General features: G+C 64.2%; 59 protein-coding genes, 1 pseudogene and 2 riboswitches (2 of these 62 cut by a window edge). Of the genes and pseudogenes, 36 read left to right on the top strand and 24 right to left on the bottom strand.

Annotated elements, in window-relative coordinates; genetic code table 11:
• Positions 1–461 carry the 5' portion of a TetR/AcrR family transcriptional regulator gene (locus ACSU04_RS05345; RefSeq protein WP_439288666.1) on the bottom strand. 145 nt of this gene lie to the left of the window's left edge, so only the first 461 of its 606 coding nucleotides appear in the window; it begins with the start codon at positions 459–461; the stop codon falls past the left edge of the window.
• Positions 462–679: 218 nt separating this feature from the next.
• Between ACSU04_RS05345 and ACSU04_RS05340 the strand changes: the two genes are divergently transcribed.
• Genes ACSU04_RS05340 through ACSU04_RS05330 form a run of 3 tightly spaced genes read left to right on the top strand, consistent with a single transcriptional unit; the run spans position 680 to position 1,914 of the window.
• Positions 680–961: a type II toxin-antitoxin system RelE/ParE family toxin gene (locus ACSU04_RS05340; protein ID WP_439288665.1), complete on the top strand. Its 282-nt coding sequence runs from the start codon at positions 680–682 to the stop codon at positions 959–961.
• 9 nt (positions 962–970) lie between these two features.
• Positions 971–1,270, top strand: coding sequence for a HigA family addiction module antitoxin (locus ACSU04_RS05335; RefSeq protein ID WP_439288664.1), 300 nt, complete (start codon positions 971–973; stop codon positions 1,268–1,270).
• Positions 1,267–1,914, top strand: coding sequence for a GDSL-type esterase/lipase family protein (locus tag ACSU04_RS05330; RefSeq protein WP_439288663.1), 648 nt, complete (start codon positions 1,267–1,269; stop codon positions 1,912–1,914). Before ACSU04_RS05335 ends, ACSU04_RS05330 begins: the two co-directional genes overlap by 4 nt.
• Before the next feature lie 36 nt (positions 1,915–1,950).
• Here the strand turns inward: ACSU04_RS05330 and ACSU04_RS05325 are convergent, their stop codons facing one another.
• Together ACSU04_RS05325 and ACSU04_RS05320 are read right to left on the bottom strand one after the other, a co-directional pair.
• Complete coding sequence (locus ACSU04_RS05325) at positions 1,951–2,286, bottom strand: transcriptional regulator (protein ID WP_439288662.1); 336 nt, start codon at positions 2,284–2,286, stop codon at positions 1,951–1,953.
• Between the two features lie 2 nt (positions 2,287–2,288).
• On the bottom strand, positions 2,289–2,741 hold the full coding sequence (locus ACSU04_RS05320) for a hypothetical protein (RefSeq protein ID WP_439288661.1): 453 nt from the start codon (positions 2,739–2,741) through the stop codon (positions 2,289–2,291).
• A gap of 110 nt (positions 2,742–2,851) precedes the next feature.
• On the opposite strand from ACSU04_RS05320, the gene ACSU04_RS05315 reads away from it, so the two are divergent.
• The 3 genes from ACSU04_RS05315 (at position 2,852) to ACSU04_RS05305 (ending at position 4,375) form a co-directional block, all read left to right on the top strand.
• The gene (locus ACSU04_RS05315) at positions 2,852–3,220 is read left to right on the top strand and encodes a DUF4440 domain-containing protein (RefSeq protein ID WP_439288660.1); all 369 of its coding nucleotides are present in this window, start codon (positions 2,852–2,854) and stop codon (positions 3,218–3,220) included.
• A gap of 100 nt (positions 3,221–3,320) precedes the next feature.
• Positions 3,321–3,860 (top strand): hypothetical protein, encoded by a 540-nt coding sequence (locus ACSU04_RS05310; protein ID WP_439288659.1) that lies wholly within the window; start codon positions 3,321–3,323, stop codon positions 3,858–3,860.
• Between the two features lie 83 nt (positions 3,861–3,943).
• Positions 3,944–4,375, top strand: coding sequence for a putative immunity protein (locus ACSU04_RS05305; RefSeq protein ID WP_439288658.1), 432 nt, complete (start codon positions 3,944–3,946; stop codon positions 4,373–4,375).
• On the opposite strand, the gene ACSU04_RS05300 is transcribed toward ACSU04_RS05305, so the two are convergent.
• The 3 genes from ACSU04_RS05300 to ACSU04_RS05290 all read right to left on the bottom strand — a co-directional run bounded on the left by ACSU04_RS05300 (position 4,336) and on the right by ACSU04_RS05290 (position 7,166).
• Positions 4,336–5,532: a N(5)-(carboxyethyl)ornithine synthase gene (locus ACSU04_RS05300; protein WP_439288657.1), complete on the bottom strand. Its 1,197-nt coding sequence runs from the start codon at positions 5,530–5,532 to the stop codon at positions 4,336–4,338. The two genes, ACSU04_RS05305 and ACSU04_RS05300, sit on opposite strands and share 40 nt — an antisense overlap.
• Positions 5,533–5,687: 155 nt before the next feature.
• Complete coding sequence (locus ACSU04_RS05295; RefSeq protein ID WP_439285725.1) at positions 5,688–5,915, bottom strand: tautomerase family protein; 228 nt, start codon at positions 5,913–5,915, stop codon at positions 5,688–5,690.
• 180 nt (positions 5,916–6,095) lie between these two features.
• Positions 6,096–7,166 carry an alpha/beta fold hydrolase gene (locus ACSU04_RS05290; RefSeq protein ID WP_439285727.1) on the bottom strand — a complete coding sequence of 357 codons (1,071 nt, stop codon included), beginning with the start codon at positions 7,164–7,166 and terminating at the stop codon, positions 6,096–6,098.
• Between the two features lie 122 nt (positions 7,167–7,288).
• Here ACSU04_RS05290 and ACSU04_RS05285 point away from each other — a divergent pair, with 122 nt between their 5' ends.
• From ACSU04_RS05285 to ACSU04_RS05270, 4 genes and pseudogenes are all read left to right on the top strand, one after another.
• Positions 7,289–7,867 (top strand): alpha/beta fold hydrolase, encoded by a 579-nt coding sequence (locus tag ACSU04_RS05285; protein ID WP_439288656.1) that lies wholly within the window; start codon positions 7,289–7,291, stop codon positions 7,865–7,867.
• Positions 7,868–7,973: 106 nt separating this feature from the next.
• Positions 7,974–8,531, top strand: a complete 558-nt coding sequence (locus ACSU04_RS05280; protein ID WP_439285731.1) for a HEAT repeat domain-containing protein — start codon at positions 7,974–7,976, stop codon at positions 8,529–8,531.
• 28 nt (positions 8,532–8,559) lie between these two features.
• Complete coding sequence (locus tag ACSU04_RS05275) at positions 8,560–10,224, top strand: ABC-F family ATP-binding cassette domain-containing protein (RefSeq protein WP_439288655.1); 1,665 nt, start codon at positions 8,560–8,562, stop codon at positions 10,222–10,224.
• A gap of 23 nt (positions 10,225–10,247) precedes the next feature.
• Positions 10,248–10,385: pseudogene (locus ACSU04_RS05270) on the top strand (pyridine nucleotide-disulfide oxidoreductase); the annotation flags it as partial.
• 6 nt (positions 10,386–10,391) lie between these two features.
• Here the strand turns inward: ACSU04_RS05270 and ACSU04_RS05265 are convergent.
• From ACSU04_RS05265 to ACSU04_RS05245, 5 genes are all read right to left on the bottom strand, one after another.
• Positions 10,392–10,781, bottom strand: a complete 390-nt coding sequence (locus tag ACSU04_RS05265) for a barstar family protein (RefSeq protein ID WP_439288654.1) — start codon at positions 10,779–10,781, stop codon at positions 10,392–10,394.
• A 2-nt stretch (positions 10,782–10,783) separates the two neighbouring features.
• Positions 10,784–11,380, bottom strand: coding sequence for a flavin reductase family protein (locus tag ACSU04_RS05260; protein WP_439288653.1), 597 nt, complete (start codon positions 11,378–11,380; stop codon positions 10,784–10,786).
• 127 nt (positions 11,381–11,507) lie between these two features.
• Positions 11,508–11,807, bottom strand: coding sequence for a Fe-S cluster assembly protein HesB (locus ACSU04_RS05255; protein WP_439285739.1), 300 nt, complete (start codon positions 11,805–11,807; stop codon positions 11,508–11,510).
• A 108-nt stretch (positions 11,808–11,915) separates the two neighbouring features.
• A complete protein-coding gene (locus tag ACSU04_RS05250; RefSeq protein WP_439288652.1) occupies positions 11,916–12,491 on the bottom strand; it encodes a 1-acyl-sn-glycerol-3-phosphate acyltransferase in 576 nt (191 codons plus the stop codon).
• Positions 12,492–12,570: 79 nt separating this feature from the next.
• The gene (locus tag ACSU04_RS05245; protein WP_439288651.1) at positions 12,571–13,062 is read right to left on the bottom strand and encodes a DUF6328 family protein; all 492 of its coding nucleotides are present in this window, start codon (positions 13,060–13,062) and stop codon (positions 12,571–12,573) included.
• Between the two features lie 70 nt (positions 13,063–13,132).
• Between ACSU04_RS05245 and ACSU04_RS05240 the strand changes: the two genes are divergently transcribed.
• A complete protein-coding gene (locus ACSU04_RS05240; protein ID WP_439288650.1) occupies positions 13,133–13,264 on the top strand; it encodes a hypothetical protein in 132 nt (43 codons plus the stop codon).
• Between the two features lie 26 nt (positions 13,265–13,290).
• Here the strand turns inward: ACSU04_RS05240 and ACSU04_RS05235 are convergent, their stop codons facing one another.
• The gene (locus ACSU04_RS05235; RefSeq protein WP_439289429.1) at positions 13,291–14,718 is read right to left on the bottom strand and encodes an MDR family MFS transporter; all 1,428 of its coding nucleotides are present in this window, start codon (positions 14,716–14,718) and stop codon (positions 13,291–13,293) included.
• 196 nt (positions 14,719–14,914) lie between these two features.
• On the opposite strand from ACSU04_RS05235, the gene ACSU04_RS05230 reads away from it, so the two are divergent.
• Positions 14,915–16,993: an ABC transporter ATP-binding protein gene (locus ACSU04_RS05230; RefSeq protein WP_439288649.1), complete on the top strand. Its 2,079-nt coding sequence runs from the start codon at positions 14,915–14,917 to the stop codon at positions 16,991–16,993.
• A 5-nt stretch (positions 16,994–16,998) separates the two neighbouring features.
• Here ACSU04_RS05230 and ACSU04_RS05225 read toward each other — a convergent pair whose 3' ends face one another.
• Genes ACSU04_RS05225 through ACSU04_RS05195 form a run of 7 tightly spaced genes read right to left on the bottom strand, consistent with a single transcriptional unit; the run spans position 16,999 to position 24,351 of the window.
• Complete coding sequence (locus ACSU04_RS05225; protein WP_439288648.1) at positions 16,999–17,772, bottom strand: SDR family NAD(P)-dependent oxidoreductase; 774 nt, start codon at positions 17,770–17,772, stop codon at positions 16,999–17,001.
• Between the two features lie 24 nt (positions 17,773–17,796).
• Entirely contained in the window at positions 17,797–18,738 is a 942-nt protein-coding gene (locus ACSU04_RS05220) for a glycosyltransferase family 2 protein (protein ID WP_439288647.1), read from the bottom strand.
• 9 nt (positions 18,739–18,747) lie between these two features.
• A complete protein-coding gene (locus ACSU04_RS05215; RefSeq protein ID WP_439288646.1) occupies positions 18,748–19,887 on the bottom strand; it encodes a cysteine desulfurase family protein in 1,140 nt (379 codons plus the stop codon).
• Between the two features lie 33 nt (positions 19,888–19,920).
• On the bottom strand, positions 19,921–20,772 hold the full coding sequence (gene nadC, locus ACSU04_RS05210; protein WP_439288645.1) for a carboxylating nicotinate-nucleotide diphosphorylase: 852 nt from the start codon (positions 20,770–20,772) through the stop codon (positions 19,921–19,923).
• Positions 20,772–22,310: an L-aspartate oxidase gene (gene nadB, locus ACSU04_RS05205; RefSeq protein ID WP_439288644.1), complete on the bottom strand. Its 1,539-nt coding sequence runs from the start codon at positions 22,308–22,310 to the stop codon at positions 20,772–20,774. The genes nadC and nadB overlap by 1 nt, the downstream gene beginning before the upstream one ends.
• On the bottom strand, positions 22,307–23,626 hold the full coding sequence (nadA, locus tag ACSU04_RS05200; RefSeq protein WP_439288643.1) for a quinolinate synthase NadA: 1,320 nt from the start codon (positions 23,624–23,626) through the stop codon (positions 22,307–22,309). Before nadA ends, nadB begins: the two co-directional genes overlap by 4 nt.
• On the bottom strand, positions 23,623–24,351 hold the full coding sequence (locus ACSU04_RS05195) for an NUDIX hydrolase (RefSeq protein ID WP_439288642.1): 729 nt from the start codon (positions 24,349–24,351) through the stop codon (positions 23,623–23,625). Before ACSU04_RS05195 ends, nadA begins: the two co-directional genes overlap by 4 nt.
• A 237-nt stretch (positions 24,352–24,588) precedes the next feature.
• Between ACSU04_RS05195 and ACSU04_RS05190 the strand changes: the two genes are divergently transcribed.
• From ACSU04_RS05190 to ACSU04_RS05130, 13 genes are all read left to right on the top strand, one after another.
• Positions 24,589–26,289 carry an ABC transporter substrate-binding protein gene (locus ACSU04_RS05190; protein ID WP_439288641.1) on the top strand — a complete coding sequence of 567 codons (1,701 nt, stop codon included), beginning with the start codon at positions 24,589–24,591 and terminating at the stop codon, positions 26,287–26,289.
• A gap of 46 nt (positions 26,290–26,335) precedes the next feature.
• Complete coding sequence (locus ACSU04_RS05185; protein WP_439285766.1) at positions 26,336–27,331, top strand: ABC transporter permease; 996 nt, start codon at positions 26,336–26,338, stop codon at positions 27,329–27,331.
• Positions 27,324–28,319, top strand: a complete 996-nt coding sequence (locus ACSU04_RS05180) for an ABC transporter permease (RefSeq protein ID WP_439285768.1) — start codon at positions 27,324–27,326, stop codon at positions 28,317–28,319. The genes ACSU04_RS05185 and ACSU04_RS05180 overlap by 8 nt, the downstream gene beginning before the upstream one ends.
• Entirely contained in the window at positions 28,316–29,212 is an 897-nt protein-coding gene (locus tag ACSU04_RS05175; protein WP_439285770.1) for an ABC transporter ATP-binding protein, read from the top strand. Before ACSU04_RS05180 ends, ACSU04_RS05175 begins: the two co-directional genes overlap by 4 nt.
• The gene (locus ACSU04_RS05170; protein ID WP_439285772.1) at positions 29,209–30,042 is read left to right on the top strand and encodes an ABC transporter ATP-binding protein; all 834 of its coding nucleotides are present in this window, start codon (positions 29,209–29,211) and stop codon (positions 30,040–30,042) included. The genes ACSU04_RS05175 and ACSU04_RS05170 overlap by 4 nt, the downstream gene beginning before the upstream one ends.
• Positions 30,043–30,157: 115 nt before the next feature.
• Positions 30,158–30,253: riboswitch (glycine riboswitch) on the top strand.
• A riboswitch (glycine riboswitch) is annotated at positions 30,254–30,351 on the top strand.
• A 54-nt stretch (positions 30,352–30,405) separates the two neighbouring features.
• Positions 30,406–31,512: a glycine cleavage system aminomethyltransferase GcvT gene (gene gcvT / locus ACSU04_RS05165; protein ID WP_439288640.1), complete on the top strand. Its 1,107-nt coding sequence runs from the start codon at positions 30,406–30,408 to the stop codon at positions 31,510–31,512.
• On the top strand, positions 31,509–31,886 hold the full coding sequence (gene gcvH, locus ACSU04_RS05160; RefSeq protein WP_439288639.1) for a glycine cleavage system protein GcvH: 378 nt from the start codon (positions 31,509–31,511) through the stop codon (positions 31,884–31,886). The genes gcvT and gcvH overlap by 4 nt, the downstream gene beginning before the upstream one ends.
• A 61-nt stretch (positions 31,887–31,947) precedes the next feature.
• Entirely contained in the window at positions 31,948–34,776 is a 2,829-nt protein-coding gene (gene gcvP, locus ACSU04_RS05155; protein ID WP_439289428.1) for an aminomethyl-transferring glycine dehydrogenase, read from the top strand.
• A gap of 231 nt (positions 34,777–35,007) precedes the next feature.
• Positions 35,008–36,639 (top strand): peptide ABC transporter substrate-binding protein, encoded by a 1,632-nt coding sequence (locus ACSU04_RS05150; protein ID WP_439288638.1) that lies wholly within the window; start codon positions 35,008–35,010, stop codon positions 36,637–36,639.
• 76 nt (positions 36,640–36,715) lie between these two features.
• The gene (locus tag ACSU04_RS05145; RefSeq protein ID WP_439285779.1) at positions 36,716–37,648 is read left to right on the top strand and encodes an ABC transporter permease; all 933 of its coding nucleotides are present in this window, start codon (positions 36,716–36,718) and stop codon (positions 37,646–37,648) included.
• A complete protein-coding gene (locus ACSU04_RS05140; RefSeq protein ID WP_439285781.1) occupies positions 37,635–38,579 on the top strand; it encodes an ABC transporter permease in 945 nt (314 codons plus the stop codon). Before ACSU04_RS05145 ends, ACSU04_RS05140 begins: the two co-directional genes overlap by 14 nt.
• Positions 38,576–40,222: an ABC transporter ATP-binding protein gene (locus ACSU04_RS05135; protein ID WP_439285782.1), complete on the top strand. Its 1,647-nt coding sequence runs from the start codon at positions 38,576–38,578 to the stop codon at positions 40,220–40,222. Before ACSU04_RS05140 ends, ACSU04_RS05135 begins: the two co-directional genes overlap by 4 nt.
• Positions 40,223–40,308: 86 nt before the next feature.
• Positions 40,309–40,773, top strand: a complete 465-nt coding sequence (locus ACSU04_RS05130) for a PH domain-containing protein (RefSeq protein WP_439288637.1) — start codon at positions 40,309–40,311, stop codon at positions 40,771–40,773.
• 6 nt (positions 40,774–40,779) lie between these two features.
• On the opposite strand, the gene ACSU04_RS05125 is transcribed toward ACSU04_RS05130, so the two are convergent.
• Positions 40,780–41,565 (bottom strand): CPBP family intramembrane glutamic endopeptidase, encoded by a 786-nt coding sequence (locus tag ACSU04_RS05125; RefSeq protein ID WP_439289427.1) that lies wholly within the window; start codon positions 41,563–41,565, stop codon positions 40,780–40,782.
• Positions 41,566–41,682: 117 nt separating this feature from the next.
• On the opposite strand from ACSU04_RS05125, the gene typA reads away from it, so the two are divergent.
• Positions 41,683–43,596 carry a translational GTPase TypA gene (gene typA / locus ACSU04_RS05120; RefSeq protein ID WP_439285786.1) on the top strand — a complete coding sequence of 638 codons (1,914 nt, stop codon included), beginning with the start codon at positions 41,683–41,685 and terminating at the stop codon, positions 43,594–43,596.
• Positions 43,597–43,699: 103 nt separating this feature from the next.
• Positions 43,700–44,707 carry a glutaminase A gene (gene glsA, locus ACSU04_RS05115; protein WP_439285787.1) on the top strand — a complete coding sequence of 336 codons (1,008 nt, stop codon included), beginning with the start codon at positions 43,700–43,702 and terminating at the stop codon, positions 44,705–44,707.
• 20 nt (positions 44,708–44,727) lie between these two features.
• Here the strand turns inward: glsA and ACSU04_RS05110 are convergent, their stop codons facing one another.
• Entirely contained in the window at positions 44,728–45,276 is a 549-nt protein-coding gene (locus ACSU04_RS05110) for a helix-turn-helix domain-containing protein (protein ID WP_439285789.1), read from the bottom strand.
• 107 nt (positions 45,277–45,383) lie between these two features.
• Between ACSU04_RS05110 and ACSU04_RS05105 the strand changes: the two genes are divergently transcribed.
• From ACSU04_RS05105 to ACSU04_RS05080, 6 genes are all read left to right on the top strand, one after another.
• Positions 45,384–46,085, top strand: coding sequence for an AzlC family ABC transporter permease (locus ACSU04_RS05105; protein ID WP_439288636.1), 702 nt, complete (start codon positions 45,384–45,386; stop codon positions 46,083–46,085).
• Positions 46,082–46,396, top strand: coding sequence for an AzlD domain-containing protein (locus tag ACSU04_RS05100; RefSeq protein ID WP_439288635.1), 315 nt, complete (start codon positions 46,082–46,084; stop codon positions 46,394–46,396). Before ACSU04_RS05105 ends, ACSU04_RS05100 begins: the two co-directional genes overlap by 4 nt.
• A 104-nt stretch (positions 46,397–46,500) precedes the next feature.
• On the top strand, positions 46,501–46,896 hold the full coding sequence (locus ACSU04_RS05095; protein ID WP_439285795.1) for a histidinol dehydrogenase: 396 nt from the start codon (positions 46,501–46,503) through the stop codon (positions 46,894–46,896).
• Positions 46,897–46,905: 9 nt separating this feature from the next.
• A complete protein-coding gene (fdxA, locus tag ACSU04_RS05090) occupies positions 46,906–47,226 on the top strand; it encodes a ferredoxin (protein WP_439285796.1) in 321 nt (106 codons plus the stop codon).
• Between the two features lie 5 nt (positions 47,227–47,231).
• Positions 47,232–48,344 carry a succinyldiaminopimelate transaminase gene (gene dapC, locus ACSU04_RS05085; protein ID WP_439288634.1) on the top strand — a complete coding sequence of 371 codons (1,113 nt, stop codon included), beginning with the start codon at positions 47,232–47,234 and terminating at the stop codon, positions 48,342–48,344.
• A 167-nt stretch (positions 48,345–48,511) separates the two neighbouring features.
• On the top strand, positions 48,512–49,807 hold the full coding sequence (locus tag ACSU04_RS05080) for a citrate synthase (protein ID WP_439285799.1): 1,296 nt from the start codon (positions 48,512–48,514) through the stop codon (positions 49,805–49,807).
• Between the two features lie 192 nt (positions 49,808–49,999).
• Here ACSU04_RS05080 and ACSU04_RS05075 read toward each other — a convergent pair whose 3' ends face one another.
• Positions 50,000–51,418, bottom strand: a complete 1,419-nt coding sequence (locus ACSU04_RS05075) for a DEAD/DEAH box helicase (protein WP_439288633.1) — start codon at positions 51,416–51,418, stop codon at positions 50,000–50,002.
• Positions 51,419–51,661: 243 nt separating this feature from the next.
• A complete protein-coding gene (dapD, locus tag ACSU04_RS05070; protein ID WP_439288632.1) occupies positions 51,662–52,603 on the bottom strand; it encodes a 2,3,4,5-tetrahydropyridine-2,6-dicarboxylate N-succinyltransferase in 942 nt (313 codons plus the stop codon).
• A 106-nt stretch (positions 52,604–52,709) separates the two neighbouring features.
• Here dapD and dapE point away from each other — a divergent pair, with 106 nt between their 5' ends.
• The 3 genes from dapE to ACSU04_RS05055 all read left to right on the top strand — a co-directional run bounded on the left by dapE (position 52,710) and on the right by ACSU04_RS05055 (position 55,243).
• Complete coding sequence (gene dapE / locus ACSU04_RS05065) at positions 52,710–53,783, top strand: succinyl-diaminopimelate desuccinylase (protein ID WP_439288631.1); 1,074 nt, start codon at positions 52,710–52,712, stop codon at positions 53,781–53,783.
• Complete coding sequence (locus tag ACSU04_RS05060) at positions 53,765–54,982, top strand: hypothetical protein (RefSeq protein WP_439288630.1); 1,218 nt, start codon at positions 53,765–53,767, stop codon at positions 54,980–54,982. The genes dapE and ACSU04_RS05060 overlap by 19 nt, the downstream gene beginning before the upstream one ends.
• Before the next feature lie 93 nt (positions 54,983–55,075).
• Complete coding sequence (locus ACSU04_RS05055; RefSeq protein WP_084595462.1) at positions 55,076–55,243, top strand: DUF3117 domain-containing protein; 168 nt, start codon at positions 55,076–55,078, stop codon at positions 55,241–55,243.
• A 61-nt stretch (positions 55,244–55,304) separates the two neighbouring features.
• On the opposite strand, the gene ACSU04_RS05050 is transcribed toward ACSU04_RS05055, so the two are convergent.
• Positions 55,305–55,624: the 3' portion of an O-methyltransferase gene (locus ACSU04_RS05050; RefSeq protein WP_439285808.1), read on the bottom strand. It continues 316 nt past the right edge of the window; only the last 320 of its 636 coding nucleotides appear in the window; the start codon falls outside the window, past its right edge — the gene reads right to left on this strand; its stop codon occupies positions 55,305–55,307.

Raw genomic sequence — 55,624 nt, 5'->3', positions numbered from 1 at the left:
ATCTGACCCTTAGCTTGGCCTCGCGCGATGAGCGAGGCGAAGGCCCGCCAGATCGTTCTCTGTGATGCGGCCAGCCGAGATGAGGTTCCCTCCGGGGTGTCCGTCGTGACGCCCTGATTTATCATCATGTAGAACTCGGCCGCGCCGTTGTTTGCTGAGAGGTCCGCCACGTATACCTCCGTGAAGGATCGGATCATGGAGATCGGATCCCCTTCCGTCGAGAGCTGCGCGGCGACAGCCCCGAGCCCGCGCGAGGCCTGATCGATCAGTTCATCGAACAGCTCTTCCTTGCTCGCGTAGTGCCGGTAGATCGACCCGGTGCTGATCCCCGCCTCGACGGCGATCTGACGCATGTTCGTGGCCGCGAAACCACGGTGCGCGAACACCCGGACGGCAGCCGTCTCCACAGCGGAGCGCGTGGCTGAGCGCAACGCTTCGTTCTGCTCCGTCGTCCGTGGCATCATAACCCTTTCAATGAACCCTTGTTCATTTTATGCTTCGATCGCACGCGGCGCAACAGGCCCGGTGCTCGACTGGGGCTGGTATCCGAGGTGCCTGGTGGGCAGTGGATTGATGCGCGGCACCGGTTCGACACCCAGAGGTTGGTACGTACCGGAACTCGGTGGAGTTTAGGTTTAACGTCTAGCGTTATTAACGCATCGCGTTATATGCTGGTCGTGTGATCAGATCGTTCGCCGACCGTGACACCGAGCGCGTCTGGCGTCGTGAGTCGGCGAAGCGAGTCGATCCGCGAATCCACAGGATGGCGAACAGGAAGCTCCACCTGCTGGACGCGGCGACGACGCTGGATGCGTTGCGCATTCCGCCCGGTAACCGCTTGGAAGCGCTCAAGGGGGACCGAGCGGGGCAGCACAGCATTCGGATCAACGACCAATGGCGGATCTGCTTTCGTTGGACGGATGCCGGAGCCGAAGACGTGCAGATCGTGGACTACCACTGAGGAGGGATGATGGACGAGAAGCTGTACCCGCCGATTCACCCGGGTGAAGTCCTGATGGAGGACTTCATCGAGGGGTTCGGCATCACGCAGAATAAGCTCGCCGTGTCGATTGGGGTGCCCCCGCGGCGCATCAACGAAATCGTGCATGGCAAGCGAGCCATCACAGCCGACACGGCACTACGCCTGGGGCGGTACTTCGGAGTGTCCGCACAATTCTGGCTCAACCTGCAGACTCGATATGAGCTAGAGCTCGCCGAGGACCGCGTGGCAGAGCAGATCGCCGCGATCACTCCGCTGAAGGTCGCGTGAACGACGACCCGGCGGCCGAGTTTGAAGGACCTGATATTCGGGCGTGCTTCTTCGGCGATTCCTTTGTCGCGGGAGTGGGGGATTCGAGCGGACTCGGGTGGGTGGGCCGTGTTACAGCGGCCGCTCGGTCCGCCGGTCGCCGGCTGACGTCCTACAACCTGGGCGTGCGGAGAGAAACGTCCGTTCAGGTCGCTTCGCGGATTCGGTCTGAAGGGCCACCACGCTGGGCAGACGCGGAAGATACCCGGCTGGTGGTCTCATTCGGTGTCAACGACACGAGCGATGTGGGAGGTCATCCTCGAGTATCTGTCGAAGATGGGCTCCGATCGGTGCGGAGTGCGGCGCAGTGCATTTCGTCGGAGCGAATCCTGTTGATCGGACCACCAGCTGTGGCTGACGATCGACAGAACGCGTTGATCGAGATCCGGGACGGTGCTTTCCGAGTAGAAGCCGAGAATCTCGGCATCCGCTTCGTTTCAACGTTTCGCATGACGATGGATGACCGGATGTGGCGCCACCAGGTGGCGGTCGGTGATGGATTTCACCCTGATGCTGGCGGATACGAACTGCTCGCATCGGTCATCGAGCCGGTACTGCTGGAGTGGTTGGCTCCATTGAGTATCGGCCCAATAGCCCATGAGTGACAGGACGCGGTGGAGTGTGCTCTCGTCGCCGTGGATTCACGATTCCGGATGCTCCGCGATCTGTTCGCGGGCCGCATCAGCCTCACCCAGGTTTGCGGTGATTGCTCGCAGGGCCGCTATGTGCGCACGGTAGGCCTTGCTGCCCTTTGCGGTGAGAGAAAGCGACGTTCGCACATGGGAATTGATCACGGTCTTTGTGATGTTGACATAGCCCGCTTCGCCCAGCGGCTTTACTTGTTTGCTGAGAACCGAATCGCTGACTCCCAACAAATCTCGGATTGTGGCGAAGTCCGCGCTTTCCACAGTCGACAGCGCGGCCGTGATGCGCAGCCTGTTGGGCGCGTGAATTACTTCATCGAACCGTGCGCGCACGTCTAGTTCCCTGCCACAGCGTGGTGCAGATCTCGTTCCCACCAACAGGGGACCGCGATCATCACGAGTGGTAGCGCAATCGCCAGCACCACCACTGCCCACAGATGCTCGGTGTAGGTGCCAATAAGTATCCCGGCGATCGGGACCAGCACCATCGCCCCGACAAGGATCAGTCGGCCTGCAACATGTTGACCAGGCTGGGCAATGAGCCGGCGAGATCCAGCACGTTGGAAGAGCCAGGCCGAGAGAATGATGGCAATGAACGCGACGACTGCAACGACGAATGACCACGGCTCGGGCAGCAGAACGGCGGCAGTGACAGCACCACTCGCTAGCCCGACGATGGCAATGGACGACCTGACCGAACGTGCGCGTCGCCGCATGGCATCCTCAGCCGCTTGAGCGGACGCCAAGGCATCGCGCGCGGAAACTGGGACCCGTTCTTTGTTTTGCATTTCACTCCATTTTCCGCTCCGGACTTTCCGTTACGGAAAACGCAACCACTTTCCGCAACGGAAAGTGCGCGTTGGCGGACAACTCAGACGCAATATGTGAGGGTGGGTGGATGTACCAGCGCGACACGCAGTTCTTCGTCGATCTTGAATCCGAAGTGTGGGCCGCGCAGGTCAGCGGTGATGCTGACGCCGATCGTGAGTTGCTGTCAGGAGACTTCGTCGGGCTGTACCCGACCGGATTCGCCGCAAGAGCAGATCACGTTGAGCAGCTTTCTGACGGACCGGTGATCGCGTCGTACGCCATCACGCAAGCGCGACTGATTATTGTCTCCGCGACTGCGGTGATGCTCTCTTATCGCGCCGATTACCAGCGCCCAGGAAGCGACAGGTTAGAGGCGATGTTCGTCAGCTCGCTGTGGGTCCAAGGCGACGGCCGCTGGCGGAACACGTTCAGTCAGGACACGCCCGCCAGCTCGTGACCTTCAGGGTGCGGTCGCCAGACGAGGGCGCACTCGAACACGTTCGGCCGACGTTGGCACGAGTAAAAAGGCTCGAGGAAACGGCCGTACTCTCGTCAGCATGGGCTATCCACCAGACTCGAACGCTCCCGAGCCGCAGATCCGCTCGGCTTCGACGGAAGCGCACGTATTCTTCGGCGCGCTCTACTGGCGCAAAAACTGGTTCGGCCCAGCATGCCCGCCAGCTATCCTCTTCTGCCGCAGCGGTTATCTACGCTTCGAGACTCGCTCTGAGGTGCTCTTCGACGTTCCGATCTCTGAGGTACAGGTGAAACTCACGATCTTCAGGACCCTCAAGCTCACAGTGCAGGGCTGCCGCTACGCTCTCGTAGGGTCTGCAGGTGTCGCCTCGCGAGGTCTCAGCGACGAACAGATCGCAATGCTCGCTGCCATTGCATCGATGCCCCAGGCCTGGGCGCTCAACTCAAGTGAGCCGGCACTCTATGCGAATGGGGACAAGAGCGCGGGGCGGAACCGGCTGAACTTTGCGGAGAACGGCTCCACAATTCGCGCGATCGCTCGGGGGACGGTCAATAGTGCCGCGCTCATGCAGCGATGGTCTTCGCTTCTCGTCGCGCAGGGCGCACAGAGGGCGGCTTAGCCCGCGGATCGTGTAGTCGCGTTCGGGTTCAACGTCTGAAAAGTGTCGGGATCACATCGGCCCCGGCATGACACGATTTGTTCGTGGCAGCTCGCACACGTGCATACAGCGTCGGAGAAAGCAGCACCGCAGACGAGATCAGCAAGCGCTTCATTGCGGGGAAGGCGGCGAAGGCCGCGACCACTCCGGCCGGCGCGGCCGCGGCCAAGGCAGTGGCCCAAGCCGCGGCAGTCGCGCATATGGGTGCTCACGCACTGGGCGCAGCCGCGTACGCGGCGAAGGCGGTCTCGCTAGCGAACAAGGATCAACCGGAAATGGTTAGGGACGAGATTCGGTGGCAGTTGGCGCACCTAAGTGAACGCGAGCGATCGGCGCTGCGGCTGCTTCCGCCGCTAGGCGCTGACTCCTCCGGTCCGCTCAGCCCCGGACTCCTGTCGCGCGGCATCCTAGGCACGTCGATCCGTGAGATCCAGGCTCAGATCAGCCTGTGCGGATACGCCGATTCACGATTCTGAAAACTCAGGATGCTCGGATTTTTGATCACGCCGTTCTGAATCTCGATCGCGCGGGCGAGGGTCACATCCTTCGCCCATGCGGCCGGACCTTCCAGGACCGTTCGCAGGAACGGCAGGACCGCCTCGCTGATCTCCCATGTGGATGAGTTCCACAGGTACGACGGGCTGTGGTCGACGGCGTAGTAGTTCACACCTTGACCGACTGTGAACATCGGCTCGTCGAATGTGGTGGGCCGTGCCCATTCGAAGCCCATGCCCAGGTCGCACGAAACATCGATGATCAGGCTTCCGGCCGCGAAATGCTCCAGGTCCACTGTCCTCAGGTAGGTCAACGGCGCAGCGACGTCCTGGAAAGTGCAGTTGACGACGATGTCGTGCGATGCGAGGAAATCCGGGAGCAGGACGTCGCCGTCCTCGGTGAGGACCTCGCTGAGGTGGGTGGCGCCGCCACCGTCGGTGTTGAGCTGGGCGATGTGTGCGTTGTGAATCGGGGATCCGACCGCTGCGACACCGCGCTGTGTGAGGACCTGGATGTCGTGGATCCCCTGTGCGTTCAGCGCGGTCACGGCACCTCGCGCCGTGGCGCCGAAGCCGATGACAACCGCGCTGAGTCGAGGCCCGTAATCACCAGTCGAGCCGATCAGGCTCAATGCGTGCTGCACGGAGCTGTAGCCGGCCAGCTCATTGTTCTTGTGGAACACGTGCAAACTGAGCTCCCCACCGGGCGTCCAGTGGTTCATTGCCTCGAAGGCGATCAGCGTGAGCCGGCTGTCGATCGCAGCCTGCGCCATCTCAGCATCCTGCACGCAGTGCGGCCAGCCCCACAGAACGCGGCCCTCCGGGATCGCTGCCAGGTCCACAGCTTGGGGCTTGGGTAAAAGGAGGACGTCAGCGGATTCGAGCACCTCGGATCGTTCCGCGACCCTGCCCACGCGCGCCTCGACGTAACCGGGTTCCAGTTGGAAGTCGGAGCCGTAGCCACGCTCGACAATCATCCGCGTGCGCACATCCGGGTCGATTCGGTCCAAGTGGTGGGGATGTATCGGCAGTCGCCGTTCGTTCTCCATCGACGATCCTGCGAGCAATCCGAGGGTGAGCAGGTCGTTGCTCGACGAGGCGGTGGGGGTATTAAGGGAAGGTTGAGTGGCGCCGGACATCCGGACTCCCATCATTGGGGAACCAAAATCAGCTCCTGCTTTGACTGTACGTGGCTCTCCGGCAGTTCACCGCCGGAGCGGCTTCGTGACTGGTGCTGTGCACGCAAAAGAGCGCCGTTCGCAGGCGGACGGCGCTCCTCTCGACCAACCGGTGGTCAACCGACGACCGCACCGCGGGCGAGGGTCATCACATCCTCGGTGGTCAGAGGCTGCCCAGCGATTCCCCAGTCACCGCTGCGCACCTCCTCGATTACGCACGAGGTGACTGAGCGCATGTTCTCGCCCTCGATCTGCACCATGGTGTCGGTGAGGTTCTTGATGATCTCGTGCTTCTGCTCTGACGTGAATACGCCCTCGATGATCTTTACGTTGATGAATGGCATGTCGTCCTCCTAGTGTGTCGATCTGCGGTTTGTGCAACTGATTTCACGCTAGGTCGATGCCTCGGCCCGCGCATCGGTGATACCCGCCACGTTTGTCGCGTATTTTGGGCGCGGATGTCGGGCACCACCCAGCGCAGTCGGGCTACGGCTATTCGCGGCGCGGCCTGACACTAAGAAGACTCACTCGTCCAGCGCGCCGCGTTCCAGTTCGGTCAATCGTGCCGCCACTGCGGCTCTCGCCGACTTACCAGTGAGCGAGAGCTTCGCATAGACGTTGGAGAGGTGGCGTTCGACGGTTCGCGTGCTCATCGACAGTTGGTTGCTGCACTCGTCGTTGCTCAATCCCTGGGCAACAAGGCGCACTACCTCGAGTTCACGGCTCGTCAAGCCCGCGCTCGGAGGTTTCGCCGACGCTGCGCCGGCGAAGGCCGTCACTTCGTCGACGAACTCACCCCAGGCTGGCTCATCGGACAGCAGAATGTGGTTCTTTCCTTGCAAGCAGACGAGCCTGGCGCCCGGGATGAGGCCCGCCATCCGCCGTCCTTCCTCGAAGGGGACAACTCGATCCCCGTCGGCGTGCAACACGAGCGTGGGGGCGGTAACGGCGGAAGCGGATGCCGTCACGTCGACATGCGCTCTGGCGATACTGCTGGCCAGGGCAGCCTCCGGTGTCATCGACCGACGTTGAAGGTCGTCGAACCATCGCATCTGCGTCTCGCTCGCGCCGGGAATGAATGAAGAAGTGAAGACGCGGCGATAAATCGGGTCAGCGCGTCCCCAACCCACCTTGATCATCTGCCGCTCGAGCTTCATCTCCTCACGCACCTCCGCGCCGGGGTTTCTCGCCAATATGCCTCGACCGTATGCCCCCAACAGGATGAGATGAGTGACCCGTTCCGGGTGGCGCCGCGCGTACTCCACGGCCACAGCGCCGCCCTGTGACATGCCAAACAGGGAGAAGTTGGCAAGCCGCGCCGCGTCTACGACGGCCTCAAGGTCCGCCAGCATCGCAGCCAGACTGTAATCGACCGGATTGCGGTCGGACAGCCCGTTACCGCGAGCGTCGTAGCGGATGTAGCTGAAGCGCTGGCCAAGAGTCTCCAGCCAGTGACTCCATACCGGGCTGGACCAGTCATATTCGAGGTGCGTGAGCCACGTGCCCGCTCGCACAAGCGGTGGGCCTTCGCCGTGACGGGACCACGCAATTCTCGTGCCGTCTGCGGAGGTTGTGAACGATATCTCGTTCCTCATGACCCGAGTATAGGCCGCGGTATTTTCGGTGTCGCCGCATCCGGCGCGGTAACGTTGTGGCGTTCCCTTTCGCTCATCGAGTGAAAGAGGAACACGTCGACGACACAGGAGGACTGGCGACAGTGACGCAGAAGAGTATCTTCGAATCGGAAGGCCGCGCCGTGCCTTACATCGTCGAGGGCGACGGCCCCGTCTCATTGGTTCTGATTACCGGATCGGGTCGCAACGAGGATGCTCTGGGAGTCGTGTCGCACTACCTCGCAGAAGAGGCGGGCTTCCATGTCATCCAGATTGGATCGCGTGCCGATGTTGCCTCCGACCGCGCGGTGGCCATCCGCGAGCGGGTGGAAGACGTCATCGCTGTCATCGATCACCTCGGGCTCGACGACGCCTGGATTGGCGGACATGAAGTCGGTGGCACCGCGGCGCGAGTGTTCGCCGCAGAGCACACTGACCGCGTGAACGGACTGCTGCTGCTCGGGGTCGAAGACGAAGAGATTGCGCTCGCCGCAGGGATTCCGGTGCTCATCGTCCAGGCGACGAAGGACGAGATCAACCTGCCCGCCGTCGCGGAGAAGCTGCAGGCGACCGCGCCAGAGCGTGCGAGCATCAAGACGATCAACGGTGCAGATCACCTGTTCCCGGCGACGCACCCTATCGAGACCGCGGTCATCATCGAGGAATACCTCGACTGGGATTGAGCCTCGGCTAGACCGTGTGGGTGAGCCGGCGGAATCTGACGGTGAGCGGCCGTCAACGCGATCACGCACACACGGCACCATCAGCACCGAGAACTATGGTTGAGGTGTGCCCCGAAATTCAGCAGCAGAATCTTCACCCAACTCGGTTCCCGTCGATCTCCCGCCCGAGCGTCGATTGGCGGTGGCTGTCGAGCGGTATGGGGAAGCGGCCGTAGTTTCTCGTTCGCTGTCGCTACTCGCCGGTAATAACGAAGGCGGGGACTTTCTGCTCTTCGTCGGCGGCGAACATGCCCGCGGCATTCTGGACGGCGCGCCAGTTCTCTACTGGCCGGAGCTGTGGGGCCTGCGTGCGTTGCTTTACGTCTGGGATGAGTCGGCGGCCTCCACTGTGATCGGCACCCTGGATAACCCAGCGTGGCGTGTGCGCGAAATGGGGGCGCGGGTCGTTGCAGCGCGCGAGCTCCCCGCAGCATCCGAACTTGCGGAATTGCTCGGTGATGACGTGCCGCGCGTGCGTGTGGCCGCGGCCAGGGCATTGGGAGCGGTGGGGTCCGCGGATGATCTGGACCGCATACGCGTGCTGCTCAAGGACCCGGAGGTCGAGGTTCGCCGAGGAGTCCAGCAGAGCCTCGACGTGCTGCGAGCGCGGTTCCCGAAGAACTGACACCATCTGCGGATGGCAGGATTGAAGCATGACCGCAACACTCGTGGCCCAAGGCCTGGCCGGCGGGTACGGCCACCGCACCCTCTTCGATTCGCTTGACCTGACCGTCGCACCCGGTGACGTCGTCGGAGTCGTCGGCGCGAACGGGGCCGGGAAATCGACGCTGCTCAGACTACTCGCCGGCGTCGACCAGCCGCAGGCCGGCACGATCGCGTTGGCACCGGCCGACGCATTTATCGGCTGGCTGCCGCAGGAACATGAGCGTGTCGCAGGCGAGACCGTCGCCGAATACATCGCTCGCCGCACGGGATGTGCGGATGCGACCGTCGAGATGGATGCCGCGGCCGCTGGCCTCGGGGACCCATCACTCGTCGCCGACGGGGTAGACCCCTCCGATGTCTACTCGGCGGCGCTCGATCGCTGGCTGGCGAGTGGAGCCGCGGATCTGGATGAGCGAATCCCCGCCGTGCTCGCAGACCTGGGTTTCGCGCTCGACGAGGGGGCGTCGGAGCAGATTCTGATGACCTCGCTGTCTGGTGGACAGGCGGCGCGGGTCGGACTGGCCGCGCTGCTGCTCTCGCGATTCGACATCGTGCTGCTGGACGAACCGACCAACGACCTCGACCTCGACGGGCTGGAGCGGCTGGAGACCTTCGTTCGCGGGCTCCGTGGCGGCGTGGTGCTGGTCAGCCACGACCGTGAGTTTCTCGCGCGCTGCGTGACACGAGTGCTGGAACTGGATCTGGCGCAGGGATCGAACCAGGTGTTCGGCGGTGGCTACGACTCCTATTTGGAGGAACGGGCGACGAACCGCCGTCACGCACGAGAGAAGTATGACGAGTTCGCTGGCAAGAAGGCCGACCTCGTCTCGCGCGCCAGAACTCAGCGTGAGTGGTCGAGCCAGGGTGTGCGCAATGCGATGAAGAAGGCGCCGGATAACGACAAGAACCGGCGCAAGGCTGCGACCGAGTCCAGTGAGAAGCAGGCGCAGAAGGTCCGCCAGATGGAGAGTCGAATCGCACGACTCGACGAAGTGGACGAACCTCGCAAGGAATGGCAGCTCGAGTTCACCATTGGCGCGGCACCGCGTTCCAGTTCGGTGGTCTCAACGCTGAGTTCCGCAGTCTTCCGGCAGGGGGACTTCACTCTCGGCCCGGTGTCGCTGCAGGTGAACGCGGGGGAGCGCATTGGAATCACCGGGCCCAACGGCGCCGGAAAATCGACGTTGCTGCGCGCTCTGCTCGGCCGACAGACACCTGATGAAGGAACGGCGAGCCTCGGCGCCAGCGTTCAGGTCGGCGAGATCGATCAGGCCCGCTCTCTGCTCGCCGGATCCAGGCCCCTTGCGGACGCCTTCGAGGAGCTCGTTCCAGACATGGCCTCTGGTGAGGTGCGCACGCTCCTCGCCAAGTTCGCGCTCAAGGCTGACCACGTGAATCGACCCGTCGACGAGCTGTCGCCGGGAGAGCGCACTCGTGCGGGTCTCGCCCTGCTGCAGGCGCGCGGTGTCAACCTTCTGGTGCTCGACGAGCCAACGAACCACCTTGACCTTCCTGCCATCGAACAGTTGGAGGAGGCGCTGGAATCATACGAGGGCACACTGCTTCTCGTCACCCATGACCGGCGGATGCTCGCCACAGTTCAGACCGATCGGCACTGGCGGGTCGAGGCAGGACAGGTCACAGAGCTCTGAGAGAGCAACTTCGCTGATCAGGCGTGCCTGCTGAGGAAGTCATCAACCTGATCGCGATGGCGATTCGTCATGGCATCACCGCCTCCGAGCTTCGTGACTCGATCTACACCCATCCGTCGATGACCGAGGCGCTCAACGAGGTGCTTGGCGCGCTGCGGTGAAGCAGGTCAGTGCAGCTGAAGCTCGATGAGCGGGTGATCGGCGAAGACTTCGAGGATGAGTTCGAAGTAGGTCGGGCCGACTCCGTTTCGGAGGTTGTCGAGATCTGACTGGATGCGGCGATCATCGAAGGTGCCAGGGCGGGCGAGCTTGTCGAGCATCCAGCGTTGTGTCTCATCGAATCCGAGCGACTCACGGCTATGCGCATGATCATTCCAGACGAATGTGGCCGGATTGCCATCGCGGATGGCGCCGTCGACTCCGTAGAGGACATCGTTGAGTGCATCCAGGCTCTGCCCCATACTCCAGTCTGCATCGGCCATCAGCTCGCGGTTGAACTGCTCGTAGAGGTCGGAGATGCTGTTCACCTCGGCGCCGTCGATGCGATATTTCGTCATGATCATTCCAGACGAGATTCGTCGCTGAGCCGGTGCCAACTGCGGTTGTGATAGACGAGCGCGTTGCCGTGGTCACCGGGTTCGATGTCGCGTTCGATGTGGGCTTGGAGCGCGCGCGCAGCGATGACGATTGATCCGCCTGCCTCCATCCGGCTTACGATCGCGCAACGTACCCATGCGCGAGCGCCGGCGTAGACCGGCTCTCCCGTCGCCAGTCGTGCCCAGGAAGAAGCATCGGCGAAGCGGTCCACGCCGCTCCGTGCACCGAGTTGTGCGATCGCCAGGTCGTCGGCATCGAGCATGTGCACCACGATAGTCGCGACACTGGAGATCACCGGAGTCGCGGATGACTGACCGGATACCGAGAAGATGAGTAGCGCCGGGTCGACGTTGACCGATGACACAGACGAGGCGGTGAGTGCAACAGGCCTGGATTCGTCGTGGGCGGTGATCACAGCGACACCAGATGGATGACCGCGGAACACGGCCTTGAACGTGTGGGCAGAGACGGATCCGCCTTCCAGTAGATTCGCGGCATTGTCTGCGCGATCGCGAACGGGTGCAACCGTGGAAGGGGAGGCGAAACGCAGCTCAGTCATAACGCGACGATAGACACCAGTGGACATCGTCGTATGTAGAACTGAAACACACCGAAATGCGGCGGTGATGAGCAAGGGGGCGAGATGCCGTCGCATCCCGCCCCCTGGGGTAAGTCGAAAGTGATCGTCAGCGAGGTTGCGGCAGGATCGTGAAGCTGACAGCGCCTTGGTCATCCACTCCGGCGTCGAGCACTTTGTCTGCGAGAGCCTCGGCGGCATTCTCTTCCAGGAAGACTCGACTGCCGGTTCCCTCGATCACGAGGTCAGCGTCTTCGGGGGAGGGCACGACGTGAACGGCGAAGCGTGCTTCCCCATTCGCCCCCTGCCCCTCGGCGGTTTGGATGCGAAGCCCCGCGTCTGCGCTGGCATCCTCTCGGCCGACGATCGTGGTCACGACGGCATCTGCGTTTTCGGTCAGGGTGAGCACAGGACTCTCCTTCCGGTTGCGGACATGCTCCGGTCAGAACATGTCCGGGCCACGATGCCTCAATACGCGGTGGCCTTCAACCCCCAGCGGGGGATTGTGAGGAACCTCTCAAGTCGGAGAGCTCTCTTCGCGTAGACGCGGTTCGGTGCGCAGTTCGGGGCGAAATCCTGCCTTGTCTGCGTAGAACGCGCGGATACGATCCATGTCGGCTACGACATCGCCGGTCAGCTCGAACGTCGGACCGAGCCCCGTGGTCATCGTGGTTCGGTCGACGAAACCGAGCGTCACCGGCATTCCCGACTCACGGGCGATTCGGTAGAAACCCGACTTCCAGTACGAGTTCGAACCGCGCGTGCCGTCGGGTGTGACGACCAGACCGAACACCTCACCGGAATTGATCCGCGCGACGACATCCGTCACCACTCGGCTGGGGTCCGCACGGTCCACCGGGATTCCACCAAGTCTGTGCATTACTGGTCCGCGCCAGCCGGCGAAAAGACTCGCCTTGCCCAACCAGCGCACATCCATTCCCAGACGCCAGGCGATGGCAAGCATCAGCACGAAGTCCCAGTTCGAGGTGTGCGGTGCGCCGATCAGCACAGTGGGGCGATCGGGAGCGGGCTGGCCGGTCAACTTCCAACGGCTGAACGTCCAAAAGACACGGGCAAAGAATCGACGCAGCATCCCTCAACCGTAGGTCAGCCGACATGCCTCGCCCGGAATGGACCCGGAATGGACCCGGAATGCATATCGCCGCGCCTGTTCAGCGATCGCGGGCGATCCACAACGGCAGCACGAGCCACAATCCGATCACGATGAGGGCCCCGATGATGAGCACGGCAATGGCCAGTCCGCGCTGTAGCGTGAAATCCACGATCAGAGTTGTAACGCCGACGCTCAGCATTCCGATGACGACCAGGTCGGCCTTGACCATTCGCGCGGCCACCTGGACAAGCTGTGGTTTGCGCCGCATCCCGAACAGTGATCGATGCATCCCCACGGGCGCGAGCGACAGGATCGTCGCCAGCGCTGCCAGGCCGACCAACACGAGATACAGGCCGCGTTGCAAATCGTCGAGTTCGGTGAAGCGTGGTTGGAAGGCGACGGCGAGGAGGAAACCGGAGAGCACCTGGGTGCCGGTCTGCATCACTCGCAGCTCCTGCATGAGCTCATCCCAGTTACGGTCCGCGCGTTTGTTCGCGGACTCGTCTCGGCCGTCGCCGCTGTGCGCCTCGCGGGAAGTATCTCGATCCATACGTTGAGTCTTCGCGGCGTTGTCGCGGTTGTCCAGAGCCTGTCTGCGCCGGTGGGCGTAGCATGGAGCCATGACCACTTCGCAGAACTCAGAGGCCACGCCGAACGTGCAGCCTCTTACCGCTCCCGCAGGCCTCAACCTGCTGGGTGATGAGAGTGCCGGATCCTGCTGCGGCGGGTCCTGCGCAGTCCCGGCAGAGTAACTCGCGCGGTCGCGCTTCCGCCGCGATCAATGACCGCTGCGGAAGGCCTCATCTATGTCATCCGCTGGCTTGCGGACGAAGGCGCTCAGCGCGACTGCTCCCAGTGAGATGATCGCTGCGATCAGGAACGCCATGCGTGCACCCGGCGCGCCGGCGACCGCGGTCGAGAGTCCTTCGTGCTCGCCCGCGTGCAGGAACGACGAGTAGGTCACTGTCAGCACTGCGACACCAGCGGCGCCGCCGACCTGCTGAAGAGTGTTCAGCACGGCAGAGCCATGCGAATACAGGTGTCGACGCAGCGAACCCAGCGATGCGGAGAACAGCGGCGTGAACGACATCGCCATTCCCACCGACATCATCGTCTGTGCGATCACCAGCATCCACCACTCGGTGCTTTGACCGACCGTGGAATAGAAGAACAAAGCCGCGGACACCATGATCGTGCCAGGGATGAGCAGCGGGCGAGTGCCGACGGCGTCGTAGACGCGCCCCATCAGCGGGCCGAGCAGACCCATCAGCACCGAACCGGGCAGCAGGATCAAGCCCGACTGGAATGCGTCAAGACCGGCGACGTTCTGTAGATACTGCGGCAGCAGAGTGAGCGTTCCGAACATGGCCAGCGACAGCACAGCCATGATGATGACGGCAATGGTGTAGTTGCCGGAGCGGAAGACTCGCAGATCAAGCAGCGCATCGTCTTTGCGCTGCAACAGCAACTGGCGCCACACAAACAGCACGAGTGAGATTGCGCCGACGACGAGCGAGATCACGCCGATCGTTGCACCGTTCGACTCGGCTTCGCCGCCGAACTGGCTCAGACCGTAGACGACGCCACCGAAACCGAAGACAGACAGCACGATCGACAGCACGTCGATCGGAGCATCCTTCGTCTCGCCGAGGTTGGTCATCCACTTCACGCCCATCGCCAAAGCGATGATCGCGATCGGCAGCACGATGGCGAACAGCCAACGCCAGTTCAACGTCTCCAGCACTGCACCGGCGAGGGTGGGACCGATTGCGGGTGCGAGCGAGATCACGAGACCGACGCGACCCATCATCCGACCGCGGGAGTGTGCGGGAACGACATTCATCACGGTGGTCATCAGCAGGGGCATCATGATGCCGGTGCCGGCTGCCTGGATGACACGGCCGACAAGGAGAACCGCGAAACCGGGCGCGAGCAGACACACCAGAGTTCCGAGGGTGAATGCGCTCATCGCGGCGATGAAGATCTGACGAGTCGTGAAGCGTTGCAGCAGGAAGCCGGTGGTTGGGATCACGACCGCCATTGTGAGCAGGAACGCGCTCGTCAGCCACTGACCGAGTTCGGGCGGGATGCCCAGGTCGTCGTTGAGGTGCGGGATTGCGATACCCATCGTCGTCTCATTGAGAATCGCGACGAATGCGGCAACCAGCAGCAGCCAGATCACGCGCATGTCAGAGGGCGCGATCATCGGCTCCGGCTTCACGATGGGTGCCGAACCGGTGGATGTGGTGGCCAAGACGTCTCCTCAGTGGATGGGGGTGGCGGATGGCCAGAGATGAAGCCGACAGATACGGCATGCTCTCGTGCTCAACGATCAAGGATAACGCGCTATGTCGCGGCGGCATTCCCGAGGCGGCGAAACTTCACGCCGATAAGCTGACCGAATGAGTATGGGCGGCGGCGGTATGGGTGGCGGCGGTGGACGCGGCGGCGGTGGTGGCGGTTTTCGCGGCGTCGATGCAGTCGCGCAAAAGAAGCTGAATGCGCAGGCTCCGACGATTTCTGGTCTGGGCAAACGCGTCGTCTCGCTGTTTCGCCCCTACCTCGGCCGCATCATCATCACCGGCATCCTCGTGGTCATCGGTGCTGCCATCGCCGTTATCCCCCCACTGATCGTTCAGCGGATCTTCGATGATGCCCTCTTCCCGGTCGCCGGCGGCAGCCCGCAGATCGGTCTGCTCATTCGGCTCGTGCTCATCATGGTGGGCCTCTTCCTCGTCTCCGCGGTGCTCGGTGTGGGGCAGACCTGGCTGACCTCGACGGTCGGTAACAGCGTCACCGGAGATTTGCGAGTGCGGCTGTTCCAGCATCTGCAGGCGATGGAGCTCGGTTTCTTTACTCGCACCAAGACCGGAGTGATCCAATCCCGACTGCAGAACGATGTCGGTGGAGTCTCCGGCGTGCTGACGAACACAGTCACGAGCATTCTGGGCAACGTCGTCACTGTGGCCGCATCGCTGGTCGCGATGATCATCATCGACTGGCGACTCACGCTCATCGCGATCGTGATCATGCCGTTCCTGATCATCGTGCAGCGCCGTGTCGGCCAGGTGCGGGCGCGCATCGCGGGGGAAACGCAGGAGTCGCTGAGTGAGTTGACCAGCATCACGCAGGAGACGCTGAGCGTCTCAGGGATGCTGCTATCGAAATCATTCAACCGTCAGCGCACGGAGTCCGCCCGCTACCAGGCCGAGAATGAGAACCAGGTCACGCTGCAGGTACGCCGAGCAATGAGCGGTCAGGGCTTCTTCGCGGTCGTGCAGGTGCTGATGGCCAGCGTGCCGGCCGTGATCTATCTGGTGTCGGGCTACCTGATCGCGGGAGGCGCGGGTGCGATCACCGCAGGAACAGTTGTCGCCTTCACCACCGTGCAGGCGCGACTGCTGCAACCACTGATGGGTCTGATGCGCGTGTCGCTCGATCTGCAGACGTCATCGGCCCTGTTCGCCCGCATCTTCGAGTACCTCGACCTCGTGCCGGAAATCAAGGATGCCCCGGATGCCATCACGGTCAACGAGGCACCCGGCCCCCGTGGACGCGTGGAGTTCGACAAGGTCATCTTCCGCTACCCGGATGCCGCCGAAGACAGCCGCCCGACATTGCAGGGCATCTCGTTCGTCGCGGACCCCGGCCAGCACGTCGCCTTCGTCGGTCCGTCAGGCGCAGGAAAGACGACCGTGCTCTACCTCGCTCCGCGGCTCTACGAGGCTCACGGCGGAGCCGTACTGTTCGCCGGCGCAGATGTGCGCACGCTGACCCAAGAGTCGATCATCGACAACATCGGCATCGTGTCGCAGGAGACCTATCTCTTCCACTCCACGATCCGCGAGAACCTGATGTACGCGAAGCCGGAAGCCAGCGAGGAGGAGATGATCGCAGCCTGTGAGGCAGCGAACATCCATCACATCATCGCCGGATTCGAGCGCGGCTACGACACGATCGTCGGCGAGCGCGGATACCGTCTCTCCGGTGGCGAGAAGCAACGCATCGCGATCGCTCGGGTATTACTGAAGGACCCGCCGGTGCTGTTGCTCGATGAGGCGACCTCTGCGCTGGATACCGTGTCTGAGCGCGTCGTTCAGGAAGCACTCGACGAGGCATCGAAGGGGCGCACCACGATCTCTATTGCGCACCGGCTATCGACCGTGATGGGAGCCGATGTCATCCACGTCATCGAGGCAGGGCAGATCGTCGAGTCCGGCACGCACAGCGAACTGCTGGCGCAGGGCGGGCTTTATGCGGAGCTTGCGGCGCAGCAGGTTGCCGCATCCCGCGTACTCGAGGCTGAGGCGGTCGCGGAAGGAACGATCACCGGTGACATTGCGGCAGGGTACGCCGGACGGCGGGCCGATCGGGCTCCGGACGATTCAGCAGGTGCCGATGCCGTCGCGACGCTCACCGCACCGGTACCGCTGCTCGATGGTGCCGGCACGGATCAGCGCGTGTATCCCGCGGAGGGGTGATTCGCTCAGTGCGCTGACAAGCCGCCATCGACGAACAGCGAATGGCCGGTGACGTACGCCGAGCCCGCGCCGGCGAGGAACGCCGCGGCGCTGGCGAAATCACTCGGCAGGCCGTTGCGGCCGATCATGGTGCGCGCGGCGAGGGCGGCAATTTTCTCCGGATCCTCCTGCAGTCGGGCGTTCAACGGAGTGAGCACGAAGCCGGGAACGAGCGTGTTGCTCGTGACTCCGGTGCCGCCCCAGGCCTCCGCCTCGGAGCGCATCAGGGATTCCACCGCGCCCTTCGAGACGCCGTAGATGCCGCTGCCGACGAAGGCACGATGCGCTTGCTGTGAGCTGATGTGGATGAGACGGCCGTAGCCGCGTTCCGCCATGCCGACGCCGTAGCGCTGTCCCAGCAGGAACGGGGCGAGTGCGTTCACGGTCATCGTGGCATCCCAGTCGTCCTCGGTGATCGCAGCGTACGGCGGGCGGATGTTGATGCCAGCCGAGTTCACCAGAATGTCCGGCTCCCCGAAAGGCTCGGTCGCAGCCTCTGCGAGCGCGTGAATGCCGTCGCGCGTGCTCAGATCGCCCACGACGCCGGCGACGCGGCATCTGGCATTCTGCAGGTCTCGCACGGTCTCATCGATGCGTTCCTGGCCGCGAGCGACGACGACGGTCGATGCGCCGGCGCGGGCAAGCGCGGTCGCGATGCCGCGGCCGATGCCGGAGCTGCCGCCGGTGACGATGGCGGTGCGGCCATCGAGCGAGAAGAGGGAATCGAGGTAAGTGCTCACGATGTCAATGCCTTTACTGCACCCTCACCAGGCCAGCGCGGCGGTGAGGTGCGGATCGGGGTGGGTGTCGGCGAACTCGGGAAGCGAGCGCAGCTCGTCAACGAACGCCGTGACCTCCGCGGCGTAGGCGGGGTCGGGGTGGGTGTCGATGATCTTCTGGAGCGGCGGCACGTCCATCGCGAGGATGAGATCGAGCCTGGCGGTCACCGCATCCGTCGCTCCCGCAGCATGGAGAACGCGGATGCCGCCGCGGAGGGCCGCCAGATAGTCGCGCAGCACCGGCAGTCGGCCCTTGCCCTGGGTGATTGACGTGCCGTCGGCGCGTAGCCGCCAATGCACCACGACATCGGGGATGACATCGAAGGTCGCGGCGCGTGTATACATCTGTTGCGCGACGATCTGGTCTTCGTAGGCGACGCCCTCGGGAAAGCGCAGATCATCCCAGAAGCTCGTGCGGCTGATCTTTGACCACGCGACGATATTCGCCGACGCGTGTGGGTGCTCGAAGATCGTCGTGGCACGGCGCGCGGGATCTGTGGCCGCGGCCGTCCACGGCTGCACTTGCCCAGGAACATAGACCTCACCCTGCAACCGGGATCGCACGTAGGCGCCCGCAACGAAGTCGCTGCCTGTTTCGGCGAGAGTGCCGGTGAGGCGTGCAAGAGCCGTGGGCGTCAGTTCATCATCACCGTCGAGGAAGCCGAGGAAAGGCGTGTCGACCTGACCGAGACCGATGTTGCGTGCGGCGCCCAGGCCGCGCGAGGCCCCGTGGCTGAGGAAGGTGAACCGTGGGTCGGACGCTGCGGCATCCGCAAAGATCTCACCTGTCGCATCGAGAGATCCGTCGTCGATGAGGATGGCGCGCCAGCGCGGCTCCGTCTGCGCCTGCAGGGAAGCGATTGCGGCGGGTGCGAACGCGGCGATGTCGCGGCCGGGGACGATGAGCGTGACGATCGGTGCGGGCACCAGCTGAGTCTATGGCCCTGCGACGGCGCGCACGGCGTCCGCAACGAGCGCCGCCAGCTGCTCCGGCGCGTTCTCGGCCAGCGGCGTGCGGGCGAAGGTGAAGCGCACTGAGGTCTGCGCGATCTCCGGCGAGATCCCGCAGGCCAGCAGCACGTGTGAGGGGTCATCGCTGCCGGCCGCGCACGCCGAGCCGCTTGAAGAGATCACGCCGCGGCGCTCAAGCTCCAGCAGCACGGCTTCTCCGCTCGTTCGCGCGAAGGTGAAGCTCGCGGTTCCTGGGAGCCGGTCGATGGGATCTCCGGTCAGCACGACCTGCGGCAGAGTCGTCAGCACCCCGGCGATGAACCGTGCAACCTGCGCGCCGACACGAGCGGATGCTGACTCCCGCTCAGCCTCCGCCAGCTCCAAGGCGACGGCAAGCCCCACCGCTCCGGCGACATTCTCGGTGCCTGAGCGGCGTCCGCGTTCCTGCCCGCCGCCGTGCAGCAGCGGCTCCAACGGAACCCGCCCGCGCACCACCAGCGCGCCGATTCCCTTGGGTGTGCCGAGCTTGTGCCCCGCGATCGAGATCGCATCGGCCCCGAGGCCAGCGAGCGGAAGCCATCCGGCTGACTGCACGGCATCCAGATGCAGTGGCACACTCGCTGCCTTGGTTACCGCGGTGATGGCTGCCGCATCTTGCACGGTACCGATCTCGTTGTTCGCGTGACCGAGCGAGACCAGCGCTGTGTCGTCGCGCAGAGCATCCGCCACGGCATCCGGCGTCACACGCCCATCGGCGGTGACCGCCACATAGGTCACTTCGACGCCATGGAACCGCCGCAAGTACTCCGCAGATTCGAGAATCGACTCATGCTCGATCGGTGTCGTCACGAAGTGGCGGCGACCTCGCTCAAGGCCAGCCAGTACGACCCCCTTCACCGCGAGGTTATTCGCCTCCGTGCCACTCGCCGTGAAGATCACATCACCTGCACGCATGCCCAGCACGCGAGCGACCCGGGCTCTGGCATCCTCCAGCGCGCTCGCCGCAGCCTCACCGACGGTGTGGTGACTGGACGGGTTGCCGAACACACCCGTCAGGAACGGACGCATGGCATCCAATACCTCCGGACGCACCGGAGACGTCGCCGCATGGTCGAGATAAAGCATCAGTCGAGATTCCGCACTAGTCGAGGTACCGCATCAGTCGATCCGCACGTCCAGTCCGAGATCCAGCGCACGCGCCGAGTGGGTGAGCGCTCCGACCGAGATGACGTCGACGCCGGTCTCGGCGATGGCGCGCACAGTGTCGAGATTAACGCCACCGGATGCCTCGACCGTCGCGCGCTCTCCAATCAGAGCGACCCCTGCGCGGAGATCATCGAGCGAGAAGTTGTCGAGCAGCACGGTGTGTGCACCGCCGTCGAGCACTGCGTCGATCTGGTCGAGCCGATCGACCTCGACCACCACGTGGGTGGTGTGCGGGAGTCTCGACAGTGCTTCGCGTAGGGCAGTCGCGAGATCCGCCCCCGAACGTTGCAGCACGGCCAGATGATTGTCCTTGGCCATCACCGCATCCGACAGCGAGTGGCGATGGTTGCTGCCGCCGCCGGAGACGACCGCCTGCCGCTCGAATGCGCGCAGCCCCGGCGTCGTCTTACGGGTGTCGGCGATCCGCACGCCGGTGCCTTCGACCGCTTGGACATACTGGGCGGTCAGCGTCGCGATGCCGCTCATGCGCTGCGTGAAGTTCAACGCCACACGCTCGGCGGTGAGGATGCTGCGCGCAGATCCCGACACCGAGGCGAGCACATCGCCCGGTGCAAACGTGTCTCCCTCGCCCACGTGCACGTCGACGCGGATGGTCGGATCGGTGAGGGTGAACGCAGCCGCGAACACATCGCCACCGCTGAAAACTCCCTGCTCGCGGGCCGCGAGATCGGCGGTCGCCGTGGCATCGGTCGGAAGCAGCGTCGAGCTGGTGAGGTCGCCCCATGGGGCATCCTCCTCGAGGGCTGCGCCGACGACGCGGGTGAGGGTGGCAATGGTGAGCATCAGGCTCCGATCAGGGCAGGGAGGGCGGTGAGATGGTGGGCGCCGACGGAATCGGTACGGGCGAGAGCAGCGGATGCCGTGGCTTCGGCGAGCAGGAGGAGATTGGCATCTTCGTGCTCGGTGAGCGTGGCCGGAGATGGTGCTGCAGCACGCCAGGCACGGAGTGTGGCGAGAGCATCGGCGAGTCCATCGTCGGTGCGGTGGAGCCCCACGTCGTTCCACATGAGCTGCTGGATATCCGCTCTCGAGTGGCGACTGTCCGCGTTCCCGTCGCAGTTTCTGTCGCCCAGCGCGCCGTGTGGCGACAGAAACTGTGACGGGAACGCTGTGCCGAGTGCCGCTGCGGCCCGAGCGCCGAACACGGCACCCTCCAGTAGCGAGTTGGATGCCAGACGATTCGCGCCGTGCACGCCAGTGCAGGCGACCTCACCGGCCGCGAAGAGACCGGACAGCGACGTGCGTCCGTCGAGATCGGTCACGATGCCACCCATCAGGTAGTGCGCGGCGGGCGTCACCGGGATCGGCTCGCGTGCCCAATCGAAACCGCGTGCACGCGTGACCCGGTCGATGGTAGGGAACCGGCTGGCAAGACGCTCTGCGCCGAGCATCGTGGCATCGAGCAGCACCGGTCGGCCCTGGCCCGCGGCCTGCCGCACGATGGCGCGTGACACCACATCGCGTGGGGCGAGCTCGCCGTCAGGGTGGCTGTCGAACACGAAGCGTCTGCCCTCGTCGTCGATGAGCGTCGCACCCTCGCCGCGCACTGCTTCGGAGATGAGAAACGCCGAATCCGAGGCAAGCACGGCATTCGAAACCAGCACGGCATTCGAAACCAGCACGGCATTCGAAACCAGCACGGTCGGGTGGAACTGCATGAACTCGAGATCGGCGACAGCGGCACCAGCCCTGATCGCCGCGACGATCCCGTCGCCCGTCGCTCCGATTGGGTTCGTCGTGTGCGCATAAAGCTGGCCCGCACCGCCGGTCGCCAGAATCACGGCATCCGCGTGGAGATCGACCGCTGCGCTGCTGCGGAGGAGTCGAATGCCGTGCACCCGCCCGCCAGTTACGAGGAGGTCGACCAGGAAGGCGTCTTCGACGACATCGATCTGGAGCGATCGGACCTGCGCGATGAGGGCAGCCGAGATCGCGGCGCCCGTGGCGTCGCCACCGGCGTGCACGATGCGGGCGTGGGCGTGCGCGGCCTCACGGCCGAGCCTGAGAGCGCCGTCCGCTGCGCGATCGAAGGCCACTCCGCGGGCGATCAGCTCCGCGATGCGCGCGGACCCATCACGGACGAGCACGTCCACGGCTGCGGGATCGGAAAGCCCGGCGCCGGCGACGAGCGTGTCTGAGGCGTGCACCTCTGCGGAGTCGTTCGGGCCGTAGACGCCGGCGACTCCGCCCTGGGCCAGGGGAGTGCAGCCGCCGCCACCGAGCACGCCCTTGGTGACGATGGTGACCGCGTGGCCAGCCTCCGCGGCGTGCAAGGCCGCGGTGAGTCCGGCGATGCCGGATCCGACGACGAGGATGTTCATACGCGGGGCTTTGCGGCCAGCATCCGCTCCAGCGCGAGGCGCGCAGGGGCCGCCACATCGGCGGCGACCTGGATGCGATTCGGAGTGCGCCCGGCGACCAGCTCCTCCAGCACCCAGGCGAGGTATCCGGGATGGATCCGGTACATCGTCGAGCACGGGCAGACGACGGGATCAAGGCAGAAGATCTCGTGCTGCGGGTACTGTGCGGCGAGCCGACGCACGAGGTTGATCTCAGTGCCGATCGCGAAAGTGCTCGGCTCGGTGGCCCCGTCGATCGCGCGACGGATGTAATCGGTGGAACCGGCCTCGTCCGCGGCATCCACAACCTCCATCGGGCACTCCGGGTGCACGATCACGCGTACGCCAGGATGCTCGATGCGCGCCTGATCGATCTGGTCGACCGTGAAGCGGCGGTGCACAGAGCAGAAGCCGTGCCACAGAATGACCTTCGAATCGGCCAGTTGCGAAGCGGATGATCCGCCCAGGGGCCGGCGCGGATTCCACATCGGCATCTGTTCGAGCGGCACTCCCATCGCCTTGGCTGTGTTGCGTCCGAGATGCTGATCGGGGAAGAACAGCACGCGCTGTCCGCGTTCGAACGCCCACTCCAGCACAGTCTCGGCGTTCGATGAGGTGCACACGATTCCGCCGTGGCGGCCAACGAAACCCTTGATCGCCGCCGAGGAGTTCATATAGGTCACGGGGATCACCGGCACGCGGCCCTCTTCATCGACCGCGTCGAGATCGCCGAGCACATCTGCGAGTTGTTCCCAGCAATCCTCTACCTGGTCGATGTCGGCCATGTCAGCCATCGAGCATCCCGCGGCGAGATTCGGCAGGATCACCGCCTGATCGGGTGTGGAAAGCAGATCGGCGGTCTCGGCCATGAAGTGCACGCCGCAGAATACGATCGCCTCGACCTCCGGGCGTGCGAGCGCAGCATTCGCGAGCTGGAAGGAGTCGCCGACGTAGTCAGCGTGCTGCACGACCTCTTCGCGCTGGTAGAAGTGTCCGAGGACGACGACGCGCTCGCCGAGTGTGGCCTTCGCCGCGCGGATGCGCGCATCGAGAGCTTCCTCGCTCGCCTCGCGGTACGCGGTGGGCAGTTCGCCCTGGCGTGGTGCCCCGGTGGGGATCACATCGCCCATAGACGACCCGGGGCCGTAGCCAGGGCTGCTGTCGAACGTCCACGGGCCTTGTGCGAGATCTGTGCTGCACGTGGCATCGGTGCCGGTGTCATTTGCGGGATCGACGATCGATTGGATCAGGTGATCCACGGATGCATCGGTGATCTGCGGGAACGGCAGAAGGGTCATCGGGTCCTCTTCTCTTCCACGGCGAGCGGGCCACGATCGGCGAGCTCGACGGCGTCGTTGTAGCGGTACAGGCGGGCGGGACGGTGGTTGCCGGTGCGGAACTCGTCGGTCGGCAGGAGTGTGCCTGACGTCTCTACCTGACGGCGGAAGTTGGCCGGGTCCAACCGCTTGCCGAGAATCGCCTCGTAGGCCTCGCGCAGATCGGCAAGGGTGAACGTCGGCGGCAGAAATCCATGCGCTACCCGGCTGTAACCGACCTTGTTGCGTAGGCGCCATAGGGCGTAGTCGACGATCTGGGTGTGATCGAACGCGAGGGCGGGGAGGGTCGGGGCATCAAAGGACTGCACATTCTCTGGTGCGAGACCGGATGCCACGTGCGCGGCGCTCTGCGCATCGACCTCGTCGGAGCGCAGCAGCGCCCAGTAGACGATCGATACGACGCGGCTCGGAGAACGGTCCACCGCGCCGAAGGCGTAGAGCTGCTCGAGGTAGCTGGGGGAGAGACCGGTGGTCTCGTGCAGGGTGCGCGCCGCGGCATCCTCAGGGCTCTCGTCCGGTTCGAGCCATCCACCTGGCAACGCCCATTTCTCCTGATGTGGATCGCGTGTACGCAGCACGAGAGGCAGCGCAAGCGAAGGAAACTCGTCTCCGGGAGCGCGTCTCAGCGTCAGAATCACCGTCGACACTGCGACGCGAATGCCGGATTCTTGAGTTTTGGTCGTCATGACTTTAACCTCCGTCATCGATCTTAGTGTCTTCGTGACCCGAAGGTGAAGAAAAGTCGCTCGATGACGGAGAGGCGTGTTGCCCGCGATCCCAAATCGTTACATCGAGGTATCGGAAAGACACTTGTTACCCCCGGATGGGTTTGTTAGGTTACTGTCCTAACAAACCCCTTCGAGGGGTTATGTCGTAAATGATGAGCAGTCCCTCCAAGCAATGAAGCACCGAGAGGAATAACAATGATTCGCAATGGAAAGCGCCGTGTCGTGCTCGCCGCGATCGCGGGTGTGTCCGTCCTGGCTATGGGCCTCACCGCCTGCAGCGGCGGCGGGGGAGACGAGGGCGGTGACAGCGGTGGTGATGGCGACCGTACGCTGCGCGTATGGGCCGGAAGTCAGACGCCGATCACCGCGAACTTCAACGTGTTCGCTCCGACAGTGCTCCACGGTGCACTTGGCCCGATCTATGAGCCGCTGTTCTTCTTCAACAAGACAGCAGCCGAAGACCCCACCGGTATGATCGGCGACTCGTACGAGTACAACGAAGACGGCACCGTGATCACCATCAAGATCAAGCCCGATCTGAAGTGGAGCGATGGCGAGCCGCTTACCGCAGCGGACGTCGCCTTCACCTACAGCTACGAGGGCAACAACCCCGAGGGCAACGGTCTCGTATCTGCTGAGGCCACTGACGACACCACCGTCGTGCTGACGTATGACTCGGCGCAGTACACCACCGAGTTCCAGCGGCTCGGCGGCACCTGGATTCTCCCGGAACATATCTGGAGCGAGGTGGACGACTTCGCGAGCTTCGCGAATGAGGAACCAGTCGGATCGGGCGCGTACGTCGTTGACAGCGTGACCAGTGAGTCATACATCCTCGTCGCCAACGAGAACTTCCGCGATGCCGGAGTGCCCGCCGTCAAGACGGTGCAGTACATCGCTGTCGACAACAACCAGACGGCGCAGGATCTCCTCGCCGCCGGCGAGTTGGACTGGGCGGGAATGTTCATCCCGAACCCCGAGTCGGTCACCGCGAACGGGAAGATCGAGTGGATCAACACCCCTCAAGACCCCACTGTTCTCTACACCTGCGCGAACGCCGACCTCGGCTGTACTGGCGCGCAGACCGACGTGGCCGTCCGGCAGGCGCTCAACGTCGCCATCGACCGAGCGACCATCAAGGACAAGGCCTTCGTCGGGCTCACCGGTGACATGTCGCCGACGTACGCCCTGCTGCCGCGCGACGCGAAGTGGGTCGCTGACCCCGCCAACGAGGTCAGCCCGCAGGAGGCCGACGTCGCCGAGGCCGGATCCATCCTCGAAGCCGCCGGCTATACAAAGGACGCTGACGGCTTCTACGGCAAGGACGGCGTCCCGATCGAGATGACACTCACCTCGGTCGACGGCTGGACCGACTACAACGACGCAGCCAAGCTGATCACCGAGCAGGCAGCTGATGCGGGTATCAAGATCAACGCCTCCACCGTGCAGTGGCAGGAATTCTCCGACTCACGCCAGACCGGCGCCTTCGAGCTGATCGTCGGCGGCATGATCGGCACGTCCGTCGCAGACCCCTACCAGATGTACCGTGACTGGGTCGGCGGGGTCGAAGCCGGATCCACCGGCGCCGTCGGCGCTGAAGTTCCCACAGGACGCTGGAACTTCAGCCGCTACAACAACCCTGTCGTCGACGAGGCGATCATGGCGGCGAGCGCGACAAACGACGAGGCGACGAAGCTCGACCTCTACGCCACGATCCAGACCGAGATCGTCCGCGATCTGCCGTACATCCCGTTGGTTATCAACGCGACGCAGACCTTCTACAACACGAAGGACTTCACGGGCTGGCCCACAGAAGAAAACCTGTACGCCTTCCCGCCGTCCTGGGGTTCGATCGCCGCGGGCTACATCCTGCAGCACCTGGAGCCGGTCGGTTAATCACTGACCGTCCCCCGACAATGCAAGGAAGCAGGAAGTCGAGTACATGAAGTTCTATGCCAGAAGGATCGGGTTCTACGCGATCACGCTGTGGGTCACGATCTCACTCAACTTCCTGCTTCCGCGCATGATGCCGGGCAACCCTGCCGACATCATGATCGCGAAGATCCAGCGTGCGGGCGGCGAGGTCTCCGAAACCACGATCCGCAACATCAAGCTGCTGCTCGGCTCGGATGATTCGCCGCTGTGGGAGCAATACATCGGCTACTGGGGTCGGATGTTCCAGGGCGATCTGGGGGTCTCTGTCACCAAGTATCCAGCCCCTGTTGCCGAACTCATCGGCGCAGCGCTCCCGTGGACGGTCATCCTGGTGGGCGTCGCCACGTTCATCTCGTTCGTGCTCGGCATCGGGCTGGGGGCCTGGGTCGGCTGGAAGCGCGGCACCTGGGTGGATCACATCATTCCTGCCACAACGATCCTGCAGTCGATTCCGTACTTCTGGCTCGCGCTGGTGCTCGTGTCGGTGTTCTCCGTCGGCATGGGGGTCTTCCCGATCTTCGGCGGCTACAACGTCTTCGATTTTCCGGGCGGACCGGAATGGACGTGGGCATTCTTCTCGGATGCCGTGGCGCACGCCATCCTGCCGGCGCTCACCATCGTGCTGAGCTCAGTGGGCGGTTGGCTGTTCGGCATGCGCAACATGATGGTCTCCACCCTCGCCGAGGACTATGTCACTACAGCTGAGGCCAAGGGGCTGCGTCCCCGTCGTATCCTCACTGCTTACGCCGCACGTAACGCGGCGATTCCTTCGATCGCCGGGTTCGCGATCACGCTCGGCTTCGTCGTCGCCGGTTCCATCGTGATGGAACAGGTGTTCACCTACCCTGGCATCGGCAAGCTCATGTTCCAAGCAGTGCAGAACAGCGACTATGCGCTCATGCAGGGTGTGTTCCTGGTGATCACGATCGCCGTTCTCGCGGCGAACTTCATCATGGACCTCGTTTACGGCTTCATCGACCCGAGGGCTCGTCACAATGTCTGAAACCCGACTTTCTGAGGTCGAGGGCGGCCCTATCACCGGCACGGTGGCATCGTCCGCGCCTGATACCTCCGTGCTCGTCACACAGCGGCGCACCCGCGGCGGATTCCGTGCGATGCTGCCGCGGCCATCGATCAAGCTCGTCATCGGTATTGTGCTGGTGGTCGGCATCGTCCTCTTCGGAATCCTGGGGCCGATGCTCACGCAGAGTCCACGCAACTCCAAGAACCCGGCACTCGAGCCACCGAACATGGAGCACCTGCTGGGCACCTCGAAGCTCGGCTACGACGTGCTCGCACAGCTGGCACATGGCACACAGGGTTCGCTGTTGATCGGCATCGTCGCTGGTGGCATCGCCGTCGTGCTGTCGATCTTCTTCGGCATCCTCGCCGGCTACCTCGGCGGGTGGAAAGACGAGGTGCTCTCCCTCGTCACGAACATCATGCTCGTCATCCCCGGACTTCCGCTGGTGATGGTGATCGCCACCTATTTCGACACCCGCAGCTGGTTGCTGGTTGCCGGTGTGCTGGGCATTACCTCGTGGGCGGGCTCCGCGGTGGTGCTGCGCACGCAGGCGCGTTCGCTGCGCAGCCGCGACTATGTCTACGCATCCAAGGTCGCCGGCGAACGGTCGATCCGCGTCATCCTGGTGGAGATCATGCCGAACCTGCTGCCGCTGCTGGCGGCACAATTCCTCTTCGCGATCATCTTCGCGATCCTCGGTGAGGCCGGGCTCTCCTACCTCGGACTCGGTGCTACGGACTCGATCACGTGGGGCACGATCCTCAACGACGCCCAGTCCGGGCAAGCTTTGGGCACCGGAGCATGGTGGTGGTTCATCCCACCTGGCATCCTGATCGCGTTGCTCGGCTGCGGGCTGTCGCTCATCAACTTCTCCATCGACGAGATCATCAACCCGAAGCTACGCAACGCCCCAGATGCTGCTCGACGCGTGCGCAAGGTAGCAAAGACGAAGGGAGTCACCGCGTGACCGCCCCCGAAGCAGTTCTGACTGCACACAACGTATCCATCGAGTACGAGGTAGATCCGCCGGTCAAGGCCGTGCGTAACGTCTCGCTCACGCTGCACCGCGGCGAGATCCTGGGTCTCGCGGGAGAGTCCGGCTGCGGCAAGACCACCCTCGCTTATGGGCTGAATCGGCTCCTGAAGGCTCCGGCGCTGTTGACGAGCGGGGAGATCACCTTCCATGATCGCTCCGGTACCGACATCGACATCGTAGGACTGGAGGACGAACAGCTGCGGGCGTTCCGTTGGGACAAGATCTCGATGGTGTTCCAGGGGGCGATGAACTCGCTCAACCCGGTGATCAGCGTGAAGGCGCAGCTCTTCGACATCTTCGACACGCACCGTCCAGGCATGAGTCGCCGTGCGAAGACCGAGCGGTCGGAGGAGCTGCTGCGACTCGTCGGTGTGGACCCCGCACGTCTGACGAGCTTCCCGCACGAGCTGTCCGGCGGAATGCGCCAGCGCGTGATGATCGCGATGGCGCTGGCACTGGATCCGCAGGTGATGATCATGGACGAGCCGACCACCGCGCTTGATGTGGTCGTGCAGCGAGGCATCATCCGAGAGATCATGCGGCTGCGTGAACGACTCGGTTTCGCAGTGATCTTCATCACCCACGATTTGCCGATGCTCATCGAGATCAGTGACCGGATCGCGGTGATGTTGCAGGGCGAGATCGTCGAACAGGGGACGGCGGAGGAGATCTTCCGCACACCGCAGCACGAGTACACGAAGAAGCTGCTCTCCAGCTTTCCGAGTCTGCGCGGCGAGCGCGGCGGGTTCGTGCGGTCGGGGGCGGTCACTGGGTCCGTCGACAATTCAGCCTCGGCATCCATCATCACGGAGGTGCAACGATGAGCAACTATTCTCTCGAAGCGCGGAACCTGACCAAAGACTTCCGGCTCCGCTCCGGTTTCAAGACGACGACCCTGCACGCGGTGAAGGACGTCTCCTTCACGCTGGAGCCAGGCAAGACTGTCGCCCTCGTCGGGGAATCCGGCAGCGGAAAGTCCACGATCGCGCGGATGCTGATGAAGCTGGAGACACCGACATCCGGGGAGATCCTGATGGATGGCCGGCCCAGCGGCACGCACGGGCGGGAGCTGGCCCGCTATCGTTCTGACGTGCAGATGGTCTTCCAAGATCCGTTCGCGTCTCTCAACCCGTTCCACACGATCATCCACCACCTGGAGCGGCCGCTGCGGATCCATCACCGTGAGCTGTCGGCGGCGCAGGTGCGCGCACGCGCGTTGGACTTGCTCGAGCGGGTGCAGTTGACGCCGGCGGAGAGCTATGCGGAGCGTCGTCCGCACGAGCTCTCCGGCGGTCAGCGCCAGCGGGTCGCGATCGCCCGTGCCCTCGCGCCTGGCGCGCGCTTCATCGTGGCGGATGAGCCTGTGTCGATGCTTGACGTGTCCATCCGCCTCGGTGTGTTGAATCTGCTCGCCGATCTGCAGCGCGAATCGCAACTTGGTGTGCTCTACATCACGCACGATCTGGCGACCGCTCGGCACTTCAGTGACGAGATTCTCGTCATGTATCGCGGCGACATCGTCGAACGGGGCCCCTCCGATGAGGTGATCCTGAACCCGCAGCACGACTACACGAAGACGCTGCTGGGTGCGGCCCCCGAGCCCGAGAACTTCGGCCGCCTCCGCGACGAGGTGCGAGCCGAGCTCGCCCTCTAGTTTTTCCCTCCCAAGGTTGCGAGTGGGCGCGCGTGGCTCTGTTTCACGCAAACTGTGAGCCACGAGCGCCCGCTCGCAACGGGTAGGATGGGAGGCACAACTGAAGACAGGCCCCATGACCTGTGCGGGAGAGCCTCGGTGTATTCGGCCGAGCACCGAAGGAGCAAGCCTCCCCGCCAATCTCTCAGGTAACGCGTACCGCGCCGGTCAGGCCGCTCTGAAAAGTGATGCTCACGCATCCGCCGACGGTGAAAGCTTCCTGCGCTCTGCAGGCGGTGAAACTCTCAGGCCTATGACAGAGGGGGAGTTCTCGGATACCGTGCATTCCGTACGGCATCCTTCCGATCCATCCGGGAGAACTCCATGGCTGAGGCCCGCTTCACCCCTCTTCGCGAGCGACACGAGTCGCTCGGCGCATCCTTCACCGATTTCGGTGGCTGGCAGATGCCAGTGCGCTACACCTCCGACCTTGCCGAGCACCACGCGGTGCGCCAGGCAGCCGGTCTCTTCGACATCTCGCATATGGCCGAGTTCACCGTCGATGGCGCGGATGCTGCGGCATATCTGGACTTCGCGCTCGCCGGGCGCCTGTCGACCATGGTCATCGGTAAGGCGAAGTACTCGCTGTTGCTCGCCGAGACCGGCGGCATCATCGATGACGTGATCGTCTATCGGCTCGGTGACGACAGCTTCCTGATCATCTCCAACGCCGGAAACCGGGATGCCGTCGCCGCAGCGCTCGCCGAGCGGGCCAACGACTTCGACGCGGCTGTTGCGGATGTCTCCGACGACTATGCACTGCTGGCAGTGCAAGGGCCGGCCGCTGAGGCGATCGTCGCTGCGACCGAAGGCATCACCGAGGTCAGCATCCCGTGGGCAGAGCAGAAGTACTACGCCTGGGCCTCCGCGCGCTACAACGGTCAGCCGGTGCTCATCGCGCGCACGGGTTACACCGGTGAAGACGGCTTCGAGCTGCTCGTGCGCAGCGCAGACGCCGCCGCGGTCTGGGATGCCGTACTCACCGCCGGAGCGCCCCACGGCCTCGTTCCTGCCGGACTTGCCGCCCGCGACACTCTTCGCCTCGAGGCAGGTATGCCGCTGTACGGGCACGAGCTCTCGCGTAAAATCAAACCGGCCCAGGCAGGTCTCGGCCGCGTCGTGGCATCCGACAAGGAATCGTTCGTCGGTAAGTCGGAGGCAGCGCCCGCCGAGGGTGCGCGAGTGCTTGTCGGCCTCGCAGCCGAGGGCAAACGTGCCGGCCGCGCCGGTTATGACGTTGTCGCCGAAGACGGCACGGTCCTCGGTGAGATCACCAGCGGTGCGCTCAGCCCCACTCTTGGCCACCCGATCGCGATGGCCTATATCGATCCCACTTTTACTGAAGCGGGATCCACCGTGTTCCTTGATGTGCGGGGGACGAAGATCCCCGCAACTGTGACCGCCCTGCCTTTCTACCGGAGGAAGAAATGACTGATCTCAACACGCTGAAGTACACCGAGGAGCACGAGTGGCTCTCCATCTCTGATGGTGTCGCCACCATCGGCATCACCGACTACGCCGCAGACAAGCTCGGCGATGTCGTGTTCGTCGAGCTCCCCGCGGTCGGCACCGAGCTCACCGCCGGCGCGATCGTCGGTGAGATTGAGTCGACAAAATCTGTCGGCGAGCTCTACGCACCAATGGTCGGGACCGTCACAGAGATCAACGACGCTGTCGTCGATGACCCATCGCTCGTGAACGCGGAGCCCTTCGAGGGTGGCTGGCTCATCAAGATCTCGATCGCCGATGGCGCCGCTGACGCGCTGCTCGATCGTGATGCATACGTCGCCCTGACCGAGGGTTGATTTCGCAGTGACCACTTTCGCCGATCGCCATATCGGAACGACCGCCGAGACCCAGCGCACCATGCTGGAAGCTCTCGGTGTCGATACCTCCGATGCCTCCTCCTCTCTCGAGACGCTGATGCGCAGCGCCGTGCCTGCATCGATCTACACCTCTGCCTCAGGGACGTCGGTGATCCCGCCGGCTGCCACGGAGGCCGAAGCGCTCGCCGAGTTGCGTGGCTTCGCCTCCCGTAATCGCGTGAACCGCTCGATGATCGGCCTTGGCTACTACGGCACGCTCACCCCGAGCGTGATCCAGCGCAACGTCCTGGAGAACCCGTCTTGGTACACGGCCTACACGCCGTACCAGCCGGAGATCTCGCAGGGGCGTTTGGAAGCGCTGATCAACTTCCAGACGATGGTCGCCGACCTCACCGGGCTGTCGACGGCGAACGCGTCGATGCTCGACGAATCGACGGCTGTCGCCGAGGGGATGCTGCTGGCGCGGCGTGCCTCGAAGGTGAAGTCCCACGTGTTTGTGGTCGACGCGGATGCCTTCCCGCAGACCAAGGCGCTGCTCGAGACCCGCGCTGCAGCACTCGGCATCGAACTGGTCGAGCGTGATCTTTCCGGCGGTGAAGCGCTGCCGGAGGAGCTATTCGGCGTGTTCGTGCAGTACCCCGCGGCATCCGGTCTCGTCTGGGATCCATCCGCGGTGATCGATGCGGCGCATGTCGCTGGCGGCCTTGCGGTCGTGGCTGCCGACCTGCTCGCCCTCACCCTCATCACCTCGCCGGGAACCCTCGGTGCGGATGTCGCCGTCGGCACCACGCAGCGCTTCGGCGTGCCGATGAGCTTCGGTGGCCCGCACGCCGGCTATATGGCCGTGCGCGCGGGGCTCGAGCGTCAGCTCCCCGGGCGCCTCGTCGGCGTCTCGGTGGATGCCGATGGCAAGCCCGCGTATCGCCTCTCGCTGCAGACGCGCGAGCAGCACATTCGGCGTGAGAAGGCGACGAGCAACATCTGCACCGCGCAGGTGCTGCTGGCCGTCATGGCGGCGATGTACGCCGTTTATCACGGGCCCGATGGGCTGCGAGCGATCGCCGCAGAGACGGCATCGAAGGCGGTGCTGCTACGCGACTGGCTCGCCGAGGCCGGTGCGGACATCATCCATGAGTCGTTCTTCGACACCCTGCAGGTGCGTGTTCCCGGTACGGCGGCCGAGCTCGTTGCACGTGCGCACGAGGAGTTCGGCATTCTGCTGCGGCAGGTTGATGCAGACACCATCGGCATCTCGGTCGACGAGACAACCGACTACACCGATCTGCACCGCACCGCGCTGCTGTTCGGCGGCAAGGAACAGCGTGTGTTCGGCACGTTCAGTGCCGGATCTGCGGGCGCATTGCCCGAGGCTCTCCACCGCACCGACGAATATCTCACGCATCCCGTCTTCCATGCTCATCGCAGCGAGACAGCGATGATGCGGTATCTGAAAAGCCTCGCCGACCGCGACTATGCGCTTGATCGCGGCATGATCCCGCTGGGTTCATGCACGATGAAGCTCAATGCCGCCACCGAAATGGCGGCGATCACGTGGCCGGAGTTCGCCGGCATCCACCCGTTCGCTCCGGCATCCGACGTCGAGGGCTACCTCGAGATGATCGATCAGCTCGAGGGCTGGCTCGCCGAGGTCACTGGTTACGACGCGGTGTCGCTGCAGCCGAACGCCGGCTCGCAGGGGGAGCTTGCCGGGCTCCTCGCGATCCGCGGCTACCACCTGGCCAACGGCGAAGAGCACCGCACGGTATGCCTGATCCCTTCGTCCGCGCACGGCACGAACGCGGCATCCGCTGTGCTTGCCGGTATGAAGGTCGTCGTCGTTGCCTGCGATGAGCTCGGCAACGTCGACCTGGATGATCTGCGCGCGAAGATCGCCGCCAACGCTGAGTCGATCGCCGCGCTCATGATCACCTACCCGTCCACGCACGGTGTGTACGAGCAGGACGTCGTCGAGATCACGTCTGCCGTGCACGACGCTGGTGGACAGGTGTACGTCGACGGCGCGAACCTCAACGCACTGCTCGGCTACGCACGATTCGGTGACCTCGGGGGCGACGTCTCGCACCTGAACCTGCACAAGACGTTCGCGATCCCGCACGGTGGTGGTGGCCCCGGCATCGGTCCAGTGGCAGCGAAGGCGCATCTCGCGCCGCACCTGCCATCGCATCCGCTCGCACAGCGCACGACGCACGCAGGCGGATACGAGTTCGCGGGCGGTCCGGTTTCCGCTGCGCCCTATGGCTCGGCCGGGATTCTGCCGATCTCATGGTCGTATGTGCGGATGATGGGCGCTGCGGGTCTGCGCGATGCGACAGCTGCTGCCGTGTTGTCGGCGAACTACATCGCCGCGCGTCTGGGCGAGCACTACCCGGTGCTGTACGCGGGTGAGAGTGGTCGCGTCGCGCACGAGTGCATCCTGGATCTTCGTCCGCTCAAGGAAGCCACCGGAGTCACCGTGGACGATGTGGCCAAGCGCCTCATCGACTACGGCTTCCACGCGCCGACGATGTCATTCCCGGTTCCTGGCACGCTGATGGTCGAGCCCACGGAGTCGGAGGACCTCGGGGAGATCGATCGCTTCATCGAGGCGATGATCCTGATCAAGGCCGAGGCGGATGCCGTGGCGGCGGGCCGCTGGCCCGCGGATGACAACCCGCTTGTGCATGCGCCGCACACCGCGGTGTCGCTGATCGCGGGGGAGTGGAACCACGCGTACACGCGGGAGGATGCCGCATACCCGCTGCCCACGCTGGTGGCAGGCAAGTACTGGCCTCCGGTGCGCCGCATCGACCAGGCGTACGGCGACCGCAATCTGGTGTGCTCCTGCCCTCCGGTGGAGGCGTTTGCCTAGCCCTGGCTCGAGACCGCAAAACCACGCCGACACGCACCCGAAAAGGGTGCGTCTCGGCGTGGTTTTGTCGTTTCGTGGAGCCTACGCCCCTACGACATTTAATTTCTGTCCGATCGTTCAGTAACGATTGATTAACAGACCTATCGTTCAGTTGCTCCCGGGGTTAGCCTCGGAACAACGGGGCGGGTTCGATGCAGAACACGCCTGTAACTGTCCACAGGAGGACTCGCAATGAAGCGAAACAAGATCACCCTCGCAGGCGCGGGGCTACTCGCGGCGAGCGTTACGGCGCTGGCTGGCTGCGCAAGCGGCGGCGGCGGGGACACCGATACCGGCGACACCGCCGACGGCGACACCGCAGCCATCATCTCGGTCAACGGCTCCGAGCCGCAGAACCCGCTTATTCCGACCAATACGAATGAGACCGGTGGCGGCAAGATCCTCGACGCCATGTTCGCGGGGCTCATCGGCTACGCGGCCGACGGCTCGGTGTTCAATGACGTCGCCGAGGAGATCACGACCGACGACCCACAGCACCTCACCGTCAAGATCCGCGAAGGGCTTACCTTCACTGATGGCGAAGAGGTCACCGCCGACAACTTCATTAATGCATGGAACCAGGGCGCGCTTGCGTCGAACGAACACCTCTCCAGCTACTTCTTCGAGGACATCGAAGGCTTCAGCTACGACGAGGACTCTGAGCTGACCGGCCTGGAGCAGGTCGACGACTACACCTTCACCATCGCGTTGAACAAGCCAGCTTCCGACTTCGCGCAGCGCCTGGGCTACTCGGCTTACTACCCGCTACCCGATGTTGCCTTCGAAGACCTCGATGCGTTCGGCGAGAATCCGATCGGCAACGGTCCCTACATGCCCGACGGTGAAGGCGCGTGGCAGCATGACGTCGGGATCGATCTCGTCGTGAACCCCGACTACGACGGCCCGCGCACCCCGGCCAACGGCGGCTTGAACATCGTGTTCTACGCCACGCAGGATGCCGCGTACGCTGACCTCCTCGCAGGTGAGCTTGACGTCCTCGACGCCATCCCGGACTCCGCATTCGAGACGTTCGAATCTGACCTCGGCGATCGCGCGGTGAACCAGCCGGCAGCGATCTTCCAGTCCTTCACGATCCCCGATCGCCTTGAGCACTTCGGCGGCGAAGAGGGTAACCTGCGTCGTCAGGCGCTGTCCATGGCGATCAACCGCGCAGAGATCACTGACGTGATCTTCCAGGGCACACGCACGCCGGCCAGCGACTTCACCTCGCCGGTCATCGACGGCTGGTCCGATTCACTCGCAGGCGCCGAGGTGCTGGAATTCAACTCTGAGAGGGCCGCAGAACTGTGGGCCGAGGCTGACGCAATCAGCCCGTGGACCGGGGAATTCCAGATCGCGTACAACGCCGATGGCGGTCACCAGGCCTGGGTCGATGCGACCGTCAACTCGATCAAGAACACGCTCGGCATCGAAGCGTCGGGTGCTCCGTACCCGACCTTCGCCGAAGCGCGTGCGCTGATCACCGACCGCACGATTCAGACCGCGTTCCGCACCGGCTGGCAGGCTGACTACCCGGGTCTGTACAACTTCCTCGGGCCGCTTTACGCGACTAACGCTGGCTCCAACGATGGCGACTATTCCAGTGAGGAGTTCGACACGCTGCTGGCCGAGGGTATTTCGGCAACGGATGCCGACGAGGCGAACGCCCTCTTCCAGCAGGCGCAGGAAGTGCTGCTGCAGGATCTCCCGGCGTTGCCGCTGTGGTACTCCAACGTCGTCGGCGGCTACTCCGAAACGGTGGAGAACGTCGAGTTCGGCTGGAACTCGGTGCCGCTGTACGAGCAGATAACCAAGATCGGCTGACACCGACAAACGACGAGGCGGTGGTGCACCACCATCGCCTCGTCGCTTTGTGCCCGTACTCGAAGGGAGGTTGAGGGTGGCTCTTTATATCCTCAAACGGATCCTGCAGGCGATTCCGGTGTTCCTCGGCGCCACCCTGCTGATCTATTTCATGGTCTTTGCGATGCCCGGCGATCCCATTGCCGCGCTGTTCGGAGACCGCCAGCCCAATCCGGCTCTTCTTGAGCGGCTGCGCGCGCAGTATCACCTCGATCAGCCGTTCATCGTGCAGTACTTCTTTTACATCGGCGGGATCTTCCGTCTCGACTTCGGCGTGAGCTTCTCCGGCCAGCCGGTGATCGAGACTCTCGTCCGCACATTCCCTGTGACGCTGCGGCTCGCTGTGATGGCGATCGGCATCGCGTTCATTCTGGCCATCGTGATCGGCCTGTTCTCCGCTCTGGGTAAGGGCGGCATCTTCGACAACTCGATGCTTGTCCTCGCGCTCATCTTCATCGCCGTGCCGATCTTCGTCCTCGCGTTCCTTGCGCAGTATTTTCTCGCGGTGCAACTCGGCTGGTTCAGACCCACGGTGGGCGCACGCAACGACTGGGGTGACCTGTGGCTGCCGGCGCTCGTACTGGGATTCAGCGTCTACGCCACGAGCATGCGGCTCACGCGCGCCTCGACGATCGAGACGCTCAGTCAGGATTGGGTGCGTACCGCGTACAGCAAGGGTCTCTCAAAAAGTCGCGTCATCCCGGTGCACGTGTTGCGCAACTCGCTCATCCCGATGGTCACCGATTTGGGCACGGTCTTCGGGATCCTGATGGTGGGCGCGACCGTCACGGAGGGCATCTTCAATGTGCCCGGCGTCGGCAACACCCTGTATCAGGCGATCATTCGCGGTGAGAACCCCACGGTGGTGTCCTTCGTCACAGTGTTCGTCGTCGTGTATGTGTTCATCAACATCGTCGTGGATCTTCTCTACGGCCTGCTCGACCCGAGGATTCGCTATGTCTCGACCTGACGCGCACGTGGAGCACTATGTCGCTCCCGTGGATACAACCTCCATCCCGGTGGACGTCGTTCGAATCGACGCCAAACGCAGCAATCTCTGGCTCGATGCCTGGCGCGATCTGCGGCGTCGGCCGATATTCTGGATCTCCGCCGCGTTCGTCCTGCTCGTGCTCCTTGTCTCTGTCTGGCCGTCGCTGTTCACCAACGTGGCGCCCAACAACGGCTGCACACTTGCGAGCAGCAACGGAGAGCCGGAATCCGGGCATCCGCTGGGCTTCACTCGGCAAGGATGCGATGTCTACTCGCGGATCATCTGGGGTACGCGCACGTCGCTCATCGTGGGCGTGCTCGCAACCCTCATCAGTACGATCATCGGCATGGTGATGGGCGCATACGCGGGATTCTATGGGGGCTGGCTCGACTCGCTGCTCTCTCGCGTCGGCGACATTTTCTTCACCATCCCTTACATCATCGCGGCCATCGTCGTGATGTCGGTGGTGCCGGTGCGCAATGAACTCGTGCTCGCGTTCGCCATCGGCGGCTTCGCCTGGGCGTCCACGGCGAGGATCATGCGCGCGGAAGTGCTCAGGGTGAAACAGGCTGACTTCGTCATGGGAGCAGAAGCCGTTGGCCTCTCTCGCTTCCGGACTCTGCTCTCGCATGTGCTGCCGAACGCGATGGCGCCGGTCATCGTCGTCGCCACTCTCAGCCTGGGTGGCGCGATCGTCGCGGAGTCCGTGCTGTCGTTCCTGGGGGTCGGCCTCGGCGGCAGCATTATGTCGTGGGGCAATGACATCAGCCAGGCGCAGACCAGCATCCGAACCGCGCCGATGGCACTGTTCTGGCCGTCTCTCGCGTTGACTCTGACGGTGCTGGCATTCATCACTCTCGGCGAGCTTCTCCGCGATGCCGTTGACCCGAAGGAGAGGGCTCGGCGATGAGCACACCACTTCTGAGCATCCGCGACCTCAGGGTCGCGTTCCGCAGTGGCAAACAGTTCACCGAGGTGCTGCACGGCGTGAGCTTTGACATCCTCGAGGGGGAAACGCTTGCGATCGTCGGTGAATCCGGGTCCGGCAAGTCCACCACGGCGGCCGCAATCATCGACCTGCTACCCGGAACGGGCGAGGTGACCGGCGGAAGCATCATGCTCGAGAACACCGACCTCACCCGCACCCACCGTCGTGAGATGGAGAAGATCCGCGGAAGCGAGATCGGCTACGTCCCGCAGGACCCGATGTCGAATCTCAACCCCGTCTGGTCGATCGGGTTCCAGGTCAAGGAGGCCGTCCGCGCGAACGGGCTGGCGCAGGGACGCAGGGAAGTCCACGACCGCGCGATCGAGGTGCTCGTCCAAGCTGGCCTCAGCGACGCCGCGCGGCGCATGCATCAGTTCCCGCATCAGTTCTCCGGCGGCATGCGTCAACGCGCTTTGATTGGCATCGGTCTGGCGGCCGATCCGAAGCTGCTGATCGCCGACGAACCCACCAGCGCGCTCGACGTCACCGTGCAGCGTGTGATTCTGGACCATCTCGCCTCGCTCACCAGCGAACGGGGCACCTCGCTGCTGCTCATCACCCACGATCTCGGTCTCGCAGCCGAGCGTGCCGATCGGATCCTCGTGATGAACCAGGGTGAGATCGTCGAGGCAGGTCTCAGCGCCGAAATTCTCACCAATCCGCAGCATCCGTACACACAGCGACTGGTCGCGGCGGCTCCGAGCCTGGCGTCTCAGCGCATCGGTATTACAGCGCATAAAAAGTCGGCACCGGTGGAAACGGCGCCCGCTGTGGTCGAGATACGCGACCTCGTCAAGGACTACTCGATCCGCACCGGAGGACTCCGTCACGAACATTTTCGTGCGGTCGACAACGTCTCATTCTCCATACCTCGGGGCAAGACGCTCGCGCTGGTGGGGGAGTCCGGATCGGGAAAGTCCACTGTGGCGAAGATGCTGCTGCAGCTGGAGAAACCGACCGATGGCGAGATCCTCATCGACGGGCAGGCGACCAGCACGATGTCTCGTGCAGACATCTTCCGGTTGCGACGACGGATGCAGCCGGTGTTCCAGGACCCGTACGGCTCCCTCGACCCGCTGAGAAGCATCGGCAACCTCATCTCCGAACCCCTGCACGTGCACGGGATCGGCAGCAAGGAGGAACAACACCAGCGTTCTCTCGATCTGCTGGAGCAGGTCGCCCTGCCGCGGGAGCTCGCCTGGCGTTACCCGAATGAGCTCTCCGGTGGTCAGCGCCAGCGAGTGGCGATTGCGCGTGCTCTCGCGTTGAAGCCCGACATCGTCGTGCTCGATGAGGCGGTCTCCGCCCTGGATGTCCTGGTGCAAGATCAGATCTTGCACCTGCTCGCTGATCTTCAGCGTGATCTGGGACTGACCTACCTGTTTATTACACACGACCTCGCGGTCGTCCGCGTTGCCGCGGATTTCGTGTGCGTGATGGAGCAGGGCCAGATCGTCGAGCAGGGCACAGTGGACGATATTTTCAGCAACCCTCGCGAGGAGTACACGCGGCGGCTGCTGGATGCCATCCCCGGGGCATCGCTGCCACTGGGCGGCGTCGGGTGATGGCGGAGGCAGAACCGAAACGAGTATTTCCAGTCACAGGTGGAGTCATCGTCCTCGTCGTCTGCGCGCTCCTCACGCTCGCACTGGTGACTGACGCCGCTATCCGGTCGGGGATAGGCAACGCGCTGCTGTTGGCACCCTGGCCGCTGCTTGCGCTGTGGGGCGTGTACGTGGTCGCCGTCGCATCCGACGTCCGCGCGGATCTCACCGGCGTGAGAGTGCAGAACTTCTTGCGGCGTACGTGGGCGCCATGGTCGCGAGTGAAGCGCGTAGCGATGCGCTGGCAGCTTGAGATCACGTTCGACGACGGTGCGGTTCTGCGCTGTTTTGGCGGCCCGGCGCGCTCTCGCTCGCGCAGAATCGGCCCGGGACGAACCCGCGAGGACTCCGCGGAGCAATCCCACGATGGCATTGCGGCACTGCATCGCCTGCGCGCGGACAGCGAGGTGCGCTCAGATGCCGAACTGACACGCAGCTGGGATATGCCAGCGCTCGCAGCTCTCGTGGTTCTCGCTGTCTGGGCGATCCTGGCTGTCCTCGTCACTCTCTGACAGCGACTAGCCCGGCAGCCCGAACAGCGCGGGGAATGTCGCCGCTGCCCATGGATACCCGATGAACACTGTCGCGTCGATCAGGAAGTGCGCGACCAGGAACGGCAAGAGTCTGCCGGTGCGCGCGAACAGCCAGCCGAACAGCAGCCCCATCGCGAGGTTTCCGATGAACGCGCCCGGACCCTGGTACAGGTGGTAGCTCGCCCGAAGCACCGAGGTGGCGATGATGATCGGCCAGATGCCCCAGCCGAGTTGCTTGAGTCGCGCGAACAGATAGCCGAGCACGACGAACTCCTCCATGATCGACGCGCGAGCGGCAGAGAGCAGCAGAATCGGCACGGTCCACCAGTGCATGTCAAGCCCAGCGGGATCCACCGCGACGAAGAGTCCGAGCATCCGCCCCACAACGTAGAGCGCGATACCGGGGATACCGATGGCCAGCACCAGCAGAACTCCTCGGCCCGTGTCGCGTCCGATCCGCGTGCCGTCCAGCCCGAGGCGGCCGAGATGCGGGCGCGATGCCTGCCAGAGCAAGAAGCACACCAGCAGCACCGGCACGATCGAGAAGCTGATCGACAGAATCTGGTAGATCAGATCGAAGATCTCGCGATCACTGCGTGAGGGATTCAGCGTCGCTGTCTGATCGGCCAGCGGTGTGGAATCGGTCAGGCGATACGCCAGCTGCACGATCGAGTAGATCGCTGATTCGCCGAGCCCCAACGCCAGGACGATGGCGATCTCCCACCAAATGCGCGCACGCGACGGAGGCGGAGTGAAATCGCGTTTCGACATGTGCACAGCACGATGTTACGGGAGTCGTCTATCTCTGTTCAGAGAGCAGTCAGCCAGTGTGCGATATCCTTTTATGTCGGCATCCCGGCGCATCCCCTCCCTTTTAGGAAAATTTGCATGGCGCACGCCCTTCGCTCTGACCTCCGCAATGTTGCTATCGTCGCGCACGTCGACCACGGAAAGACCACCCTCGTCGACGCGATGCTTCGTCAGACGGGCTCCTTCGGTGAGCACGCTCACGTCGATGAACGCGCCATGGACTCGAACGATCTCGAGCGCGAAAAAGGCATCACGATCCTCGCCAAGAACACGGCCATCACCTACACGGGTGTGCATGCAGGCGGCAAGGAGATCACGATCAACGTGATCGACACTCCCGGCCACGCCGACTTCGGTGGCGAGGTCGAGCGCGGCCTGTCCATGGTCGATGGTGTTGTGCTCCTTGTCGACTCGTCTGAGGGCCCGCTGCCGCAGACTCGCTTCGTGCTGCGCAAGGCGCTGGAGGCCAAGCTTCCCGTTATCCTGCTGGTCAACAAGACCGATCGCCCCGACGCGCGCATCGCCGAGGTCGAAGAAGAGGCCCACGATCTGCTGCTCGGCCTCGCCTCCGACATGGTCGATGACGTGCCCGACCTCGACGTCGACGCACTGCTCGACGTTCCGGTCGTGTATGCCTCCGGTCGTGCAGGTGCCGCATCGCTGAACCGCCCCGACAACGGCTCGCTGCCGGACAATGAAGACCTCGAGCCGCTCTTCGGCGCGATCCTCGAGCACATTCCTGCTCCGGCGTACGACGACGAGGCGCCTCTCCAGGCCTGGGTCACCAACCTCGACTCCAGCCCGTTCCTCGGTCGCCTGGCGCTCCTGCGCGTCTTCAACGGCACGCTGAAGAAGGGCCAGACCGTCGCATGGGTACGTGCAGACGGCACCCACCAGAACGCTCGCATCACCGAGCTGCTGAAGACCCGCGCTCTGGAGCGTTACCCGGCCGACTCTGCCGGCCCCGGCGACATCGTCGCCATCGCCGGCTTCGAGGACATCACCATCGGTGAGACCATCGCCGACCCGGACAATGTGCACCCGCTGCCGCAGATCCACGTCGACGATCCTGCGATCTCGATGACGATCGGCACCAACACCTCGCCGCTGATGGGCAAGGTCAAGGGTCACAAGCTCACCGCCCGCATGGTGAAGGACCGCCTCGACCGCGAGCTGATCGGTAACGTTTCGCTCAAGGTTGTCGACATTGGGCGTCCGGATGCCTGGGAGGTTCAGGGCCGCGGCGAGCTGGCTCTGTCCATCCTCGTTGAGAACATGCGCCGCGAAGGCTTCGAGCTCACCGTCGGCAAGCCGCAGGTGGTCACCAAGCAGGTCGACGGTAAGGTTCACGAGCCCTTCGAGCACCTCACCATCGATGCCCCTGAGGAATACCTCGGCGCGATCACCCAGCTGCTCGCGGGCCGCAAGGGCCTCATGGACAACATGGTCAACCACGGCACCGGCTGGGTGCGTATGGAATTCATCGTTCCCTCGCGCGGCCTGATCGGCTTCCGCACCGAGTTCATGACGACAACCCGTGGCACCGGAATCGCCAACGCGATCTCACACGGCTATGCCGCATGGGCAGGTCACATCAGCACGCGTCAGAACGGCTCGATCGTTGCCGACCGCTCGGGTGTTGTCACACCGTTCGCGATGATCGCTCTCCAGGAGCGGATGTCGTTCTTCGTCCAGCCGACGCAGGAGGTCTACGAGGGCATGGTCATCGGCGAGAACTCGCGCGCCGACGACATGGACGTGAACATCACGAAGGAGAAGAAGCTCACGAACATGCGTGCCGCGAGCTCCGACACCTTCGAGTCGATGACTCCGCCGCGCCAGCTCACCCTTGAGGAGAGCCTTGAGTTCGCCCGCGACGACGAATGTGTCGAGGTCACCCCTCAGGTCGTGCGTATCCGCAAGGTCAACCTCGACGCGTCGATTCGCGCTCGCGAGACGTCGCGCCTGAAGCGTCAGGATGCTAACGCGTAAGCAGCAGCTCGTCACGAGGGCCTCGTCCACCGGATCATCCGGCAGGGCGGGGCCCTCTTTCGGCTACGTTGTGAGCAGGAGCCCGTCGCGTGAGGAGCAGCAGATGATTCCGACTGACCTTGCCGACGTCGCGCAGGAGATTTCCACCGGTGCGCTTCCGAACTGGCACCGCGTGGAGGAACTGGTCGTTGCCGCGCACAGCCGGTTCGTCGGCATTGAGGCCGGAGTGGTCGCCGACTACATTCCGGTTCTCGGGGCAGTGGACCCGACTCTGTTCGGAGTCTCGGTGATCGATGCGCTCGGCGGAACGCACGATGCGGGCGACGCGCTGCACCCGTTCTCGATCCAGTCGATATCGAAGATGTTCGTGTGCGCACTCGCGCTCCAGGAACATGGTCATGAACGCGTACGCGACGTCGTCGGCGTGAACAACACCGGGATGCCGTTCAACTCAGTGATGGCGCTTGAACTCAACGGTGGGCATCCGATGAACCCGATGGTCAACGCCGGTGCGATCGTCACGACTTCCCTGATCTCCGGCGATACGGCCGAGGATAAATGGGAACGCATCCACGCTGGTCTGTCAGCTTTCGCGGGTCGACAGCTGGAGCTGGAGGAAGAGGTCTACCGATCCGAATCGGAGACCAACGAACGTAATCAAGGTCTTGGGCATCTGCTCAGTAGCTACGGACGGCTTGAGGGAAACTCCGAGGAGATCGTCGACATCTACACGCGTCAATGCTCGCTGAACGTCACCACACACGACCTCGCCATGATGGGGGCGACACTCGCGGACGGAGGTGTCAACCCTGTCACCGGAGAGCGGGTCGTCTCCGCCGAGGTTTGTCGTGACACTCTCGCTATCGTGGCGACGTCAGGGCTGTACGAGCGGTCAGGGAACTGGCTCTTCGAAATCGGCATCCCCGCGAAATCAGGGGTCTCGGGCGGCATCATCGCCGTCGCGCCGGGAAAGGGCGCCGCAGGGGCCTTCTCGCCCCGGCTGGACGGTGCAGGAAACTCCGTTCGTGCCCAGATGGCGGTCGGTTACCTCTCCAGGGCCCTGGGGATGAACTTGTTCGCTTCGGCGCCGCTCACGGGTCCCGTGCCATAAGTGTTAGTCGAAGTCGTCGGTCAGCGCAGTTCGGAGATGAGCACGGCGCTCGTTGCGGGGACCATCGCCTCGAACAGGTGGGGCGTATCGCCGGGGTAGGAGATGTAGTCCCCCGGATTCAGCAGCACAGGGTCGCCGGCGGGGCCGATCTGTGCCTGCCCTGACAACAGGATGACGTGCTCGGTCGTGCCGGCGTGGTGCGGCTCCGATCGTCGCGGCTCTCCAGGCTCGGCGCGGATCAGGTACAGGTCTCGCCGCGCTCCTGGTGGGCTCGCAGAGAGCAAGGATGCGCTGTAGGCCGCCGCGGCGGAGGGGACGCCCGCGAGATCATCGGCTCGGATCAACGTCGGGGCGTTCGCCTGCTGGTCGACGAGCACCGCGAAGGGAACACCAAGGGCCACGCCGAGTGCCCAGAGCGTCTCGACGCTCGGATTACCTGAACCGCCTTCGAGCTGTGACACGGTGGCCTTCGAGACGCCAGCTTGACGCGCCAGCTCTGACACCGACATTCCGAGCGCTTCACGTTCCCGCCGTAATGTGCGGGCGATGCGTGTTCCGAGATCCTCCATGCGTTCATCATGTCAAACGATCGTTCACTTGACTACGAGGTGTCCACTGTTCAGAATGATATGCATGTGTTCATCGAATCGAACGGCATGCGGCGGAGGCATCCGACGTGTCTGACCGGCGCGAAGTCTGGCGCGAGGGGATTGGCGTCGTCGTCGCCACGAGCGCCTATGGCATCTCGTTCGGCGCGCTTGCTGTCGCCTCCGGCCTCGATGTCTGGCAGACCTGCGTGCTGAGCCTCGTGATGTTCACCGGGGGATCGCAGTTCGCCTTCATCGGAGTGTTCAGCGCTGGAGGCCTGGCCGCATTGCCTTCTGCGGTCGCCTCGGCCGCGCTGTTGGGAGTGCGCAACATGGCGTACGGCATGCGGATGTCACCGATCATCGGCAGCGGCTTCTGGCGGAGGGTGGCCGCCGCTCAGATCACGATCGATGAGTCAACCGCGGTGGCGATATCGCAGAGTTCACCGCCGTTGCGCAGGCTCGGGTTCTGGATCACCGGTATCGGCGTGTTCGTCGGCTGGAACATCACGACGCTCGTCGGCGCGTTGATCGGTGATGTACTGGGGGATCCGAAGACCTGGGGGCTGGATGCCGCGGCGGCCGCAGCCTTCCTCGCCCTGCTCTGGCCGCGATTGAAGCAGCGACAGGCGATCGCGGTGGGAGTTGCCGCCGCCGTAGTGGCCGCAGCGTTGACGCCCTTCATCATGCCGGGGCTGCCGGTGCTCGTCGCGGCCATCGTGGCGATCGCTGTCGGCTGGTTCAACTGGTTCGCCGCGCCCCGGCTCGAGAAGACGCAGGGTGTCGCATGAGCGTATGGAGCGCGGTTTTGCTGGCTGCGTGCATCTGCGTTGCTCTGAAGGCCTTCGGATACCTGATTCCGGCACACCTGCTGGAAGCGCCGCGTCCGGCGCGCATCTCTGATCTGCTGACCGTTGCGCTGCTCGCCGCTCTGGTTGCGGTTCAGACGCTGGGTGCGGGTCAGGCTGTGGTGGTGGATGCCCGGATTCCGGCGGTGCTGGTTGCGGCAGGGCTGCTGTATCTTCGCCAGTCGTTCCTCGTGGTGGTCGTGGCGGCAGCAGCCGCGGCAGCACTGCTGCGACTGGTCGGGTGGGCCGTGTGATCCCCACCGTCGACCCGCGAAACTTCACGTGTGTCATGAAAATCCGTGATTTCGGAGACAGAGGCGAAGTCTCGCGGGGGGAACTGGGCAAGTAAGATCGCAGGGTGCCCAACTGGATCTCGCGTGCTCTGTCCTGGATCGCAGCCGCCCTCGTCGGCGCCGTCTACGGCACGGCCGGAACCATCGCGCACAGCCTCATGTGGGGCATCATCCCGGTCGGACTGATCGTCGGCGGCATCGCGTGCGGTGCGCTTCTCGTCGCGGTGCGCGCGTTGACTCGTGATCGGGGTGCGGCAGTGGCCACAGCGATCGGGATGCTGGTGATGCTGATGGTCATCTCCGGCACTGGCCCCGGCGGCTCAGTGGTCGTGCCGAACACACCCGCAGGGCAGATCTGGATCTATCTCGTCGCTGGCATCGCCCTGCTGGTGGTCGCCTGGCCGAATCTGAAGCGGCAGCCTGTCCGCGCGGAGGCGCCGCCCGTCGGTAACGAGCCGTAGACTGGGGGAGTGACGTATGTGATCGCTCTTCCGTGCGTCGATGTCAAGGACCGCGCCTGCATCGACGAGTGCCCCGTTGACTGCATTTACGAGGGCGAGCGCTCGCTCTACATTCACCCAGATGAATGCGTGGACTGTGGCGCGTGCGAGCCGGTGTGCCCGGTCGAAGCGATCTACTACGAGGACGACCTGCCTGAGGAATGGGCGGACTACTACAAGGCGAACGTCGAGTTCTTCGAAGAGGTCGGCTCGCCAGGTGGCGCAGCCAAGGTCGGCGTGATCAAGTACGACCACCCGATCATCGCCGCTCTCCCTCCACAGGGAGAGTAGGCACGATGGGTGTCCGCGACCTCGCCGATTATCCGTGGGATGCCGTCGCTCCGTACCGTGAGCGCGCATCGCAGCATCCGCAGGGCCTGGTTGATCTGTCGATCGGGTCTCCGGTCGATCCCACGCCCGAGATCATCCGCACGGCGCTTGCCGATGCGACGGATGCGCACGCGTATCCGCAGAACATTGGCACGCCAGCGCTGCGCGAGGCCATCGTTGACTGGTACGCGCGTCGCCGCGGAGTTCCCGGTCTGACCGTCGACAACGTGCTGCCGACGGTGGGCTCGAAGGAGCTCGTTGCGCTGCTGCCGACCCTGCTGGGCCTCGGCGAAGGCGACATCGTGGTGTTCCCGCGCGTCGCCTACCCGACCTACGAGGTCGGTGCACGCGTCGCCGGAGCAACTCCGGTCGCTGAGGACGACCCGGCCGCGTGGCCGGAGGGCACCAAGCTCATCTGGATCAACACCCCTGGTAACCCGGACGGGCGCACCTGGACCGTCGACGAGCTCGCCACGGCCGTGCGCCGTTCCCGCGAACTCGGCGCCGTCCTCGCCAGCGATGAGTGCTACGCCGAGCTCGGCTGGGACGGGCCGTGGGCGAACGAGCCGATTCCGTCTGTACTCGACCCGCGTGTGACCGGCGGATCGCGCGCGGGCCTGCTCAGCGTCTACTCGCTCAGCAAGCAGTCGAACCTGGCCGGGTACCGTGCCGCGTTCGTGGCAGGATGCTCGCGCGTGATCGCTGACATTCTTACCGCTCGCAAGCATCTGGGGCTCATGATGCCCGCTCCCGTGCAACAGGCGATGGTCGTCGCTCTGGGCGACGACACGCATGTCGCGGCCCAGAAAGAGCTCTATCGCGCCAGACGCGATCTGCTGCGACCGGCACTGGAGGCCGCTGGATTCCACATCGACGGCTCGGAGGCGGGTCTGTACCTCTGGTCGACAGAGGGCAAGGACGCCTGGGAATCGATGGGCCGACTCGCCGATCTCGGCATCCTTGCCGGGCCTGGGCCGTTCTATGGCGCGGATGCCGGGCAGCATGTGCGACTATCGCTGACGGCTCCGCTGGAGCGTGTCGCAGAGGCGGCTCGACGTCTGCGCGGGGGCTCGCTGTAGGTTCTCACGAGGTATTCTCGTGATCTCTTGGCGGTTGTCACAGTAGGCGAATCTGACGACTAGGCTGTAAAGGCGATTCGGTCGTAACCCGACCAGGCGCTCAGCGCCGTGCATCGCCCTCGACGAAACTGACCAACAGGTCGCGTGATACGTACAAGGAGGACCGCGTGAGTGTAGCGGGAGATCAGCAGGCGAAGGCCACCCTCACCATCGGTGGAACCACGGCGCAATTCCCAGTACTGCGTGGTTCCGCAGGTGCTGACAGCATTGACTTCTCGACCCTGACGAAGCAGACCGGCTACACGGGCCTGGACTACGGCTTCGTCAACACGGCATCCACCAAATCGGACATCACCTTCATTGATGGTGATCAAGGCATCCTCCGCTACCGGGGCTATCCGATCGATCAGATCGCCGGGCACAGCAACTACCTCGAGGTCGCCTGGCTGCTCATCTACGGAGAGCTGCCCACGCCCTCAGAGCTTTCCGACTTCGATGAGCGCATTCGGCGTCACACCCTGCTTCACGAAGACCTCAAGCACTTCTTCTCGGCGCTGCCGCACACGGCACACCCGATGTCGGTGCTTTCCTCGGCAGTCTCGGCCCTGTCGACGTACTACGAGGGACAGACCGATCCGAACAACCCAGAGCACGTCGAGCTCAACACGATACGGATGCTCGCAAAGCTCCCCGTCATCGCCGCATACGCCCACAAGAAGAGCATCGGCCAGGCGTTCCTGTACCCGGACAACTCGCTGAGCTTCGTCGATAACTTCCTCAAGCTCAACTTCGGCGTGAACTCCGAGCCCTACGAGATCAACCCGGTGATGTCGAAGGCGCTCGAGCTGCTGCTGATCCTCCACGAGGACCACGAGCAGAACGCATCGACCTCCACGGTTCGTCTGGTGGGTTCCACCGGAGCCAACCAGTTCGCCTCCATCTCGGCCGGTATTCAGGCGCTCTCGGGCCCGCTGCACGGCGGCGCCAACGAGGCCGTCCTTACGATGCTTGGCGAGATCCGCGACTCCGGACAGGGCGTGCAGCGCTTCGTCGAGCGGGTCAAGAACAAGGAAGCCGGCGTCAAGCTCATGGGCTTCGGACACCGGGTCTACAAGAATTACGACCCGCGCGCCAAGCTCGTCAAAGAAGCCGCAGACGAGGTTCTGCGTGAACTCGGCGTCACGGACCCGCTGCTCGACCTCGCCAAAGAGTTGGAGGAGATCGCGCTCGCTGACGACTACTTCAAGGAGCGCCGGCTGTACCCGAACGTCGACTTCTACACCGGCGTGATCTACAAGGCGATGGGATTCCCGACGCGAATGTTCACGGTGCTGTTCGCCATCGGGCGTCTGCCCGGCTGGCTTGCCCAGTGGCGTGAGCTGAACCTCGACCCGCAGACCAAGATCGGCCGCCCGCAGCAGCTGTACACCGGGGCACCGGAACGCCAGTTCCCCACCCGCTGAGCACGGCACCACGTGCCCGTCGTCACCGCAGAGGTCTTCGTCCCGGTTGATATGGAGACGGCCTTCGCGATCCAGAAGTCCTGGCGGCTGTGCGGCGTACGACGAGCTGAGCGTGCCTCTGGCTAAGTGTGGCTGCAAGATGCGAAAAGGCGACATCCTCCCTGCGGGAAGATGTCGCCTTTTCAATGAGGCTTAGCGGCCTGCGTAGCCTCCGCGACCACCCTGGCCACCACTGCTCTGGCCGGCACGGCCCTGCGAGCTGCGACCCTGTCCGCCCTGGCGCTGTCCGCCCTGACCCACCGGGGCGCCACCCTGGCCCTGCGGGCGACGACGCCGCGATGCGGGAGCGCCGGCAGACGCGTTGCTACCCGGACGCTGCTGTCCCTGGCGCGGCTTCTTCGTCTGCTGCTGCTGTGCCTGCACTGGTGCGGGGCGCACGTGCGGAGCGTGCTCGCCGACGAGCTCGTCGACGATGTCGGCGTTAGCCGTTTCGAGCTCTGCAGTGATCTGCGCCTTGCGCAGGAGGTCCTTCACGTCGCGACGCTGCTCAGGAAGCACGACGGTCACGACGGTGCCGGAGGCGCCAGCACGTGCCGTGCGGCCGGAGCGGTGCAGGTACGCCTTGTGCTCCATCGGAGGATCGACGTGGACGACCAGGTCGATGTCGTCGACGTGCACGCCACGGGCGGCGACGTCAGTCGCGACGAGTACACGGACGCCGCCATCGGCGGGGTCTGCGGAGAATGCGCTGAGGTTGCGCTCGCGGGCGTTCTGCGACAGGTTTCCGTGCAGGTCGACGGCAGGGATGCCGCCAGCTGTGAGCTGCTTTGCGAGCTTCTTCGCCTGGTGCTTGGTGCGGGTGAAGAGCAGGCGACGGCCCATGCCCGATGCAAGCTCACGCACAAGAACCGTCTTGTGCTCAGTGGAAGTCGTCACCAGTACGCGGTGGATCATCTCACCGGTCGGCACGCTGGACTCATCGACCTCGTGGCTGACCGGGTTCGAGAGGAAGCGACGCGCGAGCGAATCGATGCCGCGGTCCAGCGTGGCGCTGAACAGCAGACGCTGGCCGCCTGCGGGGGTGGCAGTCAGGATGCGGGTGACACCGGGAAGGAAGCCCAGATCGGCCATGTGATCTGCCTCGTCGAGCACGGCGACCTCGACGGAATCCAGCGAGACGACCTTCTGCTTCATGAGGTCTTCGAGGCGACCGGGGCAGGCCACGACGATGTCGACGCCGCTGCGCAGCGCCTGCTCTTGCGGGCGCTGGCTGACACCGCCGAATACTGTGGCGACGCGCATGCCGACAGCCTCTGCGAGCGGAGCGATGACCGCGGCGATCTGTGTGGCGAGTTCGCGGGTCGGTGCGAGCACGAGGCCACGGGGGTGGCCGGGCCGGCTCTTGCGGCCGGAAGCAATCAGGCTCGCCACGAGAGGCAGCGAGAAGGCGATGGTCTTGCCGCTGCCGGTGCGGCCACGGCCAAGCAGGTCGCGCCCAGCGAGCGAGTCGGGAAGCGTGTCGCGCTGGATGGCGAACGCCTCGGTCTTGCCTTCAGCGGCAAGGACGGCGGCCAGGGGTGCGGGCACGCCGAGGTCAAGGAAAGTAGGCATAGAGAAACTCCGTGAGCGCACGTCAGTGCGCGAGACTAGTTGAATGGGCGACCGCGCACAGGAAGTGCGCAGAGGTTCGCCGTTCGAAACGCCAACTGGTGGAGGAGCTATTCAGCTCGCTTCGGTCTGTAAAGACCCCGTGACGACGACGTAGTTATCAGACATCAGTCTGGACAACTGTTCAACAGTAGCAGGGCAAACATGCCCGAAGCTGTATATGCCCCGCACGCGCGCGTCGCGTGTTCAGGCGTGCAACGCCTCGTTCAGTGTGACTCCCACACCCGCGCGCTGCTTGGCCTCGATGGCTCCGCTGACGGAGTTGCGCCAGAACAGCAGACCGTTGTGCCCTGAGAGCTCGGATGCCTTCACGATGCGCTTGCCGCCGTCAGCGGTGTTCGCGCTGTCTACCAGGACGACCTTTGATCCGGCGGTGATGTAGACGCCGGCCTCGAGGATGCAGTCGTCGCCGAGTGCAATGCCGAGTCCGGCGTTTGCGCCGAGCAGCGTGCGCTCACCAATCGAGACGCGCACGGTGCCGCCGCCGGAGAGCGTGCCCATGATTGATGCGCCACCACCGATGTCGCTGTTCGCACCGACCACAACCCCCTGTGAAATTCGCCCCTCAACCATGACAGCGCCCAGCGTGCCGGCATTGAAGTTCACGAAGCCCTCGTGCATCACTGTGGTGCCGGGGGAGAGATGGGCGCCGAGGCGCACGCGGGATGCATCGGCGATGCGTACGCCCTCGGGCTGCACGTAATCGGTCAGGCGCGGGAACTTGTCCAGCCCCTGCACCTGGATGCTGTGGCGGCGCATCTGCGGCTGCAAACGTGCGGCATCCGCGGGATGCATCGGACCGGCAGTGGTCCAGGCGACATTCGGCAGGCGGCCGAAGATGCCGTCGAGGTTCAGCTCGTTCGGGCGCACGAGCAAGTGAGAGAGCGCGTGCAGGCGCAGATACGCGTCAGCGGTGGAAGCCGGAGCCGCGTCGAGATCAATCTGCAGCTGCACCGTTTCGATGCGCACGTTGCGACGCTCGTCCGCACCGGTCTGGGCCTCGAGCTCGGTCAGGTCAACGGTCGGGATCTCGCCGGTGCCGATCTGCGGGAACCAGGCATCCAGAACGGTGCCGTCTGCGGCGATAGTGGTCAGGCCGATACCCCATACAGCGCGCGCGTTGCTCATATCTCAACGGTAGTGCCCCTTCGGCAGCCTCAGGGATCGGCGGGGGTGCAGGGATCGGTAGGGGTGCAGAGAGCGGGTGCAGGGCCACGCGCCGTAGGCTGGAGATATGTTGCTCGATCTCACCGCATCATCCGTTGCGCTCACCCGCGCGATCTGTGACATTCCGAGCGTCTCCGGCGATGAGGCGATCCTCGCTGATGCGATCGAGGCTGCGATCACACCGCTGTCGCACCTCGAGGTGATCCGGCACGGCAATACGATCGTCGCTCGCACCAACCTCGGCCGCGCGCAGCGCGTGGTGATCGCCGGTCACATCGACACCGTGCCGATCAACGACAACGTGCCCACGCGCAACGTCGATATCGATGGCGCGCCGCACCTGTGGGGGCGCGGCACTGTCGACATGAAGGGCGGTGTGGCCGTGCAGCTCAAGCTCGCCGCAGAGCTCACCGATCCCGTGGTCGACATCACCTGGATGTGGTACGACAACGAAGAGGTCGCAGCCTCCATGAACGGACTGAACCTCCTCTCGGCAGATCGGCCAGATCTGTTCGCAGCAGACTTCGCGATCCTGGGCGAGCCGTCCAACGGTCAGGTCGAAGGCGGCTGCAACGGCACGCTCCGTGCTGTTGTACGTACGCACGGCGTCAGAGCCCACAGCGCACGTGCCTGGATCGGAGAGAACGCCATCCACTCCGCCGCGCCGATCCTCGCCCGGCTTGCGCAGTATCGCGCCAAGGAAGTGCAGGTGGAGGGTCTCGCCTACCGAGAGAGCCTCAGTGCGGTGCGTATCAGCGGCGGCATCGCCGGAAACGTCATCCCCGACCTCTGCGAGGTTGAGGTGAACTACCGGTTCGCCCCCAGTAAGACCGCAGCGGATGCCGAGGCACACGTACGCGGTGTACTTGAGGGGTTCGAGGTGGAGATCACTGACTCCGCGGAGGGTGCACGTCCTGGCCTGGATGCGCCGATCGCACAGCAGTTCGTCGCCGCGGTGGGCGCGGAGCCACGGCCTAAGTACGGCTGGACTGACGTCGCGCGCTTCTCCGCTCTCGGCATCCCGGCGGTCAACTACGGACCGGGGGACCCGCACCTCGCCCACCACGACGAGGAGCGAGTACCGCTCGCGCAGATCGATGCGGTGGAGCAGGGCCTGCGAGCGTGGCTCACAGCGCGCTGATCGGCGCCGCGCGGCGCTGGGCGCGTATACCGATCGCCGCACGCATCGCGGTGGTCTACGTCGTGGGACGACTGATCACCACCGGGTTCCTTCAGCTCGCCGCGCACCTGTCCGGCCCGGGAACGCGCTTCGGCACTGATGCGAACATCGGCAGCTTCGTGCTGGGCTGGGACGCGCAGTGGTATTGGCTGGTGGCCTGGGGCGGTTACCCGTCGGCGTTGCCACTCACCGAATCCGGGCAGGTTGCAGAGAACGCCTGGGCGTTCATGCCGGTATATGCATACGCAGCCAAAGTGATCGGCATCCCGTTCGGGTCCTGGGGAGCGGGCGCACTCCTGATTTCGCTGGTGGCAGGCTTTTTCGCCTGCCTCATGCTCTATCGGCTGCTGCACCAGCGCATTGGCAGCAGCGCGGCGATGTGGGCCGTCACCTTCTTCGCATGGGGGCCGCTGGCAGCGCTCTTCCAGGTCGGCTACGCCGAGGTGCTGTTCGTGCTGCTCCTGTTGATAGCCCTTGATCTGGTGGCTCGGCGCCGCTTCGCGTGGGTGTACCCGGTGGTGCTTGTCATGGCGTTCACTCGCCCTGGCATCCTCGCCTTTGCGCTGTATCTGGGCCTCTACGGCATCCTGCGCTGGGTGCGCCGTCGGACAGACCCGCTGCCGGCGCGCGATGTCGTGCACATTGTTGCGCTCGGTGCCTTGGCGACGGTGACCGGTTTCGCCTGGCAGGTCGCCGCTGGCCTTGTGACGGGGGACTCTGGCGCGTACCTGGCGACCGAGCTGTCCTGGCGGCGCAACTGGGGCGTCGGATCCGAAGGATTCATGCCGTTCGACGGCTGGGTGCAGGCCGCGCAGTTCTGGTTCACTCAGTGGGGGCTGCCAGGGTGGTGGGGTCTCATCGCGCTGATACTGCTTGTGGTCGGAGCGGGCGGTGCGCTCCTTTTCGCTCCACCGGTGCGTCGTCTGGGTGTAGATCTGCGCCTGTGGAGCGCGAGCTATCTGCTGTATCTGCTGGCGGTGTTCTTCCCGCAGTCGAGCACATTCCGACTGCTGATGCCGCTCACACCGTTGTGGGGTGCTGTCGCTGTGCCGCGCTCACGCGTGTATCGGTACGGGATGCTCCTGGTGTGCCTGCTGGGGCAATGGCTCTGGATTTACCATGTGTACGCGCTCGGGAACACGTTCTGGCAGGTGCCTTGACGGACGTTCATGACGTATTTTTCCGGCGTGCGTGCCGAGTGGCGGAGCATACCGATAAACTTGATGAATACCACCGAGGGAAAAGGAGCCACGATGGCAGCGATGAAGCCGAGGACCGGAGACGGACCCATGGAGGCCGTGAAGGAAGGACGATTGATCATCGTCCGCGTTCCCCTCGAAGGCGGCGGCCGGTTGGTCGTCTCCGTGAACGATGCTGAAGCAAAGGAGCTCCACGACGTGCTGGCCGGCGTCGTGAGCTGATCTCCGAATAATGAAGAAGGGCGGTGGATCTTGCGATCCACCGCCCTTCTTCGTTTGGCCGTCAGTCCGCGTTGATGCTGACTAGCTGAAGCAGGCCTTCGCCGACCGTCGAGATCGCCGCGAGGACAGCGGGCGACTCCTGGGTCTCCTGCACGAGCGAGCGGTACGCGCTGGTGACGGCGTCGCGCTGCACTGGATCTGCGGCCTTGCCTCCGGCGAGCACACGGGGAACGAGGACGATGCCGCCGGTGCGGACAAGGCGCAGTCCGTGTTCGACGTACTCGATCACGTTCTCGGGGTCGGCATCGACGAGGACGATGTCGTACGACGCCTCGTTCATGCGCGGCAGGACATCGGACGCGCGACCAGTGATGAAGCGAG

The sequence above is a fragment of the Microbacterium sp. A84 genome (assembly GCF_051842815.1).
Taxonomy (GTDB): Bacteria; Actinomycetota; Actinomycetes; order Actinomycetales; family Microbacteriaceae; genus Microbacterium.
This window is presented reverse-complemented; position numbering and strand designations above follow the sequence as displayed.

Coding starts and splice junctions, on each gene's coding strand:
- gcvT (WP_439288640.1), top strand. CDS start 30,406: ATGGCTGAGGCCCGCTTCACCCCTCTTCGCGAGCGACACGAGTCGCTC.
- ACSU04_RS05190 (WP_439288641.1), top strand. CDS start 24,589: ATGATTCGCAATGGAAAGCGCCGTGTCGTGCTCGCCGCGATCGCGGGT.
- ACSU04_RS05240 (WP_439288650.1), top strand. CDS start 13,133: ATGACCACTTCGCAGAACTCAGAGGCCACGCCGAACGTGCAGCCTCTT.
- nadB (WP_439288644.1), bottom strand. CDS start 22,310: ATGAACATCCTCGTCGTCGGATCCGGCATCGCCGGACTCACCGCGGCC.
- ACSU04_RS05215 (WP_439288646.1), bottom strand. CDS start 19,887: ATGCTTTATCTCGACCATGCGGCGACGTCTCCGGTGCGTCCGGAGGTA.
- ACSU04_RS05295 (WP_439285725.1), bottom strand. CDS start 5,915: ATGCCATTCATCAACGTAAAGATCATCGAGGGCGTATTCACGTCAGAG.
- ACSU04_RS05235 (WP_439289429.1), bottom strand. CDS start 14,718: ATGATCGCGCCCTCTGACATGCGCGTGATCTGGCTGCTGCTGGTTGCC.
- nadA (WP_439288643.1), bottom strand. CDS start 23,626: ATGACCCTTCTGCCGTTCCCGCAGATCACCGATGCATCCGTGGATCAC.
- nadC (WP_439288645.1), bottom strand. CDS start 20,772: ATGCTCACCATTGCCACCCTCACCCGCGTCGTCGGCGCAGCCCTCGAG.
- typA (WP_439285786.1), top strand. CDS start 41,683: ATGGCGCACGCCCTTCGCTCTGACCTCCGCAATGTTGCTATCGTCGCG.
- ACSU04_RS05290 (WP_439285727.1), bottom strand. CDS start 7,166: ATGAGGAACGAGATATCGTTCACAACCTCCGCAGACGGCACGAGAATT.
- ACSU04_RS05180 (WP_439285768.1), top strand. CDS start 27,324: ATGTCTGAAACCCGACTTTCTGAGGTCGAGGGCGGCCCTATCACCGGC.
- glsA (WP_439285787.1), top strand. CDS start 43,700: ATGATTCCGACTGACCTTGCCGACGTCGCGCAGGAGATTTCCACCGGT.
- gcvH (WP_439288639.1), top strand. CDS start 31,509: ATGACTGATCTCAACACGCTGAAGTACACCGAGGAGCACGAGTGGCTC.
- ACSU04_RS05245 (WP_439288651.1), bottom strand. CDS start 13,062: ATGGATCGAGATACTTCCCGCGAGGCGCACAGCGGCGACGGCCGAGAC.
- ACSU04_RS05260 (WP_439288653.1), bottom strand. CDS start 11,380: ATGACTGAGCTGCGTTTCGCCTCCCCTTCCACGGTTGCACCCGTTCGC.
- ACSU04_RS05170 (WP_439285772.1), top strand. CDS start 29,209: ATGAGCAACTATTCTCTCGAAGCGCGGAACCTGACCAAAGACTTCCGG.
- ACSU04_RS05140 (WP_439285781.1), top strand. CDS start 37,635: ATGTCTCGACCTGACGCGCACGTGGAGCACTATGTCGCTCCCGTGGAT.
- ACSU04_RS05125 (WP_439289427.1), bottom strand. CDS start 41,565: ATGTCGAAACGCGATTTCACTCCGCCTCCGTCGCGTGCGCGCATTTGG.
- ACSU04_RS05310 (WP_439288659.1), top strand. CDS start 3,321: ATGGGCTATCCACCAGACTCGAACGCTCCCGAGCCGCAGATCCGCTCG.
- ACSU04_RS05075 (WP_439288633.1), bottom strand. CDS start 51,418: ATGCCTACTTTCCTTGACCTCGGCGTGCCCGCACCCCTGGCCGCCGTC.
- ACSU04_RS05265 (WP_439288654.1), bottom strand. CDS start 10,781: ATGACGAAATATCGCATCGACGGCGCCGAGGTGAACAGCATCTCCGAC.
- ACSU04_RS05100 (WP_439288635.1), top strand. CDS start 46,082: ATGAGCGTATGGAGCGCGGTTTTGCTGGCTGCGTGCATCTGCGTTGCT.
- ACSU04_RS05335 (WP_439288664.1), top strand. CDS start 971: ATGGACGAGAAGCTGTACCCGCCGATTCACCCGGGTGAAGTCCTGATG.
- ACSU04_RS05055 (WP_084595462.1), top strand. CDS start 55,076: ATGGCAGCGATGAAGCCGAGGACCGGAGACGGACCCATGGAGGCCGTG.
- ACSU04_RS05300 (WP_439288657.1), bottom strand. CDS start 5,532: ATGTCCGGCGCCACTCAACCTTCCCTTAATACCCCCACCGCCTCGTCG.
- ACSU04_RS05315 (WP_439288660.1), top strand. CDS start 2,852: ATGTACCAGCGCGACACGCAGTTCTTCGTCGATCTTGAATCCGAAGTG.
- ACSU04_RS05320 (WP_439288661.1), bottom strand. CDS start 2,741: ATGCAAAACAAAGAACGGGTCCCAGTTTCCGCGCGCGATGCCTTGGCG.
- dapE (WP_439288631.1), top strand. CDS start 52,710: ATGTTGCTCGATCTCACCGCATCATCCGTTGCGCTCACCCGCGCGATC.
- ACSU04_RS05110 (WP_439285789.1), bottom strand. CDS start 45,276: ATGGAGGATCTCGGAACACGCATCGCCCGCACATTACGGCGGGAACGT.
- ACSU04_RS05135 (WP_439285782.1), top strand. CDS start 38,576: ATGAGCACACCACTTCTGAGCATCCGCGACCTCAGGGTCGCGTTCCGC.
- ACSU04_RS05195 (WP_439288642.1), bottom strand. CDS start 24,351: ATGACGACCAAAACTCAAGAATCCGGCATTCGCGTCGCAGTGTCGACG.
- ACSU04_RS05185 (WP_439285766.1), top strand. CDS start 26,336: ATGAAGTTCTATGCCAGAAGGATCGGGTTCTACGCGATCACGCTGTGG.
- ACSU04_RS05275 (WP_439288655.1), top strand. CDS start 8,560: ATGACCGCAACACTCGTGGCCCAAGGCCTGGCCGGCGGGTACGGCCAC.
- ACSU04_RS05150 (WP_439288638.1), top strand. CDS start 35,008: ATGAAGCGAAACAAGATCACCCTCGCAGGCGCGGGGCTACTCGCGGCG.
- ACSU04_RS05230 (WP_439288649.1), top strand. CDS start 14,915: ATGAGTATGGGCGGCGGCGGTATGGGTGGCGGCGGTGGACGCGGCGGC.
- gcvP (WP_439289428.1), top strand. CDS start 31,948: ATGCTGGAAGCTCTCGGTGTCGATACCTCCGATGCCTCCTCCTCTCTC.
- dapC (WP_439288634.1), top strand. CDS start 47,232: ATGGGTGTCCGCGACCTCGCCGATTATCCGTGGGATGCCGTCGCTCCG.
- dapD (WP_439288632.1), bottom strand. CDS start 52,603: ATGAGCAACGCGCGCGCTGTATGGGGTATCGGCCTGACCACTATCGCC.
- ACSU04_RS05250 (WP_439288652.1), bottom strand. CDS start 12,491: ATGCTGCGTCGATTCTTTGCCCGTGTCTTTTGGACGTTCAGCCGTTGG.